General features: G+C 65.6%; 63 protein-coding genes (1 of these 63 only partly in view). 34 read left to right on the top strand and 29 right to left on the bottom strand.

Going from position 1 to position 53,520, the window contains the following annotated elements:
* The 4 genes from KBY77_RS15035 to KBY77_RS15020 form a co-directional block, all read right to left on the bottom strand.
* On the bottom strand, window positions 1-566 hold the 5' portion of the coding sequence (locus KBY77_RS15035; RefSeq protein ID WP_255106193.1) for a DUF305 domain-containing protein. 154 nt of this gene lie to the left of the window's left edge; only the first 566 of its 720 coding nucleotides appear in the window; it begins with the start codon at window positions 564-566; its stop codon lies beyond the left edge, outside the window.
* Between the two features lie 218 nt (window positions 567-784).
* Window positions 785-1,399, bottom strand: a complete 615-nt coding sequence (locus KBY77_RS15030; protein WP_255106191.1) for a hypothetical protein — start codon at window positions 1,397-1,399, stop codon at window positions 785-787.
* A gap of 152 nt (window positions 1,400-1,551) precedes the next feature.
* Complete coding sequence (locus KBY77_RS15025) at window positions 1,552-2,010, bottom strand: hypothetical protein (protein ID WP_255106188.1); 459 nt, start codon at window positions 2,008-2,010, stop codon at window positions 1,552-1,554.
* Window positions 1,994-2,620, bottom strand: coding sequence for a hypothetical protein (locus tag KBY77_RS15020; protein ID WP_255106185.1), 627 nt, complete (start codon window positions 2,618-2,620; stop codon window positions 1,994-1,996). The genes KBY77_RS15025 and KBY77_RS15020 overlap by 17 nt, the downstream gene beginning before the upstream one ends.
* Window positions 2,621-2,818: 198 nt before the next feature.
* Here KBY77_RS15020 and KBY77_RS15015 point away from each other — a divergent pair, with 198 nt between their 5' ends.
* Both KBY77_RS15015 and KBY77_RS15010 read left to right on the top strand, forming a co-directional pair.
* Window positions 2,819-3,796, top strand: a complete 978-nt coding sequence (locus KBY77_RS15015; protein ID WP_255106182.1) for a glycosyltransferase family 2 protein — start codon at window positions 2,819-2,821, stop codon at window positions 3,794-3,796.
* Between the two features lie 63 nt (window positions 3,797-3,859).
* On the top strand, window positions 3,860-5,740 hold the full coding sequence (locus tag KBY77_RS15010; RefSeq protein ID WP_255106179.1) for a glycosyltransferase family 2 protein: 1,881 nt from the start codon (window positions 3,860-3,862) through the stop codon (window positions 5,738-5,740).
* 238 nt (window positions 5,741-5,978) lie between these two features.
* On the opposite strand, the gene KBY77_RS15005 is transcribed toward KBY77_RS15010, so the two are convergent.
* Window positions 5,979-6,218 (bottom strand): hypothetical protein, encoded by a 240-nt coding sequence (locus tag KBY77_RS15005; protein ID WP_255106176.1) that lies wholly within the window; start codon window positions 6,216-6,218, stop codon window positions 5,979-5,981.
* 23 nt (window positions 6,219-6,241) lie between these two features.
* Window positions 6,242-6,937, bottom strand: coding sequence for a methyltransferase domain-containing protein (locus KBY77_RS15000; protein WP_255106174.1), 696 nt, complete (start codon window positions 6,935-6,937; stop codon window positions 6,242-6,244).
* A gap of 628 nt (window positions 6,938-7,565) precedes the next feature.
* On the opposite strand from KBY77_RS15000, the gene KBY77_RS14995 reads away from it, so the two are divergent.
* Both KBY77_RS14995 and KBY77_RS14990 read left to right on the top strand, forming a co-directional pair.
* Window positions 7,566-8,009 (top strand): LexA family protein, encoded by a 444-nt coding sequence (locus KBY77_RS14995; RefSeq protein WP_399213021.1) that lies wholly within the window; start codon window positions 7,566-7,568, stop codon window positions 8,007-8,009.
* An 8-nt stretch (window positions 8,010-8,017) separates the two neighbouring features.
* The gene (locus KBY77_RS14990; RefSeq protein ID WP_255106172.1) at window positions 8,018-9,322 is read left to right on the top strand and encodes a Y-family DNA polymerase; all 1,305 of its coding nucleotides are present in this window, start codon (window positions 8,018-8,020) and stop codon (window positions 9,320-9,322) included.
* 8 nt (window positions 9,323-9,330) lie between these two features.
* Here KBY77_RS14990 and KBY77_RS14985 read toward each other — a convergent pair whose 3' ends face one another.
* The 5 genes from KBY77_RS14985 to KBY77_RS14965 form a co-directional block, all read right to left on the bottom strand.
* The gene (locus KBY77_RS14985; RefSeq protein ID WP_255106170.1) at window positions 9,331-10,707 is read right to left on the bottom strand and encodes a Rieske 2Fe-2S domain-containing protein; all 1,377 of its coding nucleotides are present in this window, start codon (window positions 10,705-10,707) and stop codon (window positions 9,331-9,333) included.
* A gap of 62 nt (window positions 10,708-10,769) precedes the next feature.
* Entirely contained in the window at window positions 10,770-11,504 is a 735-nt protein-coding gene (locus KBY77_RS14980; protein WP_255106212.1) for a putative 2OG-Fe(II) oxygenase, read from the bottom strand.
* 57 nt (window positions 11,505-11,561) lie between these two features.
* On the bottom strand, window positions 11,562-11,975 hold the full coding sequence (locus tag KBY77_RS14975) for a hypothetical protein (protein ID WP_255106167.1): 414 nt from the start codon (window positions 11,973-11,975) through the stop codon (window positions 11,562-11,564).
* Between the two features lie 20 nt (window positions 11,976-11,995).
* Window positions 11,996-12,178, bottom strand: a complete 183-nt coding sequence (locus KBY77_RS14970) for a hypothetical protein (protein ID WP_255106165.1) — start codon at window positions 12,176-12,178, stop codon at window positions 11,996-11,998.
* Window positions 12,179-12,494: 316 nt separating this feature from the next.
* Window positions 12,495-13,013 carry a phycocyanin subunit beta gene (locus KBY77_RS14965; protein ID WP_255106162.1) on the bottom strand — a complete coding sequence of 173 codons (519 nt, stop codon included), beginning with the start codon at window positions 13,011-13,013 and terminating at the stop codon, window positions 12,495-12,497.
* Window positions 13,014-13,145: 132 nt separating this feature from the next.
* Here KBY77_RS14965 and KBY77_RS14960 point away from each other — a divergent pair, with 132 nt between their 5' ends.
* Together KBY77_RS14960 and KBY77_RS14955 are read left to right on the top strand one after the other, a co-directional pair.
* The gene (locus KBY77_RS14960) at window positions 13,146-14,408 is read left to right on the top strand and encodes a glutathione S-transferase family protein (RefSeq protein ID WP_399213008.1); all 1,263 of its coding nucleotides are present in this window, start codon (window positions 13,146-13,148) and stop codon (window positions 14,406-14,408) included.
* On the top strand, window positions 14,405-14,974 hold the full coding sequence (locus KBY77_RS14955; RefSeq protein ID WP_255106160.1) for a DUF2808 domain-containing protein: 570 nt from the start codon (window positions 14,405-14,407) through the stop codon (window positions 14,972-14,974). The genes KBY77_RS14960 and KBY77_RS14955 overlap by 4 nt, the downstream gene beginning before the upstream one ends.
* Here the strand turns inward: KBY77_RS14955 and KBY77_RS14950 are convergent.
* Together KBY77_RS14950 and KBY77_RS14945 are read right to left on the bottom strand one after the other, a co-directional pair.
* Complete coding sequence (locus KBY77_RS14950; protein ID WP_255106158.1) at window positions 14,953-15,432, bottom strand: VOC family protein; 480 nt, start codon at window positions 15,430-15,432, stop codon at window positions 14,953-14,955. The two genes, KBY77_RS14955 and KBY77_RS14950, sit on opposite strands and share 22 nt — an antisense overlap.
* A 38-nt stretch (window positions 15,433-15,470) precedes the next feature.
* The gene (locus KBY77_RS14945) at window positions 15,471-15,944 is read right to left on the bottom strand and encodes a hypothetical protein (RefSeq protein ID WP_255106156.1); all 474 of its coding nucleotides are present in this window, start codon (window positions 15,942-15,944) and stop codon (window positions 15,471-15,473) included.
* 210 nt (window positions 15,945-16,154) lie between these two features.
* Between KBY77_RS14945 and KBY77_RS14940 the strand changes: the two genes are divergently transcribed.
* Window positions 16,155-16,853 (top strand): BMC domain-containing protein, encoded by a 699-nt coding sequence (locus KBY77_RS14940; protein ID WP_399213019.1) that lies wholly within the window; start codon window positions 16,155-16,157, stop codon window positions 16,851-16,853.
* An 18-nt stretch (window positions 16,854-16,871) separates the two neighbouring features.
* Here KBY77_RS14940 and rdgB read toward each other — a convergent pair whose 3' ends face one another.
* The 5 genes from rdgB to KBY77_RS14915 are packed head-to-tail and all read right to left on the bottom strand — an operon-like array spanning window position 16,872 to window position 20,503.
* A complete protein-coding gene (rdgB, locus tag KBY77_RS14935) occupies window positions 16,872-17,465 on the bottom strand; it encodes an RdgB/HAM1 family non-canonical purine NTP pyrophosphatase (protein ID WP_255106151.1) in 594 nt (197 codons plus the stop codon).
* A gap of 6 nt (window positions 17,466-17,471) precedes the next feature.
* A complete protein-coding gene (locus KBY77_RS14930) occupies window positions 17,472-17,861 on the bottom strand; it encodes a hypothetical protein (protein WP_255106148.1) in 390 nt (129 codons plus the stop codon).
* 57 nt (window positions 17,862-17,918) lie between these two features.
* A complete protein-coding gene (locus KBY77_RS14925; protein ID WP_255106146.1) occupies window positions 17,919-18,617 on the bottom strand; it encodes an SDR family NAD(P)-dependent oxidoreductase in 699 nt (232 codons plus the stop codon).
* Window positions 18,618-18,827, bottom strand: a complete 210-nt coding sequence (locus KBY77_RS14920) for an acetyltransferase (RefSeq protein ID WP_255106144.1) — start codon at window positions 18,825-18,827, stop codon at window positions 18,618-18,620.
* Window positions 18,828-18,883: 56 nt separating this feature from the next.
* A complete protein-coding gene (locus KBY77_RS14915) occupies window positions 18,884-20,503 on the bottom strand; it encodes an NCS2 family permease (RefSeq protein ID WP_255106142.1) in 1,620 nt (539 codons plus the stop codon).
* A 124-nt stretch (window positions 20,504-20,627) separates the two neighbouring features.
* Here KBY77_RS14915 and KBY77_RS14910 point away from each other — a divergent pair, with 124 nt between their 5' ends.
* A complete protein-coding gene (locus tag KBY77_RS14910) occupies window positions 20,628-23,549 on the top strand; it encodes a hypothetical protein (protein WP_255106140.1) in 2,922 nt (973 codons plus the stop codon).
* 30 nt (window positions 23,550-23,579) lie between these two features.
* Here KBY77_RS14910 and KBY77_RS14905 read toward each other — a convergent pair whose 3' ends face one another.
* Entirely contained in the window at window positions 23,580-24,002 is a 423-nt protein-coding gene (locus tag KBY77_RS14905; RefSeq protein WP_255106138.1) for a nitroreductase family protein, read from the bottom strand.
* 157 nt (window positions 24,003-24,159) lie between these two features.
* Between KBY77_RS14905 and KBY77_RS14900 the strand changes: the two genes are divergently transcribed.
* The gene (locus KBY77_RS14900; RefSeq protein WP_255106135.1) at window positions 24,160-24,327 is read left to right on the top strand and encodes a hypothetical protein; all 168 of its coding nucleotides are present in this window, start codon (window positions 24,160-24,162) and stop codon (window positions 24,325-24,327) included.
* Between the two features lie 11 nt (window positions 24,328-24,338).
* Here the strand turns inward: KBY77_RS14900 and KBY77_RS14895 are convergent, their stop codons facing one another.
* Together KBY77_RS14895 and KBY77_RS14890 are read right to left on the bottom strand one after the other, a co-directional pair.
* Complete coding sequence (locus KBY77_RS14895; RefSeq protein ID WP_255106133.1) at window positions 24,339-24,689, bottom strand: hypothetical protein; 351 nt, start codon at window positions 24,687-24,689, stop codon at window positions 24,339-24,341.
* Window positions 24,690-24,730: 41 nt separating this feature from the next.
* Complete coding sequence (locus KBY77_RS14890) at window positions 24,731-25,015, bottom strand: high light inducible protein (protein WP_255094373.1); 285 nt, start codon at window positions 25,013-25,015, stop codon at window positions 24,731-24,733.
* Window positions 25,016-25,124: 109 nt separating this feature from the next.
* Between KBY77_RS14890 and KBY77_RS14885 the strand changes: the two genes are divergently transcribed.
* Genes KBY77_RS14885 through KBY77_RS14875 form a run of 3 tightly spaced genes read left to right on the top strand, consistent with a single transcriptional unit; the run spans window position 25,125 to window position 28,983 of the window.
* Complete coding sequence (locus KBY77_RS14885) at window positions 25,125-26,681, top strand: NAD(P)/FAD-dependent oxidoreductase (protein WP_255106131.1); 1,557 nt, start codon at window positions 25,125-25,127, stop codon at window positions 26,679-26,681.
* Between the two features lie 42 nt (window positions 26,682-26,723).
* Entirely contained in the window at window positions 26,724-27,413 is a 690-nt protein-coding gene (locus tag KBY77_RS14880) for a hypothetical protein (protein WP_255106128.1), read from the top strand.
* A gap of 31 nt (window positions 27,414-27,444) precedes the next feature.
* Window positions 27,445-28,983: an SGNH/GDSL hydrolase family protein gene (locus tag KBY77_RS14875; RefSeq protein ID WP_255106126.1), complete on the top strand. Its 1,539-nt coding sequence runs from the start codon at window positions 27,445-27,447 to the stop codon at window positions 28,981-28,983.
* 241 nt (window positions 28,984-29,224) lie between these two features.
* Here KBY77_RS14875 and KBY77_RS14870 read toward each other — a convergent pair whose 3' ends face one another.
* The 3 genes from KBY77_RS14870 to cax are packed head-to-tail and all read right to left on the bottom strand — an operon-like array spanning window position 29,225 to window position 31,553.
* A complete protein-coding gene (locus KBY77_RS14870; RefSeq protein WP_255106124.1) occupies window positions 29,225-29,497 on the bottom strand; it encodes a hypothetical protein in 273 nt (90 codons plus the stop codon).
* Between the two features lie 37 nt (window positions 29,498-29,534).
* Window positions 29,535-30,428: an amino acid ABC transporter substrate-binding protein gene (locus tag KBY77_RS14865; protein ID WP_255106122.1), complete on the bottom strand. Its 894-nt coding sequence runs from the start codon at window positions 30,426-30,428 to the stop codon at window positions 29,535-29,537.
* 60 nt (window positions 30,429-30,488) lie between these two features.
* Complete coding sequence (cax, locus tag KBY77_RS14860) at window positions 30,489-31,553, bottom strand: calcium/proton exchanger (RefSeq protein ID WP_255106120.1); 1,065 nt, start codon at window positions 31,551-31,553, stop codon at window positions 30,489-30,491.
* 76 nt (window positions 31,554-31,629) lie between these two features.
* On the opposite strand from cax, the gene gltS reads away from it, so the two are divergent.
* The 3 genes from gltS to KBY77_RS14845 all read left to right on the top strand — a co-directional run bounded on the left by gltS (window position 31,630) and on the right by KBY77_RS14845 (window position 34,155).
* Window positions 31,630-32,826 (top strand): sodium/glutamate symporter, encoded by a 1,197-nt coding sequence (gltS, locus tag KBY77_RS14855; protein WP_255106118.1) that lies wholly within the window; start codon window positions 31,630-31,632, stop codon window positions 32,824-32,826.
* A 70-nt stretch (window positions 32,827-32,896) separates the two neighbouring features.
* Entirely contained in the window at window positions 32,897-33,892 is a 996-nt protein-coding gene (gap, locus tag KBY77_RS14850; RefSeq protein WP_255106116.1) for a type I glyceraldehyde-3-phosphate dehydrogenase, read from the top strand.
* A 65-nt stretch (window positions 33,893-33,957) separates the two neighbouring features.
* Complete coding sequence (locus tag KBY77_RS14845; RefSeq protein WP_255106114.1) at window positions 33,958-34,155, top strand: hypothetical protein; 198 nt, start codon at window positions 33,958-33,960, stop codon at window positions 34,153-34,155.
* A 4-nt stretch (window positions 34,156-34,159) separates the two neighbouring features.
* Here the strand turns inward: KBY77_RS14845 and KBY77_RS14840 are convergent, their stop codons facing one another.
* Window positions 34,160-36,889, bottom strand: coding sequence for a cyclic nucleotide-binding domain-containing protein (locus tag KBY77_RS14840; protein WP_255106113.1), 2,730 nt, complete (start codon window positions 36,887-36,889; stop codon window positions 34,160-34,162).
* On the opposite strand from KBY77_RS14840, the gene KBY77_RS14835 reads away from it, so the two are divergent.
* From KBY77_RS14835 to KBY77_RS14790, 10 genes are all read left to right on the top strand, one after another.
* Window positions 36,864-37,682 (top strand): phytochelatin synthase family protein, encoded by an 819-nt coding sequence (locus KBY77_RS14835; protein ID WP_255106110.1) that lies wholly within the window; start codon window positions 36,864-36,866, stop codon window positions 37,680-37,682. The two genes, KBY77_RS14840 and KBY77_RS14835, sit on opposite strands and share 26 nt — an antisense overlap.
* A gap of 64 nt (window positions 37,683-37,746) precedes the next feature.
* On the top strand, window positions 37,747-38,511 hold the full coding sequence (locus tag KBY77_RS14830) for a M23 family metallopeptidase (RefSeq protein ID WP_255106107.1): 765 nt from the start codon (window positions 37,747-37,749) through the stop codon (window positions 38,509-38,511).
* 97 nt (window positions 38,512-38,608) lie between these two features.
* Entirely contained in the window at window positions 38,609-38,971 is a 363-nt protein-coding gene (locus tag KBY77_RS14825; protein WP_255106207.1) for a cation:proton antiporter subunit C, read from the top strand.
* Window positions 38,971-40,470, top strand: coding sequence for a proton-conducting transporter membrane subunit (locus KBY77_RS14820; protein ID WP_255106104.1), 1,500 nt, complete (start codon window positions 38,971-38,973; stop codon window positions 40,468-40,470). Before KBY77_RS14825 ends, KBY77_RS14820 begins: the two co-directional genes overlap by 1 nt.
* Window positions 40,467-40,886 carry a Na+/H+ antiporter subunit E gene (locus KBY77_RS14815; protein ID WP_255106101.1) on the top strand — a complete coding sequence of 140 codons (420 nt, stop codon included), beginning with the start codon at window positions 40,467-40,469 and terminating at the stop codon, window positions 40,884-40,886. Before KBY77_RS14820 ends, KBY77_RS14815 begins: the two co-directional genes overlap by 4 nt.
* The gene (locus KBY77_RS14810; protein ID WP_255106097.1) at window positions 40,883-41,131 is read left to right on the top strand and encodes a hypothetical protein; all 249 of its coding nucleotides are present in this window, start codon (window positions 40,883-40,885) and stop codon (window positions 41,129-41,131) included. Before KBY77_RS14815 ends, KBY77_RS14810 begins: the two co-directional genes overlap by 4 nt.
* Complete coding sequence (locus tag KBY77_RS14805) at window positions 41,131-41,439, top strand: monovalent cation/H(+) antiporter subunit G (RefSeq protein ID WP_255106095.1); 309 nt, start codon at window positions 41,131-41,133, stop codon at window positions 41,437-41,439. The genes KBY77_RS14810 and KBY77_RS14805 overlap by 1 nt, the downstream gene beginning before the upstream one ends.
* Window positions 41,436-41,960: a hydrogenase subunit MbhD domain-containing protein gene (locus tag KBY77_RS14800; protein WP_255106092.1), complete on the top strand. Its 525-nt coding sequence runs from the start codon at window positions 41,436-41,438 to the stop codon at window positions 41,958-41,960. Before KBY77_RS14805 ends, KBY77_RS14800 begins: the two co-directional genes overlap by 4 nt.
* Window positions 41,957-42,616, top strand: a complete 660-nt coding sequence (locus KBY77_RS14795) for an MnhB domain-containing protein (protein ID WP_255106090.1) — start codon at window positions 41,957-41,959, stop codon at window positions 42,614-42,616. The genes KBY77_RS14800 and KBY77_RS14795 overlap by 4 nt, the downstream gene beginning before the upstream one ends.
* Before the next feature lie 356 nt (window positions 42,617-42,972).
* Complete coding sequence (locus KBY77_RS14790; RefSeq protein ID WP_255106078.1) at window positions 42,973-43,524, top strand: hypothetical protein; 552 nt, start codon at window positions 42,973-42,975, stop codon at window positions 43,522-43,524.
* A 101-nt stretch (window positions 43,525-43,625) separates the two neighbouring features.
* Here the strand turns inward: KBY77_RS14790 and KBY77_RS16675 are convergent, their stop codons facing one another.
* A complete protein-coding gene (locus KBY77_RS16675; RefSeq protein ID WP_255106076.1) occupies window positions 43,626-44,435 on the bottom strand; it encodes a transposase in 810 nt (269 codons plus the stop codon).
* Between the two features lie 62 nt (window positions 44,436-44,497).
* Between KBY77_RS16675 and KBY77_RS14780 the strand changes: the two genes are divergently transcribed.
* The 6 genes from KBY77_RS14780 (at window position 44,498) to KBY77_RS14755 (ending at window position 50,647) form a co-directional block, all read left to right on the top strand.
* Window positions 44,498-44,689, top strand: coding sequence for an ATP-binding protein (locus tag KBY77_RS14780; RefSeq protein ID WP_399212991.1), 192 nt, complete (start codon window positions 44,498-44,500; stop codon window positions 44,687-44,689).
* A gap of 146 nt (window positions 44,690-44,835) precedes the next feature.
* On the top strand, window positions 44,836-46,650 hold the full coding sequence (locus tag KBY77_RS14775; protein ID WP_255106073.1) for a class I SAM-dependent DNA methyltransferase: 1,815 nt from the start codon (window positions 44,836-44,838) through the stop codon (window positions 46,648-46,650).
* Window positions 46,634-47,161 (top strand): restriction endonuclease subunit S, encoded by a 528-nt coding sequence (locus KBY77_RS14770; protein WP_255106071.1) that lies wholly within the window; start codon window positions 46,634-46,636, stop codon window positions 47,159-47,161. The genes KBY77_RS14775 and KBY77_RS14770 overlap by 17 nt, the downstream gene beginning before the upstream one ends.
* Window positions 47,162-47,166: 5 nt before the next feature.
* Window positions 47,167-47,979 carry a restriction endonuclease subunit S gene (locus tag KBY77_RS14765; protein ID WP_255106069.1) on the top strand — a complete coding sequence of 271 codons (813 nt, stop codon included), beginning with the start codon at window positions 47,167-47,169 and terminating at the stop codon, window positions 47,977-47,979.
* Window positions 47,979-49,460 (top strand): ATP-binding protein, encoded by a 1,482-nt coding sequence (locus KBY77_RS14760; RefSeq protein ID WP_255106066.1) that lies wholly within the window; start codon window positions 47,979-47,981, stop codon window positions 49,458-49,460. Before KBY77_RS14765 ends, KBY77_RS14760 begins: the two co-directional genes overlap by 1 nt.
* Window positions 49,461-49,762: 302 nt before the next feature.
* The gene (locus tag KBY77_RS14755; protein WP_255106065.1) at window positions 49,763-50,647 is read left to right on the top strand and encodes a GIY-YIG nuclease family protein; all 885 of its coding nucleotides are present in this window, start codon (window positions 49,763-49,765) and stop codon (window positions 50,645-50,647) included.
* Window positions 50,648-50,662: 15 nt separating this feature from the next.
* Here KBY77_RS14755 and KBY77_RS14750 read toward each other — a convergent pair whose 3' ends face one another.
* Both KBY77_RS14750 and KBY77_RS14745 read right to left on the bottom strand, forming a co-directional pair.
* Complete coding sequence (locus KBY77_RS14750; RefSeq protein WP_255106062.1) at window positions 50,663-51,079, bottom strand: type II toxin-antitoxin system VapC family toxin; 417 nt, start codon at window positions 51,077-51,079, stop codon at window positions 50,663-50,665.
* 5 nt (window positions 51,080-51,084) lie between these two features.
* Window positions 51,085-51,333 (bottom strand): AbrB/MazE/SpoVT family DNA-binding domain-containing protein, encoded by a 249-nt coding sequence (locus KBY77_RS14745; RefSeq protein WP_255106060.1) that lies wholly within the window; start codon window positions 51,331-51,333, stop codon window positions 51,085-51,087.
* 155 nt (window positions 51,334-51,488) lie between these two features.
* Between KBY77_RS14745 and KBY77_RS14740 the strand changes: the two genes are divergently transcribed.
* Window positions 51,489-52,007 (top strand): CopG family antitoxin, encoded by a 519-nt coding sequence (locus KBY77_RS14740; protein ID WP_255106058.1) that lies wholly within the window; start codon window positions 51,489-51,491, stop codon window positions 52,005-52,007.
* 311 nt (window positions 52,008-52,318) lie between these two features.
* Here the strand turns inward: KBY77_RS14740 and KBY77_RS14735 are convergent, their stop codons facing one another.
* On the bottom strand, window positions 52,319-52,498 hold the full coding sequence (locus tag KBY77_RS14735; protein WP_255106056.1) for a hypothetical protein: 180 nt from the start codon (window positions 52,496-52,498) through the stop codon (window positions 52,319-52,321).
* Between the two features lie 232 nt (window positions 52,499-52,730).
* Between KBY77_RS14735 and KBY77_RS14730 the strand changes: the two genes are divergently transcribed.
* Entirely contained in the window at window positions 52,731-52,952 is a 222-nt protein-coding gene (locus KBY77_RS14730) for a hypothetical protein (RefSeq protein WP_255106053.1), read from the top strand.
* Complete coding sequence (rhuM, locus tag KBY77_RS16835; protein WP_399213016.1) at window positions 52,852-53,157, top strand: RhuM family protein; 306 nt, start codon at window positions 52,852-52,854, stop codon at window positions 53,155-53,157. The genes KBY77_RS14730 and rhuM overlap by 101 nt, the downstream gene beginning before the upstream one ends.
* The last annotated feature ends 363 nt before the right edge of the window (window positions 53,158-53,520 follow it).

Here is a 53,520-nt window from a genome sequence, read left to right as displayed (position 1 = left end):
GCGTCGTGGGCCATCATCAGCGCGCCGCCGTGGTGCTCGAGCATGCCCTCGATAAACCACACCACGCGGTTCTCCCTGGTGGGTCCGGAGCCCATCATGCGCATCCCCTCGATCTGGGTCTGACTCATGCGAGTGAGGCCCGAAAGACTGTTGGGATCACCCCCGGGTGCCAGTGCCACCGGAAAGTTCGGCGCCTCGGGGTACCAGGCCTTGCGCCAGAGGCCCATCGCCCGGATCTCATTGGCCTGATCGCGCCAGATCGACTTGCCAAGCGACCCCACACCGGGCTCTCCGATGTCAAAGATGAACTCGCTCATCCGTAGGGCGCCGGTGTGGTGCTGCACCATGCCGTCGATGAAGCGCAGGTCGTAGGTGGCGCCGGCGGGGCCCACGTCATGGGCATGGGCTCCATGGTCCATGGGTGCCGCCATGGGATTAGGCGTCGGAATCGAGTGGTTGTGATGTTGGTGATCCATGGCGGGATCCATCTGCGCCCGCGCAGCAGGAGCTGCCAGAGACAGCGCGCCGAGGCTGATCAGGAGGGCGGGAAGCCAGGAGTGGCGCATCGCTGGAAGGCGGAACTGGCCAACCGTATGGTCTCCTGTCCACTGGAGAGTCAAGGCTTTGCTGCTTTCGCCCGCGATCCATCCAGCAACAGAACACCGGGGGCTTGGCTTCCTCTCAACAGCGGGTTCTACGGTCCAGTGCTGGCCGGCGAGGCTGCCGATGCGCCCCATTCCGAACAGGCGTCGCCGGGGAGCGCAGCTGAGCTTCTGTGCTGGAGCTAGCGCAGCTGGGCCGGGGTGGGCTTCACGCTCCAGGTCATCAGGCTGGTTTCAAGTCCTGGGCCATTGGCGGTGAGCCAATCGGCCACGGAGACGACCGCCTGGGCTCCGTAGGCGCGATGGGAGCGCACCACCACGACCCCCACGCCATCAACCAGCAGCACCCGGGCTGCCGCCGCTTCCGCCAGGCCTGTTCCCGCCAGCAGAGCCACGATCAGGTGCTCCGCCGGGCGAGCGGCCGTTCTGGGCTGCGAAGCCGTGCGGATGATCCTGCCTGCCTGGCGGTAATTGGCGAGCACCCCATTGGCCAGGCCCGCCAGCTGGTCATCGTTGCGCACGTTCTCGTGCACGTTGAGGGTCACCATGTCACGCCAGGTGGTCAGGTCGCTCTGTTCCCCAGGGGTGAATTCATGCTGTCCTCCGGCGGAGAAGCGGAGCCAATAGCGCTGACCTCCAAAACTGAGGGAAAGCCCCCGGTAGGCGGCAGCGGCGGGACGGGGTTCGATGGGCTGACTCCAGACGGGTCCTGGCCACAGGCCCTGAACGAGCGCGCTGGCCAGGACAGCCGCGAGCATCAGAGCCCCCAGGTCAGGAGTGGTTCGTAGCAGGTTCATGGGCGGAGCCGCTCAGAGAGCGCGCCATTGACCGCTCCTAGCCAGGATGGCAGCCTTGAATGACCAGGATGGGTTTAGCCCTGCCGCCCTGGCCAGGGAAGCCGATGCGCTGCTCCAGGCCATGGAAGCGCGCTGCCCCTGAGCGGGCCTGATCACGCGCCGAGCGCCCGCTCGATCCGATCCGCCGGCACGCCTATTTGCTCCGCCACGAGCCGCAGCAACCCTTCCAGCCGATCAAGACGGCGCTCCAGCCGCAGCAGGCGATCTCCCTCATTCAGGTCCTCCAACTCCGGCCCCGGCAGCTCCGGGTGCTCCACTGGGGATGGATCCGCAGTGGACCGCAGTGCCGCCAGGCATCGGGGCCTGGTCCAGCGGCTGTAACCCCTGAACCCACGCTCCTTGCAGAGGGCCCTGAGGGCTTTCACCCCGAGCGTCTCGAGTCCGGCCTCCAGGACCGGTGGCGCCGAGACAGGGGCGGGAAGGCTCGTGCTCATCAGGGATCCGCGGGGGCTGTCGCCCTGAAGCTCGGCCTCCAGAGCGCGCAAGGCCCGGGCATCGGCATGGGCCAGGTCCCGCAGATTCGCCCTCAGGGCATCAGCGATCCGTCCCATCCTTCCGCTCCGGGTCGGCAACGTCAGTTCCCTCCAGGCGGCTGGTGATCGCCTGCTGGCGCAGGCTCAGCTCATCGAAGCGCTGCTTGGTGGTGGTCCAGCGGTTGATGAACCGGATCACCGCCTGAACCAAGCCACCCAGAAACGAACCACCCTGGAAGCTTCGCCGTCCCAGCTTGTAGCGGCCAAACTCCTGCACCAGATCGTCGCCGGCGTCCTCCAGATCACCGGTGATCGTGCTGATCAGATCGAGCATCGCGTACACCTCACCGCGCACGGAAGCCTCCCGCGCCGCCAGGGTGATCAGCCGGTACCGCAGCTGCTCCACGTCGGCATGGGCCTTATCCGCCCGGCTTCGGTACTGGCCGCGGCTCATCATCAGCGACTTGTAACTGCCTCGCAGTGCCAGGTAATGGCGCTCGAGCACGGGCCTCTCCAACCCCGACGGATCGGCGGGAAAGGCTGTTGTCGCTGGCAGGGCCTTCATCGTCGCTCGGCGCAGGACCGCCCCATTCTCCCCCTGCGAGTCGGCTCGGAGGCCAGCACCCGAACCACGCCAGCCATCGACCGGGGCCGACAGCACCACCTCGGCTCGCCAGACCTCCTTCAACAGGCCGGCAGACACACCTGAGTTTGCAGCAAAGAGTGCGACTTTCCACTCCATTTTACAAAACTGGTCTTAATGTCGTCAGTATGTTGCATGCCAAGGTGAATTTGATCTGACAGACAACCCATCAGTATCAGCGTACTGACACTCCCACTACCTGACCAAGTCATTTTCAATCTAGCTCATCAATAGCGGCCAAGAATGACATTCTCGACGCCCATTCTGCTCATCACCTGGCGACGGCCTGAACTCACCAAGCGGGTCATCAAGGTCATCCGCTCCGTGGCACCCCAGAGGATGTATGTGGCGTCTGATGGACCCAGCCATGGTCGCTCTGGCGAAGCCGAGAAGGTGGCCGACACCCGTGCTGTGATCACTCAGTCGATCGATTGGCCCTGCATGCTCAAGCAGCAGCAATCAGAAACCAATCAGGGGTGTCGGCTGGCGGTAAGCCGTGCGATCGACTGGTTCTTCGCCCATGAGCAGGAAGGGATCATTCTGGAAGATGATTGTCTACCCCATCCTGATTTCTTCAGTTACTGCTCCGCGCTGCTGGAACACTACCGACACGACACCAGGATCTGGAGCATCTGCGGTTCCAACTTCCAGCAAGGTCACCGGCGTGGCGACGCCAGCTATTACTTCAGCATCCATGGCGACTCCTGGGGCTGGGCCAGTTGGCGCCGGGCCTGGATCCACTACCACCCGGCGGAGCACAGCTGGATCAAATTCCGTGACTCCAGCCGGTTGGATGATGTTTTCCCAATCCCCCAGGAGCGGAATTACTGGCGATCCATTCTCGACGAGTTGTTTCTCAACCGCCAGCCCGACAGTTGGGATTATCAGTGGTGGCTGGCAGGGTGGATGAACCATGCCCTGCATGCCTGGCCCAACCAATGTCTGGTGTCCAATCTGGGATTCGGTGACGATGGAACCCATACTTTCGGAGCTAACGCCTTTGCCGAGATTCCATTGTGTGAACTCGGCACCCTTCGCCATCCCGAGTTCATCGTTCCAAGCCGTGACGCCGATCGCTACGCCTTCCTCCACCGTCGAGGTGGACTGGAGCAGATTCATCGCGCCAACGAGGGGAGTCTCCATGCCTGGCGATGTCGCTGGAGAGCCATGAAACGCCAGGGCCTGCTCCCCTATCTTGCTGCCAAGACCAGCCTTCTCTGAGACAACCACCCTCGGGGATTCGATCCCACTGCCATTCCGCCACTCTCCTGCCTTCGCTAAGCCATGACATCAGATGAAGCCATCACCATCGTTGTTACTCCAAGAGAGCGTTACAGCTGTGCGCTTCGCTCAATGCAATCCCTGCTGGCAACGACACCAGCTCACCATCCCGTGGTTTATCTGGATGCAGGGACCCCACCTAGCCTGAGGCAGGACCTTGAGGAACTGGCGCATGGACGCGCCGTCACCTTTGTTGCGGCAGAAGCAGATCTGAATCCGAATCAGCTCAGAACGATAGGCTTTGAGCACAGTGCCACTGCTTACACCTGTTTTGTCGACAATGATATCCTCTACCGTCCTGGCTGGCTGGAGAATCTCGCCAACGCAGCACAGCAAGCCAAGGCCACGATTGTCCATCCCATCTACCTGATTGGCGAATTCCAGAACGACAGAATACATCACGCTGGCGGCAGGATCACCATTAACACATCAGTGACTCCATCTCACTTTGCAGACGAGCATCTCCTTGCTAATAAGTCCTATAGTAAAAACAGTGATTTACTCAGACGTACAACAAGCGATTATGCTGAGTTTCACTGTCTTCTGATCCAGACCGAGACGCTGCAACACCTTGGCCCTTTGGATCAGAAGCTTGCCTCACTCAACGAACACAGCGACCTCTGCCTGCAAGTCAGACAAGCAGGCGGCACGATTGTCGTCGAGCCATCTTCTGTTGTTACCTATGTCCCCGCCTCAAAAGTCTCACCCTTCTGGCTGGCCGATGCCAGGCTGTTCAAACGGCGCTGGTCAACGCAGGACAACCTGCAATCCATCCAGCATTTTTCGGAGAAGTGGGGATTTGATTTCAACGAACAGAATCCACCCTCTGCGCTCAGCTATGGCAACTGGGCATGGCGGCAGATGATCGACCTCAGGCCACATCATCCAGCCGATCAAACCATCTCAGAGATTGGCTCTGTATCCAATATCGACTATCCCTATGTTCATACCTTTCCCCGCTTGGCGCGTCAGTGTTTTGAGCTTGGTTTCAGTGCCGATGAGCTGACGAGGATTCGCACCGCCTTTGATCTGGCCACTTCCGTTCATCGGGGTGCCCTGCGACGCTGCCGGCTTGCCTTCATCGATCACTGCGTCGGCGTGGCCAGCGTCCTGGCTGTGCATGGGGCAAGCACGGATCTGGTCATTGCCGGCCTCCTGCATGCACTGTACCTCCAGGGAGCCTCTTCTTCGGATTGCATCCTGACCGCTACGCCCAAGCATCGTGCCTTCGTGAAGGAGCTCGTTGGGGCCCCGATTGAAGCCGTTGTGCATTGGTATCCGACCTGCAGCTTCCTGGAGCCGGATCACTGGAGCCAGATTCCTACTGCTATCGAGCAGACCCCACTGGAGCTCGCAGCCGCACTCATCGTTCGTGTCGCCAATGAGATCGAGGAATGCCTGGACCACAAACTCTTGTTTGATCACAAGGTCCTCCTGAAGACCAAGGGCGATGCCCACAGGGAATCCGGAGTTGATGTCACATGCAATATGGAATCCATCACCAGCCCCGTGGAATCCCCCTTGACACCCAGTGCTGGTGGACAATCTCGTTCGTATCTGTTCACTCATGCCAGTCCTGTTCTTGCCCTTGCCGGTTATCCCTCCTTGTGTGATGAAGGTCTAGCCAGGATCAGGCAGATCGAGCAACCTTTCCCGGCTCATATTCCAGATCAGAATCCCTCAAGCAACTCCGGGACGATGCCGGATTGGCTGATCGACCTCATTGGCTCTCCTTGCACATCACTTCTGCCAACATCCAACCGCTATGCTGTCCTCCAGCAGACATCTCTATCGCTCAAGCGTCGCATTCCAAGCCGAATTCGCCGTACAAGAGTGGGGCAGACGGCAAAACATTTGGTGGATCGGCTGATTTCCAAATTCTAATGAACTGGATAGACTTGTCCATCCAGTTCATCCAGTCAAATCAGTACCGAGTTGTCAAACCTAGGATTGATTCGCAGATAATCGACACCCTGGATAACTCCTCAACTCAAAGCCATTGTCATGGCTGCTTGCAGGGTAACAGCGGCCATGAGCCTGCCGGGCTGGAGCAACGCCCAGGATCTCCTGCGCTTTGATCAGGACGGGAGGTGGGTCAGAGGTGACGGCTGAAGCCAGCGGCTCAGGCGCCGTGGCCCATCGAGGAGGAGGCCGCGTAGAGCTGCTCGAGTCGCTCACGGCTGAGCTCCACCACCATCACCTCTTCACCAGGACTGGGAGCTTCAGGGTGGCGGCGGCGTGGCGTGGCGACCCGCTCGCTGCTGCGCAGGTTCTGGGTCATCAGCGCGAAGGCGCCACCGAGGATGACGGCGAAGCAGCCCATGTAAAGCAGTGGGCCGATCACGTTGACAAAGGTGGTCATGGGGTTCCGGCTTTCCAGCCAGCCTAGTGTGAAGAACTGTTAACCGTGGTTGGTTCGGTGCGGTTGCCCGGTCCCGGCTTCTGGGCAATCACTGCGAAGAAGGGATCTCCATGGCCCCCCAGCCAGCCCAGCGGCCCCTCTGCCCGGGTCGACTCGGCGACCAGCTCCGGCATCGGCCAGCCCTGGGCCATCAGCACCCGCACCACATACTCCATGTGATCCCGGTCGCTGCCGTCGGTCCAGATCTGGGGCGCTTTCTGCATGAACATCCGGTTGGAGAAGGCCACGATCAGCTGCCCCTGGGGCCGCAGGATCCGCAGCAGCTCGGCCGCGATCGCTTCCGGTTGCTGCAGGTACTGCCACCCCGCCACGATCAGTACCGCATCCACACTGCTGTCCTCCAGGGGCAGGCGCTGGTCGCGGTTCAGGTTCTGCAACCAGTGCTGATCCAGGCGTGGATTCGCCTCCAGCTCCCGGGCGTTGAGGCCATGGCCGATCACCCGCTCATAGCGGACCTCCTCGGGCAGATGGCTGACCCAGCTGCTCATCAGATCCAGCACCACCGCGCAGGGTGGAATCCGCTCGCGGTAGAGCGCCGTCAGCCGGTTGCGAAAGGCGCCGTCAAGGTGCTGCACGAAGCGGGGCTCGGCGTAGAAGGCGGCGTCATCGGAGCGGTCGAGCTTGAAGCGCTCCGCCTCGCTCAGAACCTGCACCACCATGGCTCGCTCCCCAACGTCATCGATCGCCCCATGCTGGCCACAACAAAGCCCGGTGGCGGGGCCACCGGGCGCTTGTCTGCGGAACGGAAACCGCTCCACGATCGATCAGATCGTCGGTTGGGCATGGAGACCATGCCGTTGCGCGTCTTCAGTTGTGTGTCCGTCGGTGATGCGGTTGTTCAGGACTGGGATCGATTGGGTGGTTGTTCAAGGGCGGAGCTGCTGACGCTGGCACCTGGGGCCAGGGTTCAAGTGGGGCTTCCCAGAGAGTCCGGGGCACCTGAGACGGCGCAAGGACAAGGCGGCTGAAACCGCCGGGGAAACCAGTGATCCGATGAGAGTGTTGGAGCAGGGTCCGGATCGTCAGCGAGCTCCTGGATGCTGCTCAGGGGGGGTGTCATCCATCGCTTGGAGCCTCCGAATCCCGTTGCTGTCACTCTCTCCCTGGCGGCCAGCCGGCACAAGGCTCCGCCCCCCAGACGACACCGCTCGTCACGTCGGGACATCTGCCGTCATGAAGCAGCCGTCATGAAACGGAAGCTAGTACAGATGCACTACTCTGGCGATCCCTGAGTGGCTGCCCGTGACCACCGACCCAGCCACTCACCCAGCCACCCAGTCGGCCGTCATCACCGGCGGGTTCAGCGAACCGTTCACGCCCCTGCCGCTGCGCGAGCGCCGCCGGGCCCTGCTGCTGCCCCTGGCCGGCGAGAGCGTGGCGGCCGGCTTCCCCAGCCCCGCCGACGACTACGTCGAGACCGGCATCGACCTCAATGAGCAGCTGATCGCCCGCCCCAGCAGCACCTTCTTCCTGCGCGTCAGCGGTGATTCCATGATCGGCGCCGGCATCCACCACGGCGACCTGCTGATCGTCGATCGCAGCGTCGAGCCTCGCCACGGCCGGGTGGTGGTGGCGGTGGTTGAGGGGGCCTTCACGCTCAAGCACCTGGTGCGGCACCAGGGGCGGCTGCGGCTGGAGGCCGCCCATCCCGCCTATCCGCCTCTGGAGCTGAGCGACGCCGACGACACCCGCCTCTGGGGGGTGGCCATTCACGTGATCCACCCGCTTTGAGGGCGCCGATGGCCTGGGCCACCGTGCTGATCGACGGCAACAACTTCTACGCCTCCTGCGAGGCGGCCCTCGATCCCTCCCTGATCGGCCGGCCGCTGGTGGTGCTCTCCAACAACGACGGCTGCATCGTGGCCCGCAGCGCCGAGGCCCGCGCCCTGGGCATCCCCATGGGCCAGCCCTACTTCCAGGTGCGGCGCGAGCTGGAGCGCCTCGGCGTGGTGGTGCGCAGCTCCAACTACGCCCTCTATGCCGACATGAGCCAGCGGTTGATGCTCACGCTCGAGCCCTGGGTGGAGGAGCTGGAGATCTATTCGATCGATGAGGCCTTCGGCCGGCTGCAGCGTCCGCCGCCGCAGGCTGGCTCTGGTGGTGGCGCTGCTGATCTCAGCGCCTGGGGCCGCGCCCTGCGCCAGCAGGTGCGGCGCCACCTGGGGCTGCCGGTGGCGGTGGGGATCGCCCCCTCCAAGGTGCTCGCCAAGCTGGCCAACAAGCTGGCCAAGGCCGATCCGGCCCACGGCGGTGTTTTCGATCTGGGGGCGCTGGCCGATCCCGACCCCTGGCTGGAGGCCGTGGCGATCGAGGACGTCTGGGGCATCGGCCGCAAGCTCGCGCGCTGGTGCCGCCTGCGCGGCGTGGCCAACGCGCTCCAGCTGCGCGAGCTGGCCAGCGGTGAGCTGCGCAGCAAAGCCGGTGTGGTGGGGCTGCGCCTGCAGCAGGAGCTGCGGGGCCACAGCTGCCTGCCCCTGGTGGCTGTTCCGCCCGCCAAGCAGGAAACCTGCGTGAGCCGCAGCTTCAGCGAACCGATCCGCGAGCTGGGCCCGCTGCGCGAGGCGATCGCCACCTATCTCAGCCGCGCCGCCGAGAAGCTGCGTCGCCAGCACCAGCGCGCCGGTGCCATCACCGTGTTCGTGCGCAGCAGTCCCTTCAACGGCACCCGCCTCTATGCCAACGCCGCCACCGTGTCGCTGCCGCTGGCCAGCAACGACACCGCCGTGCTGCTGGCCGCCGCCCTGCCCCTGGCCGAACGTCTGTTCAGACCCCACAAGCCTCTGCAGAAAGCCGGTGTGCTGCTGCAGAATCTGCAGCCGCTGGAGCAGCTGCAGCACCATCTGCTGGTGCCGCTGTCGCCGCAGCAGCAACGGCGCCGGGAGGGACTGATGGCCACCATCGACGGCCTCAACCGCCGCTACGGCCGCGGCACGGTGCAGTGGGCCGCCTGCGGCCTCCAGCCAGCCTGGGCGATGAAGCGGGAACGGCTCTCTCGGGCCGCCACCACCCGCCTGAGCGACATTCCCGTGGTGCACAGCGGCTGAGGCGCCGCTCAGCGCCGGTTGCGGGGGGGCTGGTCGCTGCCCATCAGCAGCAAGCTCTCCCACTGCCCAAGCTTCCAGGCCGCGACGCCCGCGGCCACCGCCACCAGGGCCGCGGGAATCAACACCGGCAGGGTGTGGAACCAGGCGATCGTCAGCAGGGCCAGCCAGGCCAGGGGGGCCAGCAGCGGCCGCCAGCGGCGGATCCGGCGCAGGGCACCGGAGCAGCTGCGGCAGTGGCGGGTGTGGCTCTCGTAGCGCTCCACCAGTGCGCTGCGACCCAGGCGCGGTGGCAGCGGCTGATCCGGGAACGGCTCGCCCGCCCCACTCACCACCCAGTCGCGCAGAGCCTTGACGTAGGTATCGGCGCCGGTGGCCAGGTGACAGGCGCGGCTGAGGGCCGCACTGCCGCCGCGTTTCTCCAGCACCCGCTCCTGCCAGTGCAGGAAGATCTGATCGTCTTCCAGCACCGTGTGATTACTGATGTGCTGGAGCCACTGGGGGCGCAGGCGCAGCAGCCGGCCAGGCCAGGGGGACTCGAACTGGAACGGGAAGCGGGCAAACAACCGGCATTCCCCCGGCCGGGTCGGCGTGGCATACACCACGGTGAGGATGCGTGCGAAACCACGGGCCGTGAGGTCGTGCCACATCAGTCCCGGAGCCAGAAAGGTGGTGAACTGGCTGCCGAGCTTGCCCCGGCGCGGGCCCTCCTCCCAGACGCCGCTGAACCCCCCGGGGCCGGCCTGCTCCAGCCGCAGGTCCACCGGGCCGGCCGTCTCACGGCGACCCACCGTGGCGTGATGGGTGAAGGGCACGTGGCTCACATCGAGCACGTTCTCCAGCAGGGTGAGGGCGTCGTAGGGGAGGTCGCGGAAGGTGTCCTGCACCAGCCAGCCGGCCTGCGTGTCCTCCAGGACGGGAACAAGGGGCAGGGGCACCGCGGCGGCCGCCTCGGGTGCGCCGGCAAACACGAAGAGCATGTCCTGGCCGGTGGCGGTGGCGTAGGCGCGGCAGGAGCTGCGCCGGTCACTGGGCTGGCTGCCGGCACTGGCCTGGGGAATGGCGGTGCAGCGGCCCTGGCCGTCGAAGCTCCAGCCGTGGTACGGGCATTCCAGCTCACCGTCGGCGTTGAGCCGCCCCTCGGAGAGCGGCACCAGGCGGTGCGGGCAGACATCAGCGAAGGCGCGCCACTGCCCGCCAGCCGCTTCAGACCCGGCTGTGCCTTTGCGGTCGAACCAGAGCACCAGGTCGTCGCCAAGGAGGGTGAACCCCGTGGGCCTGTCCGGATCCAGATCGCGGAGAAAGGCCACCGGATACCAGGCGTTGCGCCAGGCCAGGCTCTGCTGAGCGGAAGCCGTGGGGAGGGGTTCGGCGCTGGCGCTGCTCACAGCAAGACATGCATGCAGGCTGAATCGTGGCAGGCCCGGGCCGGCGACCGTGCCAATCGCCCTCAGGAAAAGCCCCCGGGCTTGGGGCGGCGGCTGGAGAGGGAGAGGTTCACATTGGCGTTGGGAGTGGCGCTGGGAGCGCCGCTGGCCGGGGCGCCCGGAGGCCGCAGCCCGGCCGGTTGCGGCACGGCCATCACGTTGAACGCCAGTGACCAGCGCACTCCCTCACCTCGGAAAGGCGGCACCGAATGGGGCTGCCAGGCGGGAAACACGTAGAAGTCACCCGGTACCGGGTGGGCGTAGTGCACCATGCCGGTGTGGAAGCTCTGGATGTGCCAGTCCTCCGGTCCGTGGAAGCAGAGCTGACCGTCGAAGCTGTCGGGCCGGATCTGGGGGGGCACCTTCAGGAACACCACCCCGGAGAAGCTGCCGCCGTGGGTGTGGACCGGGTTGTAGTCGCCGCCGCGCTGGGCATTGAGCCAGACATCCACCAGCTGCAGGCCGTATCGCCCGGGCATCCAGGGGCCACGGCCCTGGGGGGGCTGCCGCTCCATCACATGGCGGATCCAGTGGTCACACCCGGGCAGGATCACCGTGCTGGCCAGGCTGGTCACGGCCGGGTGCTGGGGGGCCAGCTGTCGCTGCTGATCCAGCTGACCTGCCAGCTTCACCGAGGCGTCCGGAGAGGACTCCGGATCGGCGAGCACCTGGCCCGCCAGGGTGATGAGCTCGGCGAGCAGACCGTCCGGCAGATGCCCCTTGAGCACGTAGCGGGGGAACAGGGTCAGCATCTCCATCGAGGGGGCGTCCTGCAAACCCTTTCCAGCAGCGGCTTTTCAGCCTAAGGGAGCCCCCTAGAGCCCTTCGTAGCGCACGTTGAGGTTGAGCTTCCCAGGACCCAGTGCCGTGGCCTGGAGCACCAGCACGGCTGTCTTTCCGTCTGGGGTGCCATCGACGCTGGTGCCAGCTGGTGGATCGAAGACCAGATTCAGGCCCCACGGACCCGAAACGGTGTTGATCGTGCGCTCCCGGTAGCCCTGGCTGCTCAGCGAGGTGCGCAGCTTGGCGAGCAGGTCCTCGGGCGTGCCGCCCAGCTGGCCGTTGAGGCTGATCTGTCCCACGGCATTGGCGGCGAACAGGCTGGGCAGACCGCTTGGGACAGGCAGCTTCAGTCCCTTCAGCAGGGAGGCGGCTGGGGCGGCGTAGGCAGCCGTGGCGGTGAGAACCACCGACGCGGTGGCCGTGAGCAGCGTGCGCAGAAAGCTCAAGCGGGGAGGTGCGGCAGCGATCAACCTAGGTGGATTGCAGGGAGGAATCCTGCGCCGCTGCCGTGGGCGGCCTGGCGTGACGGGCGCTGGGGATGCTGCCAGCTGAGCCAGCCCGATCCACTCAGGCAGAGCGTCATCAGCACGCCGGCAATCAACCACCAGGGCGGCCGGGTCGGTCGGTTGTGGCGGTGGAGATCAGGCACGGGCCCAGGCTGCCGCTGACCTGTGCCTGTGGTGTGTTCCTGGGGGCCACAGCTGTGGCTGGATGTGACCGAGGCCACTTCAATCCCTATGAGATCAGCAGTTCCGCAACAGAAAGGCCCCGGTTGTCCGGGGCTTTTTGCTGCACCGTTCCCGTGCTGCTGGGACCGCTGAAGCAGCCCGTCGCTCGCCGGTGCCATTTGAGTCTCGCCCTTCTCGCCCCGGATTGGGGTGTGGAGAGTCACCTGCTTCGACTGCGGCAGGCCACACCAACCCGATCCGGTGGCTGGCCCATGCTTGTCAGGCCTGGAGTGGCCCTCAGCCGACAGCCGCGGCAGCGCGATCGAAGTAGGTGCCGATCTCGGAAGCGAGGGCGGAGCAGTCACCGGGGGTGATGCCGTTGCGATCGTTGACGAGGGCCATGGCGGCATCCTTCATCTTGCGGACCCCTTCAGCCACGGAAGCGCCGGGGACGCCGAGGGCGAGATAGGTTTCGCGCAGGCCGTTGAGGCAGCGATCTTCCAGGACGGAAGCATCGCCGGTGAAGACGGCGTAGGTGACGTAGCGGAGGATGATCTCCATATCGCGCAGGCAGGCAGCCATGCGGCGATGGGTGTAGGCGTTGCCGCCGGGGGCGATCAGGGCCGGCTGCTGATCGAACAGATCGCGAGCGGCGTTGGTGACGATCTTGGAGGCGTTGGAGGTGATGCGATTGACGGCATCCATCCGCTTGTTGCTGCCGGAGACGATGGCGCCGAGGGCATCGAGCTGGGCGGGGCTGAGAAACTCGCCACGGACATCAGCCTGGGCCACAACCTTGGTGAAAGCGTCGAACATGGAGGGTAAACATCCAGGCCAGACGCTAGGAATTCAGGGCACATCAGCGCGAGAGGACGCTCGCCGGCTCCTGGCCTGAAGGCTTGGCTCCTAGCCTGAAGACACCTAGATCCTGAGATTGAACTGGTGTGGATGGCCCCAACGCCTGAGTCCTCAGGCCCCCTCAGCTGGGAGCAAATGGGGGCGCTGGCACCTGCCGAACCCGACCGGGTCAACGGTCCCACCAACGCCCAGGCCCTGATGCGCCTATTTGGTGCCAGCGAAGCGGATGTGAGGGTCACCCTCTTCCGTGACCACCACGCCTGGTGTCCCTACTGCCAGAAGGTGTGGCTGTGGCTGGAGGAGAAGCGGATTCCCTACCGGATCCGCAAGGTCACGATGTTCTGCTATGGCGAGAAGGAGCGCTGGTTCCGCCAGTTGGTGCCCTCCGGCATGCTGCCGGCCCTCCAGCTCGATGGCCGCACAATCACCGAGAGCGACGACATCCTGCTGGCCCTTGAGCGGGCCTTCGGTCCCCTGGCCCTGGGCATGACGGATCCGGCGGTGCTGCCCTTGCGCCAGCTTGAGCGTGTTCTGTTCCGGGCCTGGTGCCAGTGGCTGTGCAGCCCAGGGCTGAGCCCGGCCCAGGAGGAGCGGGCCGCCGCCCAGTTCGATCGGGTGGCCGCGTCAGTGGATGAGGCCCTGCGCTCCACCCCGAGCCCCTACCTGCTGGAGACGTTCAGCAGCGCCGATGTGGTGATCACGCCCTACATCGAGCGCATGAGCGCCAGCCTCTTCTATTACAAGGGCTATGACCTGCGCTCCCGCCACCCGGCGATCGCGGCCTGGTTCGCCGCGATGGAAACCCGTCCCACTTACCTGGGCACCCAGAGCGACTTCCACACCCACGCCCACGATCTCCCCCCCCAGATGGGCGGCTGTCACGCCTGGATCACCCCGGAGCAGCAGGCTGCCAGGCGGCGCGTGGATCAAGGACCCTGGCCCGTGGCCAGCCCTGATCCGGAAACCTCCCAGCCGGAGCCGGAGGACTCGGCGCTGATTGCTCTGGCACGGGTGCTGAAGCATCGCCAGGCGATCGCAGCGGTCAACCCGGATGCGCCGGAGCGCTTCGATCTGGCCCTGCGCTGCGCCCTCACAGGGCTGGTGGGATCGACTCTGCCGACACCACCGGCGGGGTCCGCCGCGGGCCTTGGCTACCTGCGCGATCGCATCAGTGTGCCCCGCGACATGCCCCTGCACGCCGCCCGGCGGCTGCGCCAGGCCCTCGGGGCCACCATGCTTGCGGCAGAAGGCCCGAAGGACCCGTTGTCGGTGTTGCCGAGCCAGCACCGCCGCGACCAGGATCCCAGGCCATTCCAGCGCCAGGAGCCAAGCCTGGAGCCGATCAGCCGATGAGGGGCCCGCAGCACGGCTTCAGGCTCCTGGCCGCCTCGGCCGCCGCCCTCGCCTTCTGGGCACCGTTCCCGCTCGTGCCCGCACCGGCAGCTGCCGTCGAGCTGAAGGAGCAGACGTTCTTCCTGCGCGCTCCCTGGAAATTGCGCTGGCGCACCTACAACTCCACGGTCTTTGATCGGGGCGGGGAGTATTACGTCACGATCGAGATGCCCGCGGAGGCCGGAGCGGGGCTGGGGGCACTGGAGATCCGTCAGATCTCGGGAGCCGACTGGCGCTTCTCCTTCGACGACTCCCGCACGCGCGCCTTCCTGGGCCAGCCCAGGCGGGAAGGTCCGCCGCTGCCGGTCCAGGCCAGCTTCGACGACGCCACCCGGTTGTTTCGCATCACCTTCCCGTCCCCGCCCGCGCCTGGGCAGACCGTGACGGTGGCGCTGCGGCCCTGGAGCAACCCAGCCAGCGCTGATGTCTATCAATTTGCTGTGGTGGCGTTCCCCGCCGGTCCGAATCCTGTGGCCCAGCAGGTGGGGATCGCCAGGATGTCGATCTACGAGCTGGTGGATTTCTGAGCAGCGCCAGCTGAGGAGCGATCTCCACGACGCTCACCCACCAGTGGGTGATCCTCCAGGCCGGTGATCGCTTCAGGGTTGCTGTAGTGCTTGAACTCCAGCCAGTTGCCCGAGGGATCGATCAGAAACACACTGCGGTGCTCCAGGGGGGTGCCGGCAAAACGCAGGCGCGGCTCGCCCCCCAGCTGCAGGCCCTGGGCGCGGGCCCGCTGCTCGAGGGCATCTAGTTCCTCGGCGCTGAAGAACACCAGACCGAAGTGGCGGGGGTAGATGCCCGTCTGCTTGTGGATTGCCCCGTGCTCCAGGTGGGCCACCAGCTGATGCCCGCCCAGCTCAAGCACCAGGGCCTCGGCGCTGCGGCGTCCGCGCCGGCAGCCCAGCCCCTGCACGTACCAGCGCTCGGTGGCCTCCAGGTCGATGACGGGAAAGGCCAGATGAAACAGGGGCGTGCCCGGCATCGCGGCGGAGGCGGGAATCGCAGAGGACAGGGGGATCTTCAGAGGCGACGGCGGAAGCCATCGCTGAAGCCCACCGAGGCGGAGGAGCGCTCCTCGCCCGCGCGGCTTAGCTGCCAGACGTTGCGGCTGAGGCGCTGGGCAGTGATGCCGGCCCGGCGCACCACGGCGGTGCCGGGCCGGGCCCCCAGCAGCAGGGTCACCTCCTGGGTGGTCAGGGGGGCTCCGGTCTGGAGCGCCAGGGCAATCGCCTCGAGGCGGCCCTTCAAGGTCGAAACGGTGGCTGATCCCTCGGCTTCGGAGTCGAGCTCAAGCAGGGGCAGCTCAGCGCCCGTGCTGGCCATGCCGCGCATCAGACCCAGCCCCACCACGGCAAGGGCCTGCTCGGGCTTGACTCCCTGCTCGATCGCCCCACTGATCCATTCGGAAAAGGACGCCTGGGTTTCGCTGCGGACGCTGCCGGCGGGATTCACCGTGGTGGCGGTGTTCACCGTGCTGCTGGATTTCGAAGCCACGGCGCTGATTCTCAAGGGTCTTGAGGCGAAGGTATCGGCTGAGCCCGGCCGCGCAAGGGGCCAGTGGCTCTGGAGCAAGAAACCAGAAGGGGCCGGAAGGTAGGATCCGGCTGCTTCCTCGAGAACCCAGTCCCCTGGGGATTCGGCCTGTTTGTGCAGGTCGTCGCGCCATCCATCCCACAGGTCGCCTTGATGCCCCGTTCGCCACGGATGGATTCCCGCCCGCCGAACGATTCAGGTCGAGGTCGTCAGGTCCGTCTCACCGGCAGCCACAGCCCCGTGGTGCAACCACGCCAGGCGATCGAGCTGCGCGCTTACGTCTTCCTCGACTCGCTGCAGCCCCAGCTGGCCGCCTACATGGGCACGGTGTCCCAGGGCTTCCTGCCCATTCCCGGAGATGCCTGCCTCTGGCTGGAGGTGGCCCCGGGCATGGCCGTGCACCGCCTCACCGACATCGCCCTCAAGGCCAGCACCGTTCGCCTCGGCCAGAAGGTGGTGGAGCGGGCCTTCGGGAGCCTCGCCCTCTACCACCGGGATCAGAGCAGCGTGCTGCTCTCCGGCCAGGCCGTGCTCGAAGCGATGGGCACCACGGTGGAGCAGCGCGGTCGCTGCGAGGTCACCTGGGAGGAAATCATCCGGGCGATCACCCCCGATCATGCGGTGCTGATCAACCGCCAGAACCGTCGCGGCTCGATGATCCAGGCAGGCATGAGCATGTTCATCCTCGAGACCGAACCGGCCGGCTATGTGCTGATCGCCGCCAATGAGGCCGAGAAGTCTTCGAACATCACCGTGGTGGATGTGAAGGCAGTGGGCGCCTACGGGCGGCTCACCCTGGCGGGCCGCGAGGGGGATATCGACGAGGCCGCTGCCGCTGCACTACGTGCGATCGAGATCATCAACCGCTGACTTGATTCAGGTCGCCAGCTACGCCCCGTTCAGGCCCAGTACCCGTGGCAGATCAACCGCCAGAGCGTGCAGGGCCTTGGCGCGGCTGCCGAGCTTCTCCAGCTGATGGGGGGGCATCTCAGCGAGGGTGCAGCCCGCTTCACGCACGTGCAGCAGCCGGTTGTAGCCATAGCCCGCGGCGGCCACAGGCTGGCGCAGGATCTCCCCCCGACAGATCCCCTCGGCTTCGAGGATGGTGCTGCCGCTGGGGTCGGCCACTGCCAGGGCGGTGATCAGGGCAGCGCTGCGGTATGGGGTTTCTCCCATCTCCCCCAGCAGGCGGGCCATGCGCTGCTCATCACCCTGGGCGTAGCGAGCCGAGTACACCCCCGGGGCACCACCGAGGACATCCACCGCCAGGCCCGAGTCATCGGCCAAAGCCCAGCGGCCGGTTAGCCGGGCCACGGTTTCCGCCTTCAGTCGGGCGTTCTCGGCGAAGGTGCTGCCTGTCTCCTCCACCTCCAGTCCCTCGGGCTGGGGGGCCACATCCAGCTCAAGCGGGGCCAGCATGGCCTCCATCTCGCGGATCTTGTGGCGGTTGCCGCTGGCGATCACCAGCACAGGCCTTGGCACAGCCGCTCAGCTCTGGGTGGCCAGAGGACGGGATCCCTGCCTGGGCACGGGACCGTCGCGGTCGGAGCGGAAAATCAGCTCCAGGTCGCCGGCGTGTTCGGGAAGGAGGGAGATCAGCTCTGTGAAGGCCTGCAGGGTCTGGGGCGCACCTTTGATCATCGTCTCGGAGCTCATCAACACCACATCCAGCTCGGGTCCATCGGCCTGTGGCTGCACATCCGCGAACAGCTGCACCACCATTCCATGGGGAGGAACCCGCATCACGGCACTGAGGTGGGACGGACCCTGGTGGTCGAATTCAGGATCCAGACGCCGCAGGGCGGGCATCAGCTTGGGGATCAGCTCATGGCCCGCCGCCGGCCCACGGGGCTTGAGCACGATGATCAGACGAGCCATCTCCGCCGCTGCGTTCGAGGCCCGCATCCTTGCGCAGCGCCGCCCCCCAGGGGGGGCTCACCACTCCCGCTGACAGCTGATCGCCAGCTCGAAGGGCACGGCACTGGCCGGCAGCGCCAGCAGGAGGCTCACCTGGGCGGCTAGATCCTCCGGCTGGGTCATCTCCTGGCGCGGGATGGCCTGCACCCCCGCCGCCATCTCGGTGTTCACCCAGCTCGGGCAGATCGCCGTGACCCGGATGCCCGCGTCCCAGCCCTCCTGGCGCATGCAGTCGCAGAGTGCCATCAGGGCGAACTTGCTGGTGGCATAAGCCGCCAGGCCCCCCCTCACACGCTTTCCGCTCATCGAGACGAGCGTGATGATCCGGCCCCGGCCGCTGCGGACCAGCCAGGGCCACGCCGAACGGGTCAGCCACCAGGGGCCCATCAGGTTCACCGTCCAGATCCGCTCCGGCTCCGCCGCTTCTTCCGCACCGAACAGCAGCCCGGCCCTGGAGAACACCCCGGCGCAGTGGATCAGCCCGTCGATCGAGCCAAAACGTCCGACCGTGGCCGTCACCCAGTCCTCGGCGCTGGCCGGCTGGGTTGCCTCGTAGGTGTGCAGAAGCACCTGTGCCGAGGGCTCCAGCGAGGTGCTCTCCAGAGCCTGGGGGGAACGCACCCCCAGGCTGAGGCGGTGGCCTTCGGCCGCGAGGCCGGTGGCGATCGCCCGGCCGATGCCACTGCTGGCACCACTGATCAGCAGGGTGCGAGGCATTCAGCCCTGGTGGTAGGCCGGATCGAGCCAGCAGCGGGGCATCGCTTCATCCGAGGGGAACACCAGGTCGGTCTTGCTGAACGACTGCGGTTCCTGCAGCTCCTCACCAGCATGGAAGCGCCCGCTCAGGCAAGTGGCGAAGGGGTCCATCAATTGCTTGACGTCGAGCACCTCCACCAAGCTGCCGTCGGGGCGGTATTTCAGGAACATGGGGCCCTCCAAGGGATCAGTCTCCGCTGTAGATCCGCGCCGGGCTCTCTGGAGCATCAGCGTGGTGGAGCGTCACCGACTGAGTGGGCGCCACGGCGGGAGCACCGCTGCGCCCAGGCCGCCGCCGCGAACACCGCCGCCATCACCAGATAACCGAGAGCCCAGTCGGCACCGGTGCCCCAGCCCAGATTCAGGACGGTGTCGGCGGGCGTGAAACGCCAGGCGTGGATCAGCCCGAACCAGGAGCCGGCAGCCGCCAGGATTCCGCAGGCCGAGGCCGCCAGGAAGCGCTGCTCGATCACGTACACCAGCAGAGCTGAGAGCAACATCGCCGCCACGATCTGCCCCTGCTCTAGGGCGAAGGCTCCCGCCGCCCAGACGTCGGCCTGCTGCAGCGGCAGCAGCAGCGCGGGCCCGAAGGGTGGTCCCGCCCCGCCGGCGCCACCGGCCCGCAGCCCGGCTTTGAGCAGCAGGGCCCCCCAGCCCGCCAGCCCCGGCAGCATCCCCAGCACCACGGCTGGGGCGTGGGCCGCAGGGGTGGCCTGGAAGCACTGGGCGGCGATGACGATGCCGATGTAGAGCACGATCGCCATCCCGGCCTCGATCGGCACCAGCTGGCCCATCAACCCGAACAGGCCGAACAGGCAGCCCAGGCCCATCAGCAGCCCGTTCAGCCAGGAGTAGCCGATCCTGGCGCCCATCCCCTTCCAGCCGGGATGGCCGATGTAGATGGTGGTGGGGAAGCAGGAGCCCAGCAGCGCCGCCGCGATGGTGCCCACGCCGTTGATCAGCAACGATCCCTTCACGGGATAGCGGTCGCCGGCGGCTTCGGCGCTCTCCAGGTTCTGCAGTGATCCGAGGATGTTGAACAGTCCCATCGGCACGATCACGCCGATCCAGGGCAGCAGCTGGTCACGGGCCTGCCAGAGAGCCCCCAGCTGAAGCCTGGGTGGATGCAAGCCCACCTGGGCGGCATTGGCCTGCCAGCTGATGGGATCCAGACGCAGCAAGCCGGTGGCCGCGGCCAGGGCGATGCCGAGCAGCACCGCCAGCAGGCCGCCTGGGATGGGCAGGCGCAGGTTGCCGTAGTAGGTGAGCAGGATCACCGCCAGCACCGCCAGTCCCACGACGGGATGGGCATAGGTGCGCAGCAGGAAGCCGAGGGCGATGTACCCCAGGGCGATGCCGGCCAGGGTGGAGAGCAGGGCTGCTCTCGGCAGCCAGCGCCGCAGCCCCCCCACGCACCAGGCCCCAGCTGTTTCGATCACTCCCGAGCCCAGGCAAGCCATCAGTCCCGCCTGCCACGAGAGCCGCACAGCCTCGGCGTCGCTCAGACCCTGGCCGAGAGCAGTGAGCTTCACCGGCAACATGACCAGGAACACATAGGCGAACAGGCTCACCGTATTGATGCCGTAGGGCAGGGCGGTGCGGTCGGAGCGGCGCTCCAGCCTGCCGATCCGATGGGCCTGCCAGGCATAGGCGGCATTGCCCACCACCAGGCTCACGCCGGTGGCGGGCAGGATCACCCCGAAGATCAAGCCATCGGGATACCCGAGCACGCCACGGCAGAGGCTGAGGATCAGCAGGATCTGGATCAGGTTGTCCAGTCCGAGTCCGAGCAGCCCGTCCCAGTCGCCGGGCACCAGCCAGCGGGGTCCCCTTTCGTCCATGGCCATGGCTCCTTGCGCGCCCCATGATCCTGAAGACGGAACCGGGGGCTGTGAACCCTTGTGACCCTGGCGGTCCCGCGCCCCTTTCATCCCTGAGGTTCAGGGCTGGAATCCCGCCCGAAGGGCCGTGATGGAGTTTGTGCTGGCGGTGCTCGCCCTGATCTGGTTCACCTTCCTGCTGCTGGTGCTGGCGGTGCTGGGTCTGGGCTGGCTGCTGAACAGGGGGCGGCGGGGGAGTGCGGAAGGCGTGATGGCGCCAGAGCTGCTGGAGCGGCTGGAGCGGCTCGAGGCACGACTGGAGCGGCTGGAGGGTCTTGGGCAGACCGAGCGGTTGGAGCGGCTGGATCAGACCGAGCGGTTGCAGCCACTGGGATTGGAGCCGCGGCAGCAACCTGAGACTGCTGTCGGCTCAGCCGACGTGAGGCCGCTGCGGCTACCGCCGCTGGAGTTACCAAAACCCTCCGCTCCGCCTCCGCCTCCCGAGCCTCCCGCCCAGGGGCGCTCGTTGGCCAGGCGGCTGGAGCGGGGCATCGAGAACTGGACCGGACGGCTGGGGGCCGCTGCAGTGGTGGCCGGGGTCACCTTTCTGCTTCTGCACAGCGCCTACCGGCTGGAGCCCGCCCAGCGGTTCCTGCTCACCCTGCTGGCGGCGGCGGCACTGGCTGGGCTCTCCCTCTGGCTGGCCCGCCGGCCCAGCTGGCGGGAGCTCTCCGAATGGATCCGCAGTGCCGCCGGGGCCATTGTCCTGCTGGCCTGCGCCGCGGCAGGGGGATTGCCAGGCCTGGGGCTGCAGTGGATCGACCAGCCTCTGCCCGCTCTGGCGATTCTGCTGCTGGGCATCGGCCTGAATCTGCTGCTGGCCTGGCGATCACGGCGTCAGGCCCTGGCCGCTGCCCACCTGGTGCTCTCGCTGGTGCCCCTGGCGATCGTGCCCCCCTCGGCGATGGCCCTGGCGACAGCCAGCGTCATCGTCCTGATCGGCCTCGCTCTGGCCCAGCGCCGCCGCTGGGATGGGGAGCTGCTGATCGTGAGTGGGGCGGCGGCGATGCACCACTTGCTCTGGTATCTCCAGACCGATCTGCCCTTCCGAAATGAAGGTCTGCGCCCCTTTGGGCTGGCCGCCGCCGTGGTGGTGTTCGGCGCAGGCGTGCTGGTGGTGCATGGACACCGGGCCAGGCCCGCCGCCTTCAAGTTGTTGCCCCTGCTGGCCCTGCTCACCAACTGGCTGGCCCTGGCGCTGGCCTTGCTTGCCTATCCGGCCAGCCCGTGGGGCCGTGCCTTCGGCTGCGGGCTGGCGGCACTGCTGGCCCTGGCTCTGGCCCGCCGTGCCGGCCGCACCGGCGAGGTCTGGTTGCAGCGGGGCGAGCAGTTGATCGCCCAGTCGTTGGTGATCAGCGCGCTGTTCAGCCTCGGACCGCTGCTGGCCAACGGGCTCGTGCTGCTCCTGGCCGTGCTGCTGGCCTGCCTGGTGTTCCTGCGTCTTGCCGGTGCCGGTGGTGATCGCTGGTGGCCACGGATCAGCTGGGGTCTGAGCCTGGGTTTCGGGGTGGTGCTGGCGCTGGTGGGCCTGATCCCGTCGATCGGACCGAGCAGCAGCCAGAACGCCATCACCTTGCTGCTGGGGGCAGCTGCAGCCCTGGCCGCCTCAGTGGATCTGGCCAGGGCAACTCCCGACAGGCCCCAGGCCCGACCCAGGCCGAGCCTGGGCTGGCTCAGTGCTGGGCTGGTGGTCAGTGCGGCGGTACAGGCCCTGGCGGGCGGCTGGATGGAGTGGCTGGCGCTGGTGGCGCTGGGTGCAATGGTCGTGCTGGCGAAGCGGCTGCAGGCGCCAGGGGTGTTGGCGGGAGCCAAGGCCGCCGGCCTGGTGGTGCATGGGCTGGCCTGGCTGAATCTGCTGCTGACAGCTCCCTGGCTGCCCGCCCCATTGAGCCTGCGCCTGCTGCCGCTGCTGCTGCTGGCGGGGCTGTTGCTGTGGGCCGGTGCCAGTGGGAGGGCTCGCCAGGGCGCCATCGTGCTGCTGGCTGTGGATCTTGGGCTGGCCGCTCAGCTGCTGCTCGCTCCGCTCTCTGCACTGTTGCCGGCCACGGCTTGGTTGCTGCTGGCGCTGCCCCTGGCGGATCTGTCGGCCCGGAGCTCGGCGCGGACGGCACGAACCCTGCTGCTGGTTGGCGCGGGGTATCTGCTGATGGTGCTGGTGGTCTGGCCCGTCTGGGTGCTGCCCTCAACGGCACAGCTCGGGGTGATGCTCTGGAGATGGCCGCTGGAAGGGCTGGGTCTGGCGGTGCTGCTGCGCTGGTGGCTAATCAGCCAGCACCAACCCTTGAGCACCTACCCGGGCTGGAAGCGTCTGCGCTCCTGCCTGTTGGAAGCGGTGCTGCTGAATCTCAACCTGATCGTGCTCTGGGAGCTGTCCGCTGCGGCGCGGTCCCTGGCCTGGGCGGGGTTGGCCCTGCTGTTGATCAGTCGTCATGGCAGACGCTTCTTTGGGTCACGGGGTGGGCTCTATGCCCTGCCGATCAGCTGGCTTGGCCTGCTGCAGCTGGTGCTCGCCCTGCGTCGCCTGCGCCTCGATGGCGGCGACTGGGGCGCGGGCGATCAGCTGCTGATCGGGCTGGCTGTGCTGTTGCAGATCGCTTTCGTGGTGCTGGAGCACCGGCAGGCTCCCAGGCAGGCCAACGGTGCTGCACAGGCTTTGGCTCTGGCTGGTCCCTTGGGCCTGCTGCAGCGGCTGGAGAGTCAGCGGCTCGTGGCAATTGATCTGCCGATGCTGGTGGGGCTCGCCCTGGCGATCTACTGGCGCTTTGATGCCGGACTGCTCACGTTGCTCTGGTCGGCCCAGTCCTTCCTGGTGTTCTGCCTGGGGACCTGGTTGCGCAACAACCCTCTCCGCCATCTGGCTCTGAGGGGGTTGGGGCTCTGCTTGCTGCGGCTGCTTCTGATCGACCTGGCCGGGGCCGACCTGGGCCTGAAGGGGGTGGTGTTCGTAGGGGTGGGGGTCCTGCTGATCGGGATGAACGCCCTTGTGAACCGCTACCGCGACCGCTTTGGTTGATCCACCGCAGCCTGGATGAGCCTGGGGAACTCAGCGGTGTTGGATCAGCTCAGCCAGTGGATATCGCACCTTCGCGAGGCTGGCGTGCTTGTCGTCGGCGCTGCGGTAGCCGGCCAACTGCTCCGGTGTCTGCCCCCGCACATCGGCGGTGGCGGTGATCAGGCGGTCGAGATCACTCTCCTCAATCTGGCGCCGAGCCAGGAACACCACCAGATGGGAGGCCTCGGTGACCTGAGCCTGATTCCAGGAGAATGGCCGCAGTTCACTGCGCAGGGCCGGGTCGTCAATGACGAGAAACGTCCAGGGCTGAAGGCCGTAGGACGAAGGGGCGAGCACCAGGGCTTGCTCTAGGACATCCCAGGTTTCCCGGGGAATCTTGCGCTCGGCATCGAACTGCTTGGTGGCGTAGCGCCAGGCCAAGGAGTGGAGCAGATCAGAGCTGGCTGAGGACATGGGTTTGACGTATGAAGAAAACCTTAAGTGGATCAGGTCAGCCGGTGCGGCTTGTGCCAACCTTGATGTCGGCACAAGGGCTCCTGGGGCCCCACTCAACCGCCTGTCAGCACCGATGGAGAACGGTTCCTTCACTGACCAAGCGACCTGGCTGAAAATGTCCAGGGTCGAAGCGTTGCGCAGTCGTCTGCAACATCTCCGGGAACGGCTTCAAAGCCAGATTCAGAGCCTGCCACTGGGCAACGAGGGTTGGCTCAACACCGAGCGGGAACTGAACGCTGCTGAAGCCGCCATGTCAGAGCTGGGGGACTGGCGGCTGGGCTGAATCCACCGATCTCAGCGGCTGCAGGGAAACACCTCACGGGAGCCAACCAGCAGGTTGAAACTTGGATGATCAGGGTCAGCGGCAGACCAGAACCACTTGCCATCGGAATAGCTGGGAGTGCCACTGGAGTTGCTGCGGGGCAGCTGCAGGCTCAGCTGACGCCAACGCAGAACAATGAATGCCCCGGGAGCAGTGCCGCCACTGGTGTTGGGAATACCTACCGCGTCAACTGCGCCAGCATGGGCTTCCGCCACCATTGGATCACCGGCGCAAAGATATTGCTCCAGCGGAGCTGCCCAGGCCGCTGAAACAAAAGAGCCGCCCAGGTAAAGGGCGGCCAGAAGAGAGACAAGAAATCTCATCGCAGCTCAGATGCAGAACCAAGGGCTGAGCCCGGCTCGCATCAGCCGATGCCGAGCAGGCCGCGTGTGAAGGCCTCGCCACCCAGGGCGAATTCGGTGGCCAGCAGGGCGATGAAGCCGAGCATCGCCATGCGGCCGTTCAGCTTCTCGGCGCGCTCGTGGAAGCCCCAGCCGCTCTCGGCGCTCACCACTTCCATGCGGGGCTCGGTGGCGAAGGCATTGAGGCGACCACCGTCTTCGGTGGTGACGGTGGCGCCGCGGATGGTGGCGCGCTCACTGGCGTTGACAGGAGCTGAGCTGGGGGCGGTGGCGGTGGCTTGGGCCATGGGGTCTCTGGTGTTGATGAAGCAACCGTAACACAATATTGCGGATTATTACAGTCGCCTTGGTTCCGTCGGCTCGCCATCATCAACGTCTGATCCCACCGTCCTGCACGTGTCCGCCCCATCCAGTTGTGATCTGGTCGTGATCGGCAGCGGCCTTGGCGGGCTCTGTTGCGCTGGCCTGGCCGCTCTCCATGGCCTCGATGTGGTGGTGCTTGAGGCCCACGATCGTGCCGGCGGGGCCGCCCATGGCTTCGAGCGACGCGGCTTTCAATTCGAATCGGGCCCCTCCCTCTGGAGTGGTCTGGGCCGCTGGCCCAGCAGCAATCCCCTGGCCCAGGTTCTGCGGGCCCTTGGCGAATCGGTGCCGGTCGCCACTTATCACGACTGGGGTCTGCTGCTGCCGGAGGGCTCTCTGCGGGTCGGCGTCGGCCCCGAGCCTTTCCGCGCCACGGTCTGTGAGCTTCGGGGGATGGCGGCCGCCGAGGAATGGAGCGCCTTCATGGCCTGGCTCCGGCCTTACAGCGAGGCCGCCCTGGCCCTGCCCCTGCTGGCCATGCGCCCTGGCCTGGGCATGGCCGCCGTGCTCGGTGCCCGCCGCTCCGCCCGGCTGGCCCGGCTGGCCCCGCGGCTGGCCGCCCTGGGGGGCGCCTTCGGGCCGATGGCACGCCGCCAGCTGCGCGATCCCTTCCTGCTCCATTGGGTGGATCTGCTCTGTTTCCTGATCTCCGGCCTGCCGATGGATCAGACCAGCGCCGCCGCCATGGCGACCCTGTTCGCCGATTGGTTCGATCCCGGTGCCTGCCTTGAGTACCCCCTCGGCGGCAGCCCTGCCGTGGTGGCCGCGCTGGTGCGAGGTCTGCAGCGCCACGGTGGAGCGCTTCACACCAGCTGTTCCGTGGCCGAGATCACGATGGATGGGGGTAGCGCCCGAGGGGTGCGCCTGGAGGACGGCCGGTTGATCAGTGCCCGCAGGGGAGTGGTGAGCAACGCCAGCCCCTGGGACACCCTCGCCCTGCTGCCGCCCGGAGCCCTCAACTCCCGCTGGCGCCAGCAACGGGCGTCCACCCCGGCCTGCGCCAGCTTTCTGCACCTGCACATGGGCCTGCGTGGCGAGGGACTCCAGGATCTGCCGGTTCACCACGTCTGGGTGGGCGACTGGGAGCGGGGCATCGGCGCCGAGCGCAACATGCTGGTGCTGTCGATGCCCTCGCTGCTGGATCCCTCCCTGGCCCCCGAAGGTCACCATGGGCTGCACGGCTACACCCCCGCCAACGAACCCTGGGAGCTGTGGCGCGACCTGGTGCCGGGGACGGAGGCCTACGAGAGTCTCAAGCGCGAACGCTGCGCCCTGTTCCGCCAGGTGCTCGGCGGGATCGTGCCCAACCTGGAGGAGCGCCTGGTGATCGAGCTCCATGGCACCCCCCGCACCCATCAACGCTTCCTGCGCGTGCATCAGGGCAGCTATGGCCCCGCCCTTGGGGCCGACCAGGGCGTCTTCCCCTCCGGATCCACCCCGATTGAGGGGCTCAGCCTCTGTGGAGCCGGAGTGTTTCCTGGCATCGGAGTGCCGCCGGTGGCCGTCAGTGGGGCGATGGCCGCCCATGGCTTCATTCCCATCTCCCAGCACCGGGCCCTGCTGGAGAACCTTGAATTGCTCAGGGCCTGAGCCCAGGGCACGTACTGTTCCTCCAGTGCGACAGATCAGCGGGTGCTGAAGGTCAGTGACAACCGGGTGGATGAACTGAAGGCCCTGGGCTGGTCGCCCGAGGATCTCAGGAAGTACGAAGAGCTCTGGGAATATCGCCAGCGCTGGGGTGCGATCAACCTGGAGCGGGAGGATCGGGTGTTCCTGCGCAAGGCCGAGGCGGCCCTGCCCAGACCCGTCGCCCATGGAAAGGGTGGAGGGCGCAAGAGCATCCAGGAAAAATCCCATTACCGTTGGCTGACTGCCCAGCTGGAGGCCATGCGCAGCAGCCCCGTCGAGGCGGGTCTGGAGAACGGCCGCATCGGGGCCTGGCCGATCGTGCTGGAAGAGGAGCTGCGCGCCCTGGCCTACTACGAGCCGGTGCTGGGCCTGCCCGACACCCTCAAGGCCAAGGCAATCACCCCCGCCCGGGAGCGCTGGATCGAAGCCGCCGCCGCCGGTGGCGAAACCCTCTCCTTTGATTTCCCCGCGGCGCTGGAGGCCATCCGCCAGAGCGGCACGTCCAGCTGGAAGTCCCTGCGCTCTGAAACAGCGGAGAACCCCATGAGCTACCCGGTGCTCGATCCGGAAGCCGCTGCCAGCTTCCGCGCCATGGTGCGCCAGGAGGTGCTGGCACTCACTCGCAGCACTTTCCCCTCCCTGGCCGACACCAGCAAACCCGAACCACCGGACGACTGGCAGCCCAGCCGCTGAGGCTCAGGCGGAACCAGGCCATGACCCGACCATGCTGACCATCATGCCGATGGGTGATTCGATCACCCATGGTTTCAACGTTCCAGGTGGCTACCGCAAACCGCTCGACGAGCTGCTGAGAGCCTGGGGCTTAGGTCCCAATTTCGTCGGTCGCCATAGCCAGTCAGGCGACACAGCACCCGACCGCGACCACTGGGGACGGCCCGGCTGGGGGATCTCACGGACCGATGCAGTGGTCGGCGGCAGGACTTACGTGTCGCTTCAGGCCAACGAAGGGCCTCAGGGCGCGATTCGCGACGGACTGTTCCAGGACCTGGATCAAGCCATCAGCACCACCTACTTCTCCAGAGAGCAGGAGTCGATCAACGTCCTGCTGCTGATGGTCGGCAGCAACGACATCGTCCACCAGGTGGTGGAGCGACGGGATGGGGCAGTCGCAGCCGGCGATCGCAACAACGACGGCCAGGGTGAGCAGCAGTCCAGGATCGCCGAAGCCGCCATCGATCGCCTCAAGGCCTTCCTTGACGAGGTGAACCTCCTGGCCAGCCAGGAGGGTCTTCGGCTGGAGCTGATCGTGGCCACCATTCCCGACATCACCGAGGCCTGGAACCGGGATGGTCTGAAGGACCCCATCAGTTCCGTCATGCTCCAGGAACTGCGCGAGTACAACGACTTCATCCGCCACACCCTGCCGGATCTGCGGTATTCCCAGTTGGGCTTGCGTGTGGTGGATCAATTCAAGGCCGTCGGCAATGATCTGCTTGATGGTCTGCATCCCTCGAGCCAGGCCTTTGAACGAATGGCCGCTGCCTGGGGGGAGGCCATTGAGCAGGTGGTGGCGGAGAGGGTCCCTGCCCCGATGCCCCTGCCCTTGGTTCATGCCCTCCAGGTGAATGAGGCGGGGCAGCTGGCAGTGGTGCCTGGCGATGCAGCCATCAGCGGTGTCGAGCTCAGCGGCGATTCTGTGGCCGACGACTTGCTGCTGGGCAGCGCGGACCTGGATCAACTCAGGGGCCTGGGCGGTCACGACACCCTGCGGGGCCTGGCTGGGGACGACCGCCTCTTCGGCAACCAGGGCGATGACCTGATCCTGGGCAATCAGGGCCACGACCACCTGGTGGGCGGCCAGGGCGATGACCTGATCCGCGGTGGCCGGGGGCGCGATCTGATCAGCGGCGGGCTCGGAGTCGACGTCCTCTTCGGTGACTTCGGAACCAATATCTTTCTCTCGTCAGTCGATGGAAACGCCGACACCCTGGTGATCAGCAGTGATCAATTCCTCGCCAATCCCTTCGATGCAGGTGCAGCCAACAACCTGCTGGGGGGGAAAGTGGATGTGATCGAAGCAATCGACGACCTTGACCGGATCGTGATCCTGGGGGTCGACTCAGCCGATCTTTCCCTGGCACCCACCCGCATCACCGACTCCGGCGGACGCGCCCTCGATGGTCTGGGGATCTTTGCCCGCGGCAGCCTGGAGGCCATCCTGCTGGGCAGCAGCCTGGAGGCTTCGACCCTGACCGGCCGGATCAGCGGGGTGATCGCCGAGGAGGATCTGTCGCTGGGTTGAGCCTGGGGGCTGGAATGGGGCTGGCAGCCTTTCTTCAGCAACTGGGGGCAGGGAGCGGGGCTTTGGCCCCGGGGTTGGTTCCAGCAGCATGCGCACGATCACAACGGCAAGATTGACCGCGATCAAGGCGAAGGCCAGAGCCCCGACCCCTGCCAGAACACGCAGGCCCAGAGGTCGGGAGGGCGCATCGGCCAGCTGGAGGTCGTCGGGATCCTGGGGCATTCAATGGAGCGGCTCAGGCTTAGGGAGCGGGCGTAGTTGCTGGGTTGGCTGCAGGAGGGGTGGTGCTGAACTCCACGCTGCAGCGGTACCGGAAGCTGTTGCCGGGCATCACGATCTCCTGGCAACGGCTGCCGGTAACCGTGGCACCCTCGGGAACCTGGCTGGTGGCCTGTTGAAGGGCACTGTCCTGGTCAATGATCGAATCGGCCGTGACTGAGCCAGCGCTGACTGGAAGGGCTCCCAGCAGCAGAGCGGCCGTGAGGCCGCCGAACGATCGAAGCATGGTGGACATCACACACAGGACGGTCAGGAGGGTGGAACCGATCCGCTCATGGTCTGGTCGGCACCTCTTCCTTGAAGTCAACCATCAACTGCATGGTTTCGGTGAACAGGCCAGTGACGTCCTGGGTCAGGGGCGTTTTGCCCTGGGGACCGAACCAGCGATCGAAGATGCCCCGCTCCCTGGGCTGCTGGCGCAGGTATCCCTGCATGTAGCGGATCAGGGCCAGGTCCACCACCCGCTGGAAGGACGCATTGTTCTGAGGCAGCATGCAGGCGATGCCTTCCCTGGAGTAGGTGTGATCCGACACCTGGAACGGTGCCTGGCCTCCCTGACGCTGCAACCAGGCATAAAGGAGCATCCCATCGTCGGCGAAGGCATCGATGCGGCCTTGCTGGAGGGCCTCATAGCCCTCCTGGCGGTCCTTGAGCAGCACCACCGAGGCCGTCGGCTGGCGGCTGGCGACGGCCAGGGCGCTGGTGGTGCGCGGCAGGGCTCCCACCCGCTTACCCGCCAGGGACTCCGGGGAGGAAAGCCCCGAGCCCCGGGGCACGAGCAACTGGGTGCCGGTCATGCCGTAACTCACTGAGAAATCCACCTTTTCATCACGGCTCCAGGTGAAGCTGCTGGCATCGCAGACCAGGTTCACCGCCCCCGACTCCAGGCTGGAGAGTCGCTGGTCGGTCTCGAGCGGCACCAGCTTCAGCTGGATCGGGCGTCCCGTCTGGCTCTCGATCTCCTCCCGGATCAGGTTCATCATGTCAATCGAGTAGCCCACCAGCTGACCCTCCTCGTTCTGGTAGGCGAAGGGGAACGCATCCCGGCTTGTACCCCCCACCAGTACGCCCGAGGCCGCCACCGACTCCAGCAGGGAGCCGGCGGATGCTGGCCCCACCAGGGCAAGGGCCGCGAGGAGTTGAAGCAGCGGGAGCAGACGTTTCACCAACAAGGCTCGACTCTGTAACAAGATTGCGTCATTGTCAGCATAGATCAAAGCGACAAATCAAAGGGCTTTGAAGTAAAGACCCGCAGCCAGAATCACATAGGCAGCCAGCAGCAGCACCCCCTCCAGCCAGTCGGAGCGACCATCGAGGCTCACCAGATTGCTCACCAGCACCGCCGTGATCACCGCCACCAGCTCATAGAGCTCGAAGCTGAGGTCGAGCGGATGCCCCAGCAAGGGCCCCGCCAGCACCAGCACCGGCACCACCAGCAGGGCCACCAGCAGGGTGGAGCCCATCGCGACTGACACGGCCAGGTCCATCTGATTACGCCGGGCCATGGTGATCGCCGTGAGGAACTCAGCCGCTCCCCCCAGCAGCGGCAGCAGCACCACCCCCGTGAACAGATCCGTGAGCCCGAGCTGGGTTGTCACCGATTGCACCACCCCAACGAAGATCTCCGAAACCAGCGCCAGAGCCGTGGTGGCACCGATCAACACCAGCAGCCAGGGCACGGGACTGACGGGTGCCTCCTCATCGCTGCACTCCACCTCCGCCACCTCGTAGAGGGCACTGTGAGTGCGCAGGGAAAAGATCAGGGTCAGTGCGTATACCAGCAGCAGCACCCAGGCCACGAACCCCGAGAAGGCCTGGGTGCGCTCCGGTGCCGCCCCCGTGGAGATCACGGCAATGCTGGGAATCAGGATCGCCAGCACCGCCAGAGTCATGGCCGAACCGTTCACCCGGGCCACCACGGGCTGGAAGCGCTGCTCGCTGCGCCCCAGCCCCCCCAGGAACATCGAGAGCCCCAAGGCCAGCAGGAGGTTGGCCATCACCGTGCCGGTGATGCTGGCTTTGACGATGTCCACCAGTCCGGCCCGCAGGGCCACCAGGGCAATGATGAGTTCCGAGGCGTTGCCGAAAACGGCATTGAGCAGGGCACCAAGCGATGGACCCAGGGCCACGGACAACTTCTCTGTCGCGGTGCTCAGCCAGATCGCCAGCGGCAGGATGGCCAGCCCCGAGCAGACGAACACAACCGTCTCGCCCCATTGCAGCCGCTCAGCCGCCAGGGAGAGCGGCACCAGCACCAGAAAGGCTGTGGCGAAGGGCCGTCGGTTCGTCATCGGCAGGAGCCTGTCTGGCCGCATTCTTAGCTGATCTCGACCAGTAGGCTCTGCCTGCCCGGAGAGGTTATTCAGGTTGGAGATCTCTGGATTCAGCACGTTCAACATCGCCATCGTGGTGCTGGCGGTCGGGCGCTGGCTGAATCAGCGCTTTGCCGTCCTGCGCCAGTTCAACATTCCCGAGCCGGTCAGCAGTGGCCTGCTGGTGTGCCTGCTGCTGGCCCTGGTCCATGCCTTCAGTGGCCTGGAGATCAACTTCAACCTCAACACCCGGGATTTTCTGCTGCTCTATTTCTTCGCGACAATCGGCCTCAACGCCGACATCAAGACCCTGCTTTTGGGGGGACGGCCGCTGCTGCTGCTGGTCGGTCTGACCGTGGCCTTCATGATCCTGCAGAACCTCACCGGCGTCGTGGTTGCCAGCCTGGCGGGACTCTCCCCCCTGAAGGGACTGCTGGGGGGGTCGGTGTCGTTGTTGGGGGGGCACGGCACCACGATTGCCTGGGCGCCGCGATTCGCCCGGGAACACGGCATCGAGAACGCCCTGGAGATCGGCATCGCCTGCGCCACCCTGGGCCTGGTGCTGGCCTCGTTGATGGGAGGCCCTGTGGCCAGGTTCCTGATCCGCCGTCATGGGCTGCGCTGCAATCCGGCAGCCGGGCCCAGCGAGCGGGCCGACACCCCTGCCGATCCACGGCCGGTGGATTTCTTCAGCCTGCTGCGCACCCTCTTCTGGCTGAACATGAGCCTGGCCCTGGGGGAAGCACTGCATGCAGCCCTGAAGGCCGTGGGCAGCAACCTGCCCCTGTTCGTCTGCGCCCTGTTCGGCGCCATCCTGCTCACCAACATGGTGCCGCGCCTGATCCCCCGCCTCATCTGGCCGGCGCAGACCCGTGCCCTTTCTCTGGTGTCGGAGATCTCCCTGGGAATCTTCCTGACCATGTCGCTGATGAGCCTGCAGCTCTGGACCATCACCGAGCTGGCGGTGCCGATCTTGATGATCCTGGCCGCCCAGTTGGTGTTGGCCGTGCTGTTCGCGGTGATGGTTGTGTTCCCCGCCATGGGCGCCAACTACGACGCCGCTGTGATCTGCTCCGGCTTCGGTGGGGTCTCCCTGGGAGCCACCCCCACCGCGATGGCCAACATGGCGGCGGTGAGCCACCGCTACGGGCCTTCACCCCAGGCCTTCATCATCGTGCCACTGGTGTCGGGCTTTTTCGTTGACATCAGCAACGCCGTGGTCATCCAGCGCTTCCTCAACTGGCTCAGCTGACGACCGGGAGGCTTTGGGGGCAGCCGGTAGGCTGAGCGCCTGCAGCACAACCGATCGAGGGAGCCTGAAGATGGGGATTGCACTGGGGATCAACGGATTCGGGCGCATCGGCCGCCTGGTTTTTCGCCGCAGCTTCGAGATCGAGGGGATCGATGTGGTGGCGATCAACGATCTGATCGAGCTCGATTACATCGCCTACATGCTTCGCTACGACTCCACCCACGGACGTTTCCGCGGCGAAGTTGAAACTCGTGACGGCCAGCTGTTCGTCAATGGCAAGGCGATCCGCGTGACCTCCGAGCGGGATCCGGCGGCCCTGAACTGGGGGGGCGTTGGCGCCGATGTGGTGCTCGAATCCACCGGCCTGTTCCTCACCGACGCTTCGGCAAGGGCCCACATCGTGGCGGGCGCCAAGAAGGTGGTGCTCTCAGCCCCTTCCAAGGACGACACGCCGATGTTCGTGATGGGGGTCAACCACCACTCTTATGCCGGTGAGGACATCGTCTCCAATGCCTCCTGCACTACCAACTGCCTGGCCCCGATCGCCAAGGTGCTGCACGACAACTTCGGCATCCGCGACGGGTTGATGACCACTGTCCATGCCATGACCGCCACCCAGAAAACGGTGGATGGCCCCTCCGCCAAGGACTGGCGTGGTGGTCGCGGCGCCGGCCAGAACATCATTCCCTCCTCCACCGGCGCCGCGAAAGCCGTGGGCAAGGTGATCCCCTCCCTCAACGGAAAGCTCACGGGCATGGCCTTCCGCGTGCCCACCCCGGATGTGTCGGTGGTGGATCTCACCGTGAATCTGGAGCGTCCCGCCAGCTACCAGGCCATCAAGGACGCCATGAAGGCGGCGGCCGCGGGCTCGATGGCCGGGGTGTTGGGCTACACGGAGGCGGATGTGGTCTCCTCGGATTTCCTCGGTGAACCCTGCACCTCGGTGTTTGACGCCGGCGCCGGCATCGCCCTGACCGACACCTTCGTGAAGGTGGTGGCCTGGTACGACAACGAGTGGGGCTATTCCTGCAAATGTCTTGACCTGATCCGTCACATCTGCGCCTGAGGGCTGGCCAATGCGGGGATCTGCGGTTGATTGAGCCCTGCAGGATCCCTGCGCCGCAACCCCCGATGGAGTTCCCCACCCTGCTGGTCCGGCCCATGAGCCGCCCGCCCGGTCATGACCGGGCTCTGGTTCTGCGCAACCGCCAGGGCGGTGTGACGGGGGGGTATCACAACGCCAAGCTGCTCAATCCAGAGCAGGCCCAGGCCCTGCTGGCTCGCCATCACTGGGATGTGGTTCCCGGGATGGACGCCAGAGGGCGCTGATCATTCAGCTCTGGAGGGAGCGCATCAGGCTCTGCAGATGGCGGCTTTCCAGCTCCAGCACCCGTCGGGCGAAGTCGTGGTCGCGCTCGAGCACTGCATCGAAACCATCCACCGGCACCGCCAGCAGCCGGGTTCCCTCCTCTTGCGCCACTATCGTGTTCTCCGAGGCGCTGTGGCTGAGCACCTCCAATTCGTCGAGCACCTGGCCGGGCCTGAGTGGATCGAGGCGGATACCGCTGGCGTCCTGATAGCGAACCGCCGCCTTGCCGCTGATCAGCACCAGCAATTCACGGCAGGTGTCACCGGTTTCGGTGATCAGCTCGCCGGCCTTGAAGCGGCGCAGCTCCGAGACCGCTGCCAACTGCTCCAGGCTGGCGTGGCTGGTGCCCGAGAAGAAATCGCTGGCGGCCAGGTAGGCCCTCATCTCAAGCTCCGGCAGATCCTCAAGCTCCGGGACCGGCGCCGTCGGTGATTTCAGGGCCCTGAGCATCTCGGCCAGTGGAGCGGGAGCGGCGGCCGACTCGAGGCCACTGGCCAGGAAACGGGCACGGTTGAGATCGAGCCGCGCCAGCAGGAACAGGGCGCAGGCCCGCAGCAGGGGCGTGCGCTCCTGCATCAGCACTTCAAGGCTGGCGAGGGTGTCGGCGAGGGGATAGGACTGCGGCTCATCAGGGGCGTCTTGGGGCTCCTCACGCAGGAGTGCCAGCACCGGCGCTGAGAGTTGCTTCTCCCAGCCGCCCTCAGCCAGCACCAGGGGCAGATGGACTGGTCTCAGCCCTTGCAGCCGGGCCGCCCATTCGATGGCTTCGGGCTGATCCTTCAACTCAGCAAGCCCGGTGAGCATGGCGCGCACGCTCAGGTCCTGGCGTTGCAGCAATGACTCGGCGAGCAGATCGCGCACCAACGGCTGGTCCGCCAGCATCGGTTGCAACAAGCTCCTGCGGGCCTGCCGGAGCTCGGCGAAACGGGACAGCATCGCCTCCAGCCTGTGCGGCGCACTGCTGCTGGGGTCGAGGCCTTCGAGCACGCTGGCCTCCTCGGCCGGGGTGATCGAGTACTGGCTGCACAGGTTGCGGATCACCTCAGGATCGGCCTGGCGGCTCTTGAGCAGCATCAACCGCTCCAGCGATTTGCTGTAACCGCTCAGGCGGATCTGATCCTCAAGGCTGCGACGGTTGTCGGGATCGAGCAGATCCGGATTCTCGACCCCAACCGATTCGAGCAGCAGGCTGTGCTCCTCGTCGGTGATGCCGATCTCCTGGCGCATCTGGCTCAGAACTTCCAGGCTGCTGGAGGCATTGGCGTAGCCCTCCTGCAGGGCCTCTCGCACCACCTCCTTGTACACCTGCTGACGCTTCTCGCGGGTAAAGCCCGGCAGCACTTTGGCGAGCACGTACACCTCATGGGGGCTGAGGTCAGCCAGCTGGCGCCCATCGAGGTAGCGCCCCACATCGAGATCGAGCTTCTCCAGCTGGCGGCGGAAGCGGCTGGCCAGGTTTTCGCGCTGGTGCAGATCGGCGCTGCGTTCCCAGGAGCGGTAGAGCCAGAGACTGCTCACCGCCACCACCACGGCATCGAAGAGGGTCTGCACCCAGGGGGGAAGCAGCAGCAGCAGGGGCCGGCCGGAGAACAGAAAGAAGAAGTTGAACACCAGAAACGTGGCCAGCACGAAGATCTGATGCCGGCCGAAGCGGCCGCTGCGCTCGATCCAGCGGCCCACACGAACGCCCAGCCAGGTGAAGAACCCGAGCACCAGCGGCACCGCCACCAGCCGGGGCACATTCAGGCTCTGGCCGAAGAGAAACAGTCCGGGCCGCAGCAGCAGCGACAACTGATCGGTCTGGCGCAGCCAGGCCCCCGAGAAGTAGTAGTCCCAGGTGCCGGCATAGAGGTAGTAATAGAGGAAATATCCCACCACCAGGCCCACGTAGGCATAGCGCTCGAAGCTGAACTCCCGGCTGCCCAGCCGGGTCCAGTACATGCGCTCGGCATCGATGTCGATGCAGGGCTGCTGGCAGGCCACGCAGGCACTCTGTTCACTGCCGTCGGGCAGCACGGTGCGGCACATCGACTGGGTGATCGGTTTCTCACTCAGGTGGGCCTTGCTGCCGAGCAGGCCCGCCGGAGTGGAGTAGACGCTCTGCACCGGCGCCATCGGGCAGAAGTACTGGCACCAGGCCTTGCCGCCGTAGAGCCAGCCCACGCTGATGGCGGCGGCGATCGTGAACAGCAGCCAGCCGGCCAGTACCAGCCGGTCGGCATTGAAGAAGAGGATGCGTCCGCAAAGGCCAACGAACAGCCAGCCGAACTGCAGCTGGGAATAGTGACGGGCCAGCCAGGAGTCGTCGGCCACCTTGGCCAGCTGCTGGCGGCGCTCCCCCGTGCGCGGGTTGACCTTGGTGCGCTGCCGCTGCCGGCCCAGGGCTCTGGGGATCTGCGAGAGGAAGGAGAGGGGACAGATGCGCCGCCAGAGTTCATGGCCGAACAGCAGCAGGATCAGCACCGCCGCCGGCACCACCACCCCCCAGAAGGCGGTGGTGCCGAGGGGATAGGGGGTCTCGCTGAGGCAGACGCCCTGCACCGCCACGCACCCTTCGGGCAGGCGCAGGGGGCTCCAGGAGTGATCCGCCTCGGTGAAGCGGGGCGTCCAGGGGTCGTAGAAGAGCGAGGCGATGATCAGCAGCCAGGCGCTGGTGAGAATCCAGCGGATGCCATGCATCCGTGCCTCAGACACCTCAAAGGCCATCAAGCGGGGCCACACTGGCGCGAACCATAGATGGATCGCCCTGGCCCTGCCTGCTTTCCGCCGCTGCCCTGCCCTGCCGGCCGTTCTGGGCCTGGCGCTGGTGGCCCTGCCGCCGCTGCTGCTGCCCCGTGCCCTTGCCCAGCCTGCAGCGGCCACGATCCCCCTGCCGGAACCCCGGGGCCAGAGCCTGTTGCTGCAGAGCGTCGATCGCGCCGACTACGGACCGCTGGCGGAACAGTTCCTCACCCAGGCCAACCTCGCCTACTGCGGCGTGGCCAGCATGGTGATGGTGCTCAACAGCCTGGCAGTGCCGGCCCCGGCGGCGGCGGGTTTCGGCAGCTACCGCTTCTGGACCCAGGAGAACGTGTTCGAGGCCGCCGCCACCCGGGCGGTGCTCAGCCCCGAGCTGGTGGCCCGCCAGGGCATGACCCTGCAGGAGCTGGGGGCCCTGCTGGCCAGCCATGGGGTGCAGGCCCGGGCCATCCACGGTGATCGGTTGAGCCTGGCCCAGTTCCGGCTGCTGGTGCGCAGCAACCTCGCCCGGGCGGACGACCGCCTGCTGGTGAACTATCTGCGTCCGTCTCTCGGCCAGGCCGGCGGCGGCCACATCTCCCCGCTGGCCGCTTACCACACCGCCACGGATCGGGTGCTGATCCTGGATGTGGCCCGCTACCGCTACCCGTCGGTGTGGGTGCCCCTGGGGGATCTCTGGCAGGCGATCCGCACCACCGACAGCAGCTCAGGCCGCAGCCGCGGCGTGGTGGTGGTGCGGCGGATCTGAGGGCGGTACAACGCCTCTGTCTGCAATGCCACGGTCCGTGGCGACACCGCCTGTGGTGCGATCGATGGCCCCTGCCCGCTCCCGGCTGAACCCGGCGATGCTGCTGCTCCCCCTGCTGGGCGCACTCTGCGCTGCCGCACTGATCCACTCGCCGCCAGCCATCGCCGTACCGCTGATCCCCGACTCGGCCAGCGGGGCGGGGTCTGAGGACGACACCTGGCCGGAAGCAGGGCTTCCGCCTGCAGTGGTCACCCCCACGCCAGTGCCGTTGCCGGCGCCACCAAGGCCCGAGCGGCCTGCAGTGGTTCCCCGGGAGGTGGCCGTGGGGGATCTCGCCCTTGGGCACGAGCCGCCAGCCCCGGGCGATGCCGTGTCGAAGCCGCTGCAGCCTTTGCACTACCCACTGGCTGTTGGCGCCCTGGAGCAGGACCCCTGGGGCTGGCGCTTTTCGAGCGCGCGCGGTGCCTGGCGCATGCACACCGGAGTGGATCTGATCGCGCCAGAGGGCACCGCCGTGCTGGCCGTGCATACGGGCCGGGTGCAGCGGGTGGCGGACATTGCCGGCTATGGCCTCACGGTGCTGGTGGATCACGGCGGCGGCTGGTCGAGCCTCTACGCCCACCTGCTGGAAGCCTCCGTGATCCCCGGCGACAGCGTGCGGGCCGGGCAGCCGCTGGGCCTGGTGGGCCAGAGCGGCAATGCCAGCGGCCCGCACCTGCACCTGGAGGTGCGCCAGCGGCAGCCGCAGGGACTGGTGGCGGTGGATCCCACACCCCTGCTGCCCGCACCGCCTCCCGGAGGCGCCATCGCTGGAGACATCCGCCCCTGAGCAGGTTCTGGTGCTGCAAGCGCTTGGCTGATCTCAGGTGGTCATCGCTACCATCAGCGCCCAGCTAGTCCGGCAACCCCCGGGTGCAAACCAGTTCATGGATCCGTTCCGGCTGCTCGAATTGCTGATCCTGGCGGCCGTGCTGGCTGGCTTCGTCGGCCTGCTGCTGCGACGCAATCTCTTCCTCAAGGTGCTCGCCATGGACGTGATGGGGTCCGCTGTGGTGGCCCTGTTCGTGCTGGTGGCTGCTCGCTCCGGACTGCGCAGCCCGATCCTCACGGCAAGCGGCACCGGCGTCGGCTTCACCGCCTGGGCGGATCCAGTTCCCCAGGCGGTGATCCTCACGGCGATCGTGATCGGCCTCTCGATCCAGGCCCTCCTGCTGGTGGTGATCACCCGGCTGTCGCGGATCGACCCCACCCTTGATCTGTCCAGCTTCGATACCGGTGGCCGCCGTTGATGACGGCTCTGACGCCGACGCTCACTGTGGCGCTCTCCGCCAGGACGATTCTGATCGGCTGGCTGCTGCTGCCGTTTCTGGCGGCATTTCTGGCTGCAGTATTGCCACCCCTGGCGCGCTGGCTGGCCCTGCTCTGCTGCCTTGCCACCGGCGCCATGGCGGCCGCGATTCAGCTGGGCGGGCTGCCGCCTGGCTTCGATCTGCTCGGTGCCTACGGCGTGGCCCTGCAGCCTGATGCTTTCGCCGCCCCTTTCCTGCTGCTCAACGCCCTGGTCTGCGGCGCGGTGGTGCTCGACAGCTGGCGGCGGCCGTTACCTGGGCCGTTCCTGCTGCTGCTGATGGTGCTGCACGGCGGTCTGTCTTCCGCCTTCGTGGTGGTGGATCTGATCAGCCTTTATGTGACGCTCGAAGTGGTGGGGATCAGCGCCTTCCTGCTGATGCTGATCAGCCGCTCGGAGCGATCGATGTGGGTGGCCCTGCGCTATCTGCTGATCGGCAACTCAGTGATGACGCTGTTTCTGATCGGCGCGGCGCTGGTGTATCTCGAGCAGGGCAGCTTCCGCTTCGAGGACGTGGCGAGAACCAGCAGCATCGCCGCCCTGGCACTGCTTCTGGTGGGTCTGCTCACCAAATCGGGACTGTTCCTCTCCGGTCTGTGGCTGCCGCTCACCCATGCAGAAGCCCCGGCGGAGGTGTCGGCTTTGCTCTCCGGTGTGGTGGTCAGCGCAGGCATCGCCCCGCTTCTGCGGTTGAGCAACACCCTTCCGGCACTTGGGGAGGTGATCACGATCATCGGCCTGGCCAGCACCGCGCTCGGCCTGCTGTTCGCCCTCGCCGATACCGACGCCAAACGCCTGCTGGCCTGGAGCACGTTGTCGCAGATGGGTCTGGTGGCGCTGGCGCCGGTGGTCGGGGGTCTCTATGCCCTTGCCCATGGCCTCGCCAAGGCGGCCCTGTTCCTCGTGGCGCGCCGCTTCCCCAGTCGTGCGCTGCATGGTTGGGGCTCCCGGCCTCTGCCCGCCGGCGTGTGGTGGCCGCTCTGGATCGGTTCGCTCTCGATCGTGGGCGTGCCGCCACTGGCTGGCTACGCCGCCAAGAGCAGCCTTGATGGGGCGCTGCACGGACCGCTGGCTCTGGCGGTCACCCTTCTGAGTGTGGGCACGGCAGCGGTGTACGGGCGCCTCTGGAGTGCTCCCCTTAGCCGTGATCCCCAGCTGGCAATTGATCCCGGCACGGATCCCTCCTGGTCACCGGGGGTGGTGGTGCTGCTGCTGGCCTTGGTGGTGCTCGGCGTCGTGGCACTCCCCTGGGGACCGGCACTGGCGTCAGCCACGGCCAAGGCCGCACTGGTTCTGCTGGGGGGCTGGGGGCTGCACCGCCTGCTGGAGTGGCTGCGGCTACGGGAACGCTGGCGGCTGCCGGAGCTGGAGCGCCTCTCCGACCTGCTCGGCGGCATCGGCGTGGTGGGGGCCGGCCTGCTGGTGATCCTGAACCGATGAGAAACCTTTTGCCTCTCCTGTTGAGCATCGGCTTCCGGTTGGCGCTGTGGTGTCTGCTCACCAGCGATCTCAGTTGGCTCAACCTGCTGATCGGGCTGGTGGTGGCCCTGCTGCTGCCGCGGGCCCGCTCGCGGCCCCTGCCGCTGCGGGCGTTGCTGCTGGCCACTTCCCGCAGCCTGCTGGCCATTCCGCAGGCCTACGGCGAAGCCCTGCGCCTGATCTTCGCCCCGGCCGTGGAGGAGCGCGAAGCCAGTGAACCCGCCACCGACCGCGCCCTGCCCCTGCTGGTGTTCCTCGATGTGTTCCGGATCACGCTGACGCCCTTCACCATCGTGCTCGGCCTGGAGGACGATGGTCGCCGCTATCGAATCCATTCGCTGATGCCCGCCTCGAAGCAGGACGGTTCCCGGCTGTGACTGTGCTGCTCTGGGGGATGGTGCTGGCTCTGTTGATCCCGATCGCGGTCGCCTGCCGGCCCACGAACGTCTGGCATCGGCTGGCCGCCTTCTCCAGCGTGTCCTCGAAGGTGGCCCTGATCATCCTGGTGGTCTCAGTGGGCCGGGGCGACTGGATGCTCGGGCTGGTGGGAGTGATCGTGCTCAGTGCCGGCAACGCCGGCCTGTTGCTGCTGGCCAATCTGCTGCGGGAGGTGGAGCGGTGATGCAGGGCTCCCTGGTTGATCACACCAGCCTGCTGCTGCTGGGCGCAGGTCTGACGCTCTGGTTCTGGGGCAGTTGGCCGCTGCTGGAGAACCGCAGCTACCTGAGCAAACTGCACGCCCTCTCGGTGGCCGACACGCTCGGCTCGGCGTTGATGCTGCTTGGCCTGTTGCTGCGCATCCCCGGCCAATGGCCACTGCTCACCCTGGCGCTGTTGGGGTTGATCGTCTGGAACACGATCTTCGGCTACGTGCTGGCCGCCTGCTCACTGCCGGCGCGGGACAGTACACAGGCGGGCGAGCAACGATGATCAGCCCGTTTGATCTGGCCGGCGGGCTGGATCTGATCCTGCCGATCACCGCCCTGTTGCCCCTCACCTCGATCCTGCTGGTGAGTCAGGCGAACCCATATCAGACGCTGGTGCTGCGCGGCATTCTCGGTTCGGTGGCCACCCTGCTCTACGCCCTGCTGGGAGCGCCGGACGTGGCGATCACCGAAGCCCTGGTGGGCACCCTGCTCTCCACCACGCTGTACGCGGTGGCGCTGCGCTCATCGATGGCGCTGCGACTGACCTTTCCCGATCAGGCGCCCCCTTCGGCAGAGTGTCTGCGGCTTCTGCGCGACTGGCTGGAGCCGACGGGCCTGCGGCTGCGGTTGGTCCCGCCCGAGGAGGACGCCCTCGGCGAGGCCTCCGGCTGCCATGGCCGCCTCGCACCGGGTCCGGCCCTGGTGCTGCTGAACCCCTTGCTGCTGGAGCGGCTGCGGGGTCTGGAGGGCTACCGCCCCTGGCAGGACAGCGGCGGTGCGCTGCTGCTGGAGGAAACCCCATGACCTGGCTGTACCTGGTGGCCGCCACGGCCTTCTGCCTGGCGCCGCTGGCCGCTGCCCTGCCCCCAGCCGCGGAGGTGATGCCACTGATCAGCGCGATCGCCGAGCAGACGGATGTGCCGAACCTGGTGTCGGGGGTGATCCTCTACACCCGGCTGTACGACACGGTCGCCGAGGTGGTGGTGTTCACGCTGGCATCCATCGGCGTGCGCTTCCTGTTCGCCGGCGAGCCCGCCAAAGCCCGCGTCCGAGGCCTCGACGACCCCCCGTCGGTAGTGCTCTGCCAGCTGAGCGGCACAATCGCGGCGTTGATCGGCGTGGAGCTGGCCCTGCGCGGCCATCTCTCACCCGGTGGTGGCTTCGCGGCGGGCGTTGCCGGCGGAACAGCGATCGGTCTGGGTCTGATCAGCGGCTCAGCCAGCCTCTCCGATCGCCTCTACTCCCAGTACCGAGCAGACCTCTGGGAGAAAGCGGCGGTGATTGCCTTCGTGCTGCTGGCAGCCCTGGCCCTGGGGGGCCTGCCGCTGCCGCCGGGTAGGTTCGGCAGCCTGGCCAGCGGCGGCTGGATTCCCCTGCTGAACATCCTGGTGGCGATCAAGGTGACGCTGGGCTCGTGGGCGATGGTGCAATTGTTCGTGCGCCACCGGGGGTTGCTTTAGGAGGTGCCCAACTGGCCACCCGCCATCAGCGCGAAGCTGTTGAGATGGCAACCCTGAACCAACGGCGAGCCGAGCGCCGCAGCGGACCTCTCCACGCCACCCACTCCAGGGCTGATTCAACGTTTCAACGTGGAGCTTGTTGACACTCCTATGGACTGTCAACCCCCCCAGCGCACCGGCGTGATCGGCTGTTGGCTGCCCGGTGATGGAGGCGCCAGGCAGGTCAGCAAGGATGGAGCCGATGCCGCCTTGACCATTCCGTGGAGCCGATCACGACATCGAACCAGCTTCTCCTCTTGGAGGCCATCGATCAGGTACGAAAGGACGTGGATGCTCCGCGCTTGCCGCTCGAGGAATTGACCGAGACCACTTTCACCCTGGTGGCCGAGCACATGTCGCTGGTGCAGATCATCGATGCCGCAGAAGGCCTGATACAGCTGGCCTCCCATCCCACCAGGCCAAAAACAGCGCCGCCGATGCCAATTGATGAATTGCAGGCCCTGCTGGAGAAGGTCATCGATCTCAGGGATTGGCAGGAGCTGGAAGATGACGACGATCGCAGCGACATCCAAAAGCTGATCGACAACGCCACCGATGCCGACACTGTGCTGGTGCGCGATCCCACCGGCACCCCTGAGCTGCAGGAGATCGGCATCCTGGAGCTTCTGCAGCGCTATCCCTGTCGCGGCAGCGAGGCCCGCTGGAGCCCCGACGACGCGATCGCCTTCCTGGAAACAAAGACCCGCTGGCTGGATGCGGCGCTGGAGAGCTGGGAGGCCGATGGTGAGGCCATGGCTGACGAAAGCGATCTGATCGAGGCCAAGGCCGTCGTTCTGGTCGTGCCAGAGCAACCAGGCCAGTCGCTGCGGACCGAGCTACTCGAAGTGCTGATCCCCGTTGAGGAGTGAACCACCGGCCGGCTCTGGTTCCGCCGGATCCGCCGCCTGCCATGGAGGGCAGGCAACGGCTCCGCCGGGAGCCTGGGCGACTGCAGTAAGCCCGCTGCTGATCAGACCGCTGCCGTGCGTACGGCGGCACCACCACGCAGGATGCCGAACACCTCACGTGCCACAAATCGCTTGAGGCAGCGAATGATCTCCTTCATTGAGCGGCCCTCTGCGGTGCGGCGCTCGACGTACTCCCTGGTCTGCTGGTGACGCTGCAGCCGGCATATGACGATGCGGTGCAGGGCGCAGTTGGCCTGACGGTTGCCGCTGCGATTCAGCCGGTGCCGCACCACTTTGCCAGAGCTGGCCGGTAGGGGATTAACACCGCAGAGGGCAGCAAACGAGGCCTCGGATTTCATCCGTTCCTGGTTGTCGCCGACCGCCACGACCAACGTGGCGGAGATGTCCACACCGATGCCGTAGGTGTTGCGCAGCTCCGGGCAGTGCTGCATGGTCAATCGATCCAGTTGCGCAACGGTGTCCTTGAGCTCCTGATCCAGCTGCTGGATGCGACGGGCGAGGGTGCGCAGGGTCATCTTGGCTGCCGCCAGAGGAGTGCTGATGTCGCCAGAACGCAGGCCACTGCAGCATTCCACCAGTTCCTTGCCCTTGAGCCGCTGCAGCCGTTCCCGCAGCGCAGCCGGTGCTGTCACCACGATCGCGTGCAGCTGATTGAGGGCCGCAGTGCGGTTGTCGGTGGCGGAGTCCTTGGCCACTTTGAGCATGCGGATCATCTCCACCAGATCGTCACCCGCCTTGGGGATGACCGTGGCCTGACCGGCGATGTAAGAGCGAGCAGCAGCCTCCGCATCGATCGTGTCGTCCTTGCCGATGCGCCGCCGGGTGGAGCGATCCGGTCGGTTCACTTCCACCACGGGGAGATCTGCACCCTTCAGGGCCCGGCAGCGTCCTGATCACCTCCAACCGCCCCGTTATGGAATGGGGCGAGGTGTTCGGCGATCAGGTCGTCGCCACCGCAATCCTCGATCGGCTGCTGCACCACAGCCATGTGCTGACCGTGCGGGGCGACAGCTACCGCCTGCGCGAGAAACGCCGCTCCGGTCTGCTCAGGAGCAGCAGTGCGGTGAGCACCATCCCAGCCACCGGGGAGGGAGGGAGCCCATGAGCATCGCGTTCCTCCCGATCCACCCCCATCCACATCCCCAACGACTGATGAGCAAGACCTACCGGCGCCGGCTACGGCGTCAACAAGCCGGGGCTAAAGCCCCACAGGGTGGGCCAGATTTCGTGTCGCCGGAGGACCAATTCCGGATGTCGCTTGACACGGATCAGCTCAACGATTTCCTCGAAGCCCTGGAAAAGGCAGGCAGCCCCGCCAGAAACCCTGCCCTGCGCGAGGCCCTCGGCTGGGAGGAGCCCCTCTACGAAGAGGTGAAAGCTGAACTGGTGGCCAAGGGAATCGTGAAACGCGGCAGAGGCCGCAGCGATTCGGTGTTCCTGGTGGGCGCCGTGCCGGTGGCACAGCATGCCGCACCAGCCAAAGCCCCCCGCAAAGGCAAAGCCACCGGCAACGGCACCGCCAACCTGGGCTTCGAGGCCAAGCTCTGGCTCACGGCCGACAAGCTGCGCAACAACATGGACGCGGCCGAGTACAAGCACGTGGTGCTCGGCCTGATCTTCCTCAAGTACATCTCCGACAGCTTCGAAGAGCACCGCGCCAAGCTGCTGGAGGGCGAGGGCGACTACGAGGGCGCCAACCCGGAAGACCCCGACGAATACAAGGCCGAGAACGTGCTCTGGGTGCCGGCCGAGGCCCGCTGGAGCCACCTGCAGGGCCATGCCAGGGAGGCCACGATCGGCAAGCTGGTGGACGACGCCATGGTGGCGATCGAGCGCGACAACCCGCGCCTCAAGGGCGTGCTGCCGAAGGACTACGCGCGTCCGGGGCTCGACAAGCAACGCCTGGGGGAGCTGATCGATGTGATCGCCACGATCGAACTCACTGCTTCAAGCGAGGGCGAGCAGACCCATCGCTCGGTGGATCTGCTGGGCCGGGTGTACGAATACTTCCTCACCCGCTTTGCGTCGGCCGAGGGCAAGAACGGCGGCCAATTCTACACGCCGAGCTGCGTGGTGCGCTGCCTGGTGGAGATGCTGGAGCCCTACAAGGGCCGCATCTACGACCCCTGCTGCGGCTCCGGCGGCATGTTTGTGCAGAGCGAGAAGTTCGTGGAAAGCCACGGCGGCAAGCTGGGCGATATTTCCATCTACGGCCAGGAGAGCAATGCCACCACGCGCCGCCTGGCGGTGATGAACCTGGCCCTGCGCGGCATCGAAGCCGACTTCGGCCCCGAGCACGCCGACAGCTTCCGCCGCGACCTGCATCCGGATCTGCGGGCGGATTATGTGCTCGCCAACCCGCCCTTCAACGACTCCGACTGGTTTCGGAAGGACGACGACGTGCGCTGGCAGTTCGGCGTGCCGCCCAAGGGCAACGCCAACTTCGCCTGGGTACAGCACTTTTTCCATCACCTGGCGCCGCAGGGTATGGCCGGCTTCGTGCTCGCCAACGGCAGCATGAGCTCCAACCAGAGCGGCGAAGGCGAGATCCGCCGCGCCCTGATCGAAGCCGACCTGGTGGACTGCATGGTGGCCCTGCCCGGCCAGCTCTTCTACAGCACCCAGATCCCGGTGTGCCTCTGGTTCCTGGCCAAGAGCAAGGCTGCCGACGGCCAACGGGGCTTCCGAGATCGGCGCGGGCATACCCTGTTCATCGATGCCCGCAAGCTCGGCACCCTGATTGATCGGGTGCATCGGGAGCTGCTGGAGGCTGATCTGGAGAAGATCAGCGGCACCTATCACCGCTGGCGGGGTGCCAATGGGGCTGGCGACTACGCCAATGTGCCGGGGTTCTGCAAATCCGCCACCACCGCCGAGATCGCTGCCCATGGGCATGTGCTCACGCCGGGGAGGTATGTGGGGGCGGAGGAGGTGGAAGACGACGGCGAGCCATTTGAGGAGAAGATGCCTCGGCTGGTGATGGAGCTGGAGGCTCAGTTTGCCGAGTCGGCGAAGCTGGAGCAGGCCATCCGGGCAAACCTGAGGGGGCTTGGTTATGGCGGGTGAATGGCGGGAAGCGACATTCCGGCAACTCCTCGATGAGGGAATACTGGAAATCGGAGATGGCTATCGTGCTCAGAATATCGAACTTGGCGGCACTGGCCCAATTTTTCTTCGCGCCGGTCATTTCACTGACAGCCACATCGACTTCGCTGGTGTTGAGCGCTTCCACGAATATCTTGCGGATAAGGTGCGTTCGAAGATGTCAAGGGTTGGCGACACCATCATCACCACGAAGGGAAACAGTACCGGTCGTACTTCGTTCGTAACTGATGGGCTGCCACCATTCGTTTATTCGCCACACCTCAGCTATTGGCGGAGTCTCGATCCAGAGAAATTGTGCGGTGGCTTTCTTCGCTACTGGTCCCAAGGAGTTGAATTCATCCATCAGCTTGCCGGTATGAAGGCGTCAACGGACATGGCTCCGTATCTGAGCTTGACCGACCAACGCCGACTGAGCATCACCCTCCCACCTCTCTCCAAGCAAAAGCCATTGCGTCGATACTTGGGGCACTAGATGACATGATCGAGTTGAACCGGCGGATGAACGCGACGCTGGAGGCGATGGCGCGGGCGCTTTTTCAGAGTTGGTTCGTGGATTTCGATCCTGTGCGGGCCAAGCTTGATGGGCGGCAGCCTGTTGGGCTTGATCAAGAAACTGCTGCCCTGTTCCCCGATTCATTCGAAAAGTCCGAGGCTGGTCATATCCCGAAAGGCTGGAGCATTGAACCCGTCGGCCAAGTCGTCGAATGCGTTGGCGGCGGAACCCCGAGCACCGCCGAGCCGAAGTATTGGGAAGGCGGCACGCACCATTGGACCACTCCGAAGGACTTCTCCTCGCTCCAAGCGCCCGTCCTCCTTGACACCGACCGCAAGCTCACCGACGCCGGCATCGCCAAGATTTCGTCCGGCCTGCTTCCTGCAGGAACACTTTTGCTTTCCTCCCGCGCCCCCGTCGGTTACCTAGCAATAGCCGCCATACCCGTTGCCATCAACCAGGGCTTCATCGCGTTGAAGTGTAATGACAGCGCCTCAAACTTCTTCTTGCTGAACTGGTGCCAGACGAACATGGCCGAGATCGAAAGCCGGGCCACTGGCACCACCTTCGCTGAAATCAGCAAACAGAACTTCCGTCCAATTCACGTCGTGCTGCCAACGAAGGATCTTATGGCCGACTTCTCCGCCAAAGTCGCGCCCTTCTACGCCCAAATCACCGCCAACCTCCTTCAATCTCGCACGCTCGCCAAATTGCGAGATGTGCTGCTCTCGAAGCTGCTGAGCGGGGAGTTGAGTGTGGCGGATGCCGCTCTGACAGGTTCACCTGCAACTGACTGATGGCAAGCGCATCCAGGTTCGAACCGCGCAAGATGATGGAGAAAGCCATCGAAGTGATGCGCACGTCCGTGCCAGAGGATCGCAGGGACGGAAAGCCAAACCCGCATGTCGGTGCCGTCCTCGTCAGGCCGGATGGCTCCATCGAGACCGCAGCCCGTGGTGAATTGCGCGAAGGCAATCACGCCGAGTTCACCTTGCTGGAACGGAAGTGTGTCGGCGAGAAGTTGGATGGGAGTGTTCTCTTCGCCACGTTAGAGCCTTGTTTGAATCGCAACCATCCCAAGCGCGGATGCGCGAGACACATTATCAGCGCTCGGATCAAGGAAGTCTGGGTGGGCATTGAGGACGACAACCCGACTGTGGCCGGCAAAGGCATTGAAAATCTCAGGCGGCACGGTGTCACCGTTCACATGTTTGATCGGGATTTACAGGATGTCATCCTTGCTGAGAACAAGACCTTCTTTGAGTGGGCCAGACAACAGACGGAGAAGCCGGAACCGGAGCCCATCAAGCTTTCAAAGTATGAAGACCCCATTTCTACCGTAGCCCTTGGTGATCTCTCCGAGGAAGCTTTGGAACGTTATCGGGACAAGGCAGGCATCAAACCTGCAGTGGACTCAGAAGAGTTTGGTAGGTTATTACGCCAACAAGGGCTGGTCATCGGAGATGCGGCTGCGGCCAAGCCAACAGGTTTTGGCTTTCTGCTGTTCGGCAAGGAGCCAAGAAATGCCTTGCCTCAGGCAGGCCTGCTCGCTAGAGCAGATCTGGCCGACGGGCAGTCTTCACGTGAGGAGTTTGGACAGGCCCTGGTGCTCATCCCCGCTCTGTTGGAGCAGTGGTTGAACAAGGTGTTGCCAAGCACGCTTGACCGGAGCCGCATGGAGCGGCGTGAGCAAGTGGATTTGCCGTTTGAGATGATTCGTGAGGCAGTTGTGAATGCTCTCATTCACCGCGACTACGACGTCGCTGGGCAGAAGTGTCAACTGGTCGTGAACACCGACACTATCACAATCAAAAGTCCTGGAAGCCCTATTTCTCCGATCACTCTGGATCAGATGCGTTCTTTCACGGCACCCATGAAAAGCCGCAACCCCGTTCTTCACTATGTGTTCGCTCGAATGGGCATGGCTGAGGAACAGGGCTATGGCCTAACAAGCTTGAAGAAGCACGCCGAGGTTCTTGGACTGCCTCTTCCGAGCTATTCGATGGAGGGCGATTCGCTTGTGCTAACAATCTACCGGAGCAAGACTGCGGCAACAGCTGTCCTCAGTCAAGATATCATCGACAGCCTGAGCAAGTCGGAGCGAGCTGGCTGGGAGTGGCTGGTTACCAGAGAGACGGCGACTTCATCTGACTATGCCACCGCAATGGCGCTTCCCAAGCGGACAGCGCTCAATCACCTTAAGCGATTCACGACTCTGAATCTTTTGCAAAAATCAGGCTCAGGTCCGTCAACCCTTTACCAAGTAATTCGCCCATGAAAGTCCTAATTCTCAGCCAAGGAAATCGCCAGCCATCTCTACACGATGGCGAGATAGGGCTTCTCATGCAAGGGATGCCCGCGAATCGCGCCAAGCTTTGCGCCAAAATGGCGTGATAGGGGCCTGCCAGAGTGGGCAACTGGCATATCGCGCCAAACTATGCGCCAAAATGGCGTGACTCCAACAAGGGAGACTGGGCGGAGGAGAATGCTGGGCTGACGCGACGCCATCGTCAAGCTGAAGCTTGTCGCACAGAGAGTTTTAGGAACAGCTCCCGGAGCCTTCATGGATCGAGAAAGCCCATGACCACTCCCCGCCCGTTCGCCCTACGCCTGTTCGTGCCTTCCGGGCTCCCAGAGGGCATGCGCATCGTGGAGAAGACGAACTGGAGCGGCATCGGCTACGTGATCCCTCGCTCCCAGCTCAAGGAGTTCACCCAGCGCCCGGAGGCCGGTCGACCTGGCGTGTATGTGCTCACGGGCCCCGACCCTGAGGACGGCGGCGCCGACCTCGCGTACATCGGCGAGGCGGCCCCCCTCGGCCGGCGGCTGGAGCAGCACCAGGCCAAGGAGTTCTGGACCACCGCCTACGCCTTCACCTCCAAGGACGTCTACCTGAACAAGGCCCACGCCCAGCATCTGGAAGCCCGGCTGATCGGCCTGGCCCAGGCGGCGAAGCGCTGCCGGTTGGAGAACGTGGTGCAGGGCCACGCTGTGAACCTGGCCGAGATGGACCGCGCTGAGGCGGAGGGCTTTCTGGAAGAGGTGCTGGTCTGCTGTCCCGTGCTCGGTCTCAGGGTCTTCGAGCAGCCACCCAGCTTCCCCTCCATCAACCCCAGCGACCTCTTCTTCCTGAGTGGTCTGGAGACCGAGGGCAGGGGATACGAGTCACCCAACGGGTTCACCGTTCTCAAGGGAGCCAAGGGGGGCCGTGACTTCGTGGCCAGCTCCCCCGATGGCCTGATGCGCACGCGGGAGCAACTCATCCGGCAAGGCGTCCTTGCCGCGCAGAACAACCAGGTGGAACTGCTCCAGGACTACGAGTTCAAATCGCCGTCCCAGGCGGCACGGCTGCTGCTCGCCCGCAGTGCCAACGGCCGGCTCGACTGGAAAGATGCCTCCGGGATCACCCTCAAGGAGCACCAGGAGCGGGCGGCGGCGGCAGCCTCCGAGTTGGTTGAGCCATAACGGTTCTGATTCCCTTCAGGAACCTGCCGGCACAAACACCCGTGGCGCCAGATTGAGCTGCCGGATGCGCCGCCCGAAGCCGCGGTCATCAAACGACGCCATCGCCTCGCAGCTTCGGCAGCTGGCATGGTGCAGGGCATCGGCGAAGTCGAGCCCGCTGCGCACACCAGCCACGGCCTGCTCCAGGGCTGGCCGGTCTTCTGCCGTGAGGCCGGGATGGGCCAGCAGGTGGTCGAACACCTGCAGCACCTGCTCCACCGGGAAGCCGTAGTACCCCCGCAGCACCCACTCCAGCTCCAGGGCCACCGTCTTGGCCAGGAACAGCGGCTGGCCGGATTCGATCAGATCGCGGGCGGCACGGCGCTGGCGTTCCGTGGCCGCATCGGCTTCGTCCTCCGCCACGAAGTAGCGGGCCAGCACATTGGTGTCCACGCCAATCACGGGCGCAGCAGGCTGGCGGGATCGAAGTCCGCCGGCACGGCTGGCCGGCTGGACCTGAGCAATCCGAACCCGCTCTCCGGCAGTGGCTGCTCCGGCTTCCAGGGGCGCAGCTCGATGTGATCCCCCACCAACGTGAAACTCACGCGGCTGCCCCTGGCCAGCCCGAATTGCTGCCGCAGCGCCTTGGGGATGGTCACCTGCCCCTTGCTGGTGATCGAACTGGTGACGGCATCGGCAGAGTCCATCGATACTCGCCCCCAGACTGGGTATTACCTGGTAAGGATAGCTGGGAGCAGCGCGCACGGGCTCGCGGCTGGATGGCATGGTCCCTGCGCATCAGGGCGGCGATGACGAGCCAAGGCTGATGACATTAGGCACACAGCCTCCCTAGGCTGGCCTGATGAAGCCCTTCGCGTGGAGCCCCGAGAAAAATGCTCAACTCCTCGCCGAGCGGCAGGTGTGCTTCGAGGCGGTGGTGGTTGCGATTGAGGCAGGCGATCTGCTCGACGTGCAGGAACACCCCAACCAGCAGCGCTACCCAGGGCAGCGCATCCTCGTGGTGCGGCTCAATGGCTACATCCACCTGGTGCCGATGACCGAAACCGAAGAACACCTGTTAACGAGAACGATCATTCCCTCTTCACCTGAACTGGAGCCTGCAGAGCAGCAGCTTCTCGCTGATTTCGAGGCCGGTGAACTGCGCAGTGTGGCCACGCCGGCTCTTCTCAGCCAACTCCAGGAAGCAGCGATGGCTACGGGCCAGAAAGACCAGCGGATCAACATCCGTCTTTCCAGTGGAGACCTCCAGGCCATCCGCACCCGCGCCCTGCAGAAAGGCATTCCTTACCAAACGCTGATCAGCAGCGTGCTGCACAAGTACGTCAGCGGCACGTTGCAGGAGCGCACCACAATCAGCTGATGGCGATGCGTGAAGCCCTCACGATCCCATTGGTGGGAACGACTCTGTTTGCGGTTCAGCGCCTTCGAGTTCACCGCAGTGAATCACTCCCTGGCGTCCGCCATGCCGAACAACGATCCCGGTGATCTCCCCTTCGTAGGCATAACAGAGCGCTTCGTCAGGGAATTTTGCTAGTTCCTCGATCAGACTTCTCACAGTCCTCATGGTGGTTCGGAGACAGAGCTTCTGAACCATTCTGATGGGCCTCATCACGGAACGCAAAGGCCCCTCACCTGTTGACGATTGTTCAACCCGCTTCGAGCAATTGGAGCTCACCCGAGCGTCCGCAAGATGTCCTTCATGAGCAACACCAAGTGCAACGGGTCGGTGGGGGACGGCTCGAATTCCGGGATGAGGTGCAGGTAGAACGCCTGGGCCGATGCGCTCTCGGCATGGACGAGCAACCCCCGGCAACCCACTTCGGAGCTGATCTGTGCGGTACGGCTGATCACATCCGCCAGCAGTGCCCCGCCGAGGCCCCGTCCTTTCCACGGCCACTCAGTAGGCCATCAGGGACTGACAGCGGGTCTGCCCATTCCCTTGGTACCGCTTAGCCTCTGCTCAGCAGGCAGCAGAAATGCCAGGACCATGCTCAGCGGCCTGATCGCTGCCAGCCAGACTTCCTAAGACTCCCGCGCCCAGGTGCTCCATGCGGGCGATTGACCAGGCACAGGCGGGGCCACCATGACGAGCTTCTCCAAGTGCGCCAGCGGCAAAATCCTCCTCTTTGAGGCTCCGGACGGCAGGGCTCAGGTGGATGTCCGCCTCGACCAGGAAACGGTCTGGCTCTCCTTAAACCAGATCGCTGAGCTGTTCGGCCGCGACAAGTCCGTCATTTCCAGGCACCTGCGCAATATCTTCGACACCGAAGAGTTGGGGCGAGAGGGAAGTCGTCCGGCACATTGAGTTCTTCAATCTGGAATCCATTCTTTCGGTCGTCTATCGGGTGAATTCAAAACGTGGCACCCAGTTCCGCCTATGGGCAATCCGTACGCTCGGCGCGCACCTGCTGCGTAACGCCGCTGCCGTCAATGCCCTGCCGCCAAGGGGTCACGATCAAGGAGCACCAGGATCGACGTCGCAGGTGGCTTCTGCTGTGGGAGCGGGGTGAGAACCACTCGTGCCGACATGCCAACGACCCTTAGTCCCTTTGGCCAGGGAGCAAGCCACCTGCAAGCCCTGGGCAGTCACCCCCAGAATGGTTTCAAAGCTGCTCCGTTCGATCGCCCCGCGCAGCCCCATCGGCTCCAGCCACATGCGCATCAGCTGGTTGGCGTTGCCAATGGTGCGGATCTACGACGGCTAAATTGGCTATGGTGGACTGTGTCAAGGGATGCCGCAGGTCGCTTAGGGAAACCCTGGAAAACCCAGCCCGATCACGGGACAATGGTCCTGTGATCACTGACCAGGACTGGGCTGATGGGTGGCAAGCAGCTGGGATTCGGCGACTACGAGCAATCCACGGCCAAGAAGC

The sequence above is a fragment of the Synechococcus sp. Cruz-7E5 genome, assembly GCF_024345995.1.
In the GTDB taxonomy this organism is placed as follows: Bacteria; Cyanobacteriota; Cyanobacteriia; order PCC-6307; family Cyanobiaceae; genus Regnicoccus_A.
This window is presented reverse-complemented; position numbering and strand designations above follow the sequence as displayed.

Coding starts and splice junctions, on each gene's coding strand:
- KBY77_RS14730 (WP_255106053.1), top strand. CDS start 52,731: ATGACGAGCTTCTCCAAGTGCGCCAGCGGCAAAATCCTCCTCTTTGAG.
- KBY77_RS14925 (WP_255106146.1), bottom strand. CDS start 18,617: ATGCCTCGCACCCTGCTGATCAGTGGTGCCAGCAGTGGCATCGGCCGG.
- KBY77_RS14815 (WP_255106101.1), top strand. CDS start 40,467: ATGAGAAACCTTTTGCCTCTCCTGTTGAGCATCGGCTTCCGGTTGGCG.
- KBY77_RS14760 (WP_255106066.1), top strand. CDS start 47,979: ATGGCAAGCGCATCCAGGTTCGAACCGCGCAAGATGATGGAGAAAGCC.
- KBY77_RS15000 (WP_255106174.1), bottom strand. CDS start 6,937: ATGGTGGTGCAGGTTCTGAGCGAGGCGGAGCGCTTCAAGCTCGACCGC.
- KBY77_RS14765 (WP_255106069.1), top strand. CDS start 47,167: ATGATCGAGTTGAACCGGCGGATGAACGCGACGCTGGAGGCGATGGCG.
- cax (WP_255106120.1), bottom strand. CDS start 31,553: ATGACGAACCGACGGCCCTTCGCCACAGCCTTTCTGGTGCTGGTGCCG.
- KBY77_RS14795 (WP_255106090.1), top strand. CDS start 41,957: ATGACCTGGCTGTACCTGGTGGCCGCCACGGCCTTCTGCCTGGCGCCG.
- KBY77_RS14915 (WP_255106142.1), bottom strand. CDS start 20,503: ATGGCCATGGACGAAAGGGGACCCCGCTGGCTGGTGCCCGGCGACTGG.
- KBY77_RS15010 (WP_255106179.1), top strand. CDS start 3,860: ATGACATCAGATGAAGCCATCACCATCGTTGTTACTCCAAGAGAGCGT.
- KBY77_RS14835 (WP_255106110.1), top strand. CDS start 36,864: ATGCCATGCATCCGTGCCTCAGACACCTCAAAGGCCATCAAGCGGGGC.
- gap (WP_255106116.1), top strand. CDS start 32,897: ATGGGGATTGCACTGGGGATCAACGGATTCGGGCGCATCGGCCGCCTG.
- KBY77_RS14825 (WP_255106207.1), top strand. CDS start 38,609: ATGGATCCGTTCCGGCTGCTCGAATTGCTGATCCTGGCGGCCGTGCTG.
- KBY77_RS15030 (WP_255106191.1), bottom strand. CDS start 1,399: ATGAACCTGCTACGAACCACTCCTGACCTGGGGGCTCTGATGCTCGCG.
- KBY77_RS15025 (WP_255106188.1), bottom strand. CDS start 2,010: ATGGGACGGATCGCTGATGCCCTGAGGGCGAATCTGCGGGACCTGGCC.
- KBY77_RS14955 (WP_255106160.1), top strand. CDS start 14,405: ATGAGGGGCCCGCAGCACGGCTTCAGGCTCCTGGCCGCCTCGGCCGCC.
- KBY77_RS14930 (WP_255106148.1), bottom strand. CDS start 17,861: ATGGCTCGTCTGATCATCGTGCTCAAGCCCCGTGGGCCGGCGGCGGGC.
- KBY77_RS14875 (WP_255106126.1), top strand. CDS start 27,445: ATGCTGACCATCATGCCGATGGGTGATTCGATCACCCATGGTTTCAAC.
- KBY77_RS14870 (WP_255106124.1), bottom strand. CDS start 29,497: ATGTCCACCATGCTTCGATCGTTCGGCGGCCTCACGGCCGCTCTGCTG.
- KBY77_RS14780 (WP_399212991.1), top strand. CDS start 44,498: ATGGAATGGGGCGAGGTGTTCGGCGATCAGGTCGTCGCCACCGCAATC.
- KBY77_RS14905 (WP_255106138.1), bottom strand. CDS start 24,002: ATGTCCTCAGCCAGCTCTGATCTGCTCCACTCCTTGGCCTGGCGCTAC.
- KBY77_RS14950 (WP_255106158.1), bottom strand. CDS start 15,432: ATGCCGGGCACGCCCCTGTTTCATCTGGCCTTTCCCGTCATCGACCTG.
- KBY77_RS14890 (WP_255094373.1), bottom strand. CDS start 25,015: ATGGCCCAAGCCACCGCCACCGCCCCCAGCTCAGCTCCTGTCAACGCC.
- KBY77_RS14745 (WP_255106060.1), bottom strand. CDS start 51,333: ATGGACTCTGCCGATGCCGTCACCAGTTCGATCACCAGCAAGGGGCAG.
- KBY77_RS14910 (WP_255106140.1), top strand. CDS start 20,628: ATGGAGTTTGTGCTGGCGGTGCTCGCCCTGATCTGGTTCACCTTCCTG.
- KBY77_RS15015 (WP_255106182.1), top strand. CDS start 2,819: ATGACATTCTCGACGCCCATTCTGCTCATCACCTGGCGACGGCCTGAA.
- KBY77_RS14805 (WP_255106095.1), top strand. CDS start 41,131: ATGCAGGGCTCCCTGGTTGATCACACCAGCCTGCTGCTGCTGGGCGCA.
- KBY77_RS14775 (WP_255106073.1), top strand. CDS start 44,836: ATGTCGCTTGACACGGATCAGCTCAACGATTTCCTCGAAGCCCTGGAA.
- KBY77_RS14900 (WP_255106135.1), top strand. CDS start 24,160: ATGTCCAGGGTCGAAGCGTTGCGCAGTCGTCTGCAACATCTCCGGGAA.
- KBY77_RS14740 (WP_255106058.1), top strand. CDS start 51,489: ATGAAGCCCTTCGCGTGGAGCCCCGAGAAAAATGCTCAACTCCTCGCC.
- KBY77_RS14845 (WP_255106114.1), top strand. CDS start 33,958: ATGGAGTTCCCCACCCTGCTGGTCCGGCCCATGAGCCGCCCGCCCGGT.
- KBY77_RS14940 (WP_399213019.1), top strand. CDS start 16,155: ATGGATTCCCGCCCGCCGAACGATTCAGGTCGAGGTCGTCAGGTCCGT.
- KBY77_RS14960 (WP_399213008.1), top strand. CDS start 13,146: ATGGCCCCAACGCCTGAGTCCTCAGGCCCCCTCAGCTGGGAGCAAATG.
- KBY77_RS14965 (WP_255106162.1), bottom strand. CDS start 13,013: ATGTTCGACGCTTTCACCAAGGTTGTGGCCCAGGCTGATGTCCGTGGC.
- KBY77_RS14980 (WP_255106212.1), bottom strand. CDS start 11,504: ATGGAGATGCTGACCCTGTTCCCCCGCTACGTGCTCAAGGGGCATCTG.
- KBY77_RS14820 (WP_255106104.1), top strand. CDS start 38,971: ATGACGGCTCTGACGCCGACGCTCACTGTGGCGCTCTCCGCCAGGACG.
- KBY77_RS15005 (WP_255106176.1), bottom strand. CDS start 6,218: ATGACCACCTTTGTCAACGTGATCGGCCCACTGCTTTACATGGGCTGC.
- KBY77_RS14755 (WP_255106065.1), top strand. CDS start 49,763: ATGACCACTCCCCGCCCGTTCGCCCTACGCCTGTTCGTGCCTTCCGGG.
- KBY77_RS14830 (WP_255106107.1), top strand. CDS start 37,747: ATGGCCCCTGCCCGCTCCCGGCTGAACCCGGCGATGCTGCTGCTCCCC.
- KBY77_RS14895 (WP_255106133.1), bottom strand. CDS start 24,689: ATGAGATTTCTTGTCTCTCTTCTGGCCGCCCTTTACCTGGGCGGCTCT.
- KBY77_RS14920 (WP_255106144.1), bottom strand. CDS start 18,827: ATGTTCCTGAAATACCGCCCCGACGGCAGCTTGGTGGAGGTGCTCGAC.
- KBY77_RS14800 (WP_255106092.1), top strand. CDS start 41,436: ATGATCAGCCCGTTTGATCTGGCCGGCGGGCTGGATCTGATCCTGCCG.
- KBY77_RS14990 (WP_255106172.1), top strand. CDS start 8,018: ATGGCCTGGGCCACCGTGCTGATCGACGGCAACAACTTCTACGCCTCC.